This window comes from Variovorax sp. 10N432, from assembly GCF_056394465.1.
Genome location: NZ_JBFTHX010000026.1, coordinates 1 through 55,075, shown reverse-complemented (window position 1 = coordinate 55,075; position 55,075 = coordinate 1). Strand labels below are relative to the sequence as shown.

The following is a 55,075-nucleotide window of genomic DNA, read 5'->3' as shown; positions in this document are numbered from 1 at the left end:
AGCGTCGCCCGCGGCAACATCGTGATGGCCGACCATGGCCAGCGTCTCGCGGCGGCCGAGGCCATCGGCGAGGTGCCCGCGCCGACCCTGTTCCGCGCGCCGGCGGCGAGCGGCGCGATGTGCAGCGCCGCCCGTCGCGAGCCGGTGCCGCCGCGCTTCAGGCCGCGGCTGGCGCGGTCGCCGCTCACCTGGACAGTGCCCTTCGACCCCACCGATGTCACCGCCTCGGCCGCGGCGCTGCAGCAGCCCGATGCCGCGGGCGCCGCGCCGGCGATCCAGCTCGCCGGCCAGCTTGAAGGCCTGTCGGTCGACTGGTTCGCGCAGCAGGACCTGCTCGGCAGCCATGCGGACGATCCGCACTTCGTCGTCGAGCCCGACGACGCGGGCGTGGGGTGGCTTCGCTTCGGCGACGGCAGCCACGGCCGCCGTCCCGCGTCCGGCACGACGTTCAGCGCGAGCTACCGCGTCGGCACCGGCAGCGCCGGCAATGTCGGCGCCGGCACGCTGGTGCGCATCGTGACCGACGACCCGGCCATCGTCGGCGTTCGCCAGCCGCTGCCGGCAAGCGGCGGCAGCGAGCCGGAGAGCATCGCCTCGGTGCGCGCCAACGCGCCGTATGCGCTGCGCACGCAGCAGCGCGCGGTCACGACCGACGACTACGCCCGCCTGGCCGCGCAGCTGCCCGGCGTGCAGAGCGCGGCCGCCACGATGCGCTGGACCGGCAGCTGGCGCAGCGTCTTCGTCACCGTCGACCCCTTCGGCGGCGGCGCACTGGATGCGGAGTCGCAGGCCCGGCTCGCGCAGTCGCTCGACAGCCTGCGCATGGCCGGACACGACCTGGAGATCGAGGCCCCGATCGCCGTGCCGCTCGACATCGCGATGGAGGTCCGCGTGCGGCCCGACTACTTCCGCGCCGAGGTCGCGCAGGCCCTGTCGGAAGTCTTCAACAGCCGCGTGCGGCCGGACGGGCGGCTCGGGCTCTTCCACCCCGACAACTTCCGGATCGGGCAGGACGTGTATTCGAGTCCGCTCTATGCGGCGGCGATGGCCATCGACGGCGTCGAATCGGTGCAGATCACGACCTTCCAGCGGCGCGGCGAGCCGGGCCGCGCGGCACTGGACGCCGGCGTGCTGCCGATCGGGCGGCTCGAGGTGGCCCGGCTGGACAACAACCCGGACTTTCCGGAGCGTGGCGTGTTCAGCTTCGCGGTGAGGGGTGGAAAATGAACGTCGAACTGGACGCTTGCGGCGCCTGCGCCGGCACGTCGCCGCAGACGCCCGCGCCGGTGGCCAACCGCGCCGGCCTGTCGGCGATCGGCTACCGGGTCGGAACGCAGCCGCTCTTCAAGGAGAGCATGCAGGCGCGCCTGGGCACCCTGCCCGAGTTGCGCACGCGCGACCCCGGCGATTTCACGCTCGGCCTGATCGACGCCTGGGCCAGCGTCGCCGACGTGCTCAGCTTCTACCAGGAGCGCATCGCCAACGAATCCTTCCTGCGCACCGCCACCGAGCGGCGATCGCTCGCGGGCCTGTCGGAACTGGTCGGCTATGTGCCTCAGCCCGGCGTGGCCGCGAGCACCTGGCTCGCCTTCACGCTGATGCAGGCGCCCGGCGCGGCGCCGACGGCGGTCGAGGTTCCGGCGGGCACGCGGGTGCAGAGCATTCCCCTGCCCGGCGGCCTGCCGCAGACCTTCGAGACCCTCGAGGCCGTCCCGGCCAGGGTCGAATGGAATGCGTTCCGCCCCAGCCTCAGCCTGGCCCAGACGGTGGACGCCGACACGACGGAAGTCCTGTTGAGCGGCGTGTCGACGGGGCTCAAGCCCGGCGACAGCGTGGTCGTCGCACCCAGCGACGCGGGCAGCCGCCCGGTGCTGCGCACGGTGGCTGGCGTGACGCCGATGGCGGCCGAGCAGCAGACCCGCGTGACGCTGCGACCGGCGATCTCGGGGGCCCAGGTGCCGGCACCGGCGCCACCTCCGCCGCGCCCGCGGCGCCCGCGGATCGCCTTCGAATCGCTGCGGGCCGACACCGTGCCGCTGCACATCACGGCCACCTTCGCCGCGCCGCGCAACTGGTCCTTCGTCACGCAGCAGGCGCTGTCGGCGCATGTGCCCTTCGTCGCGCGCGCCGACGACCTGAAGGTCTTCGGCTGGCGCTTCGGGCTCAAGCTCAGGCACTTGTTCCGGACCCTCGCGGCCTGGTCGCCGCCGGTCGCACCGAGCATCTACGCGCTGCGTACGAAAGCTTCGCTCTTCGGCTACAACGCACCCGACCCGCGCAGCCTGCCGGCCGCCATCTCGGGCCAGTATTCGGACGAGTACGTGGCGGGCGGCGACTGGGTGCCGCCCGCCGACGTGCTCGACCCGCTGCTCGACGCCAGCTATCCGCGCATTGCACCGGGCGGCGATGCGGCCCCCAGCTTCGCCGCGCTGAGATGGAGCGATGCCCAGGGCGACCACTGGGTGGTCGCCAACGTCGACGGCGTGGCCGAGCACGGCATCGCCAAATACACGATGACCGGCAAGGTGACCCAACTCCGGCTGTCCGTGGTCGGCCAGAGCGACAGCGGGCCGGTGTCGATCGCCTACCCGAGCTTCAGCAGCTACCGCGGCGCCACCCTGCAGGCCGAGAGCGAGGCCCTGCCCCTGGCCCGCCTGCCGAACGAGGACCCGCTGCCCGCCGACAGCCAGATCGACCTCGACACCTGGGTCGACGGCCTCCATGCCGGCCAGCGGCTGATCGTCAGCGGCGAGCTCGCCGATGCCCCCGGCAACCTGGCGAGCGAGATGGTGCAGATCCAGGCGGTGGCGCACGCCATCGGCGCCGACGGCGGCACCAGCCTGACCCTGGTCAGCGCGCTGACCCAGGCCTATGTGCGCAAGACCGTCACGATCAACGGCAACGTGGCAGCCGCCACGCACGGCAGCGCGGTGAGCGAGGTGCTCGGCAGCGGCAATGCCGCCGTGCCGTCGCAGCGCTTCACCTTGCGGCAGTCGCCGCTCACCCATGTCAGCGCGGCGACGCCCAGCGGCGTGGCATCGACCCTGGCACTGCGCGTGAACGGCGTGCAGTGGCGCGAGGTCCACGACTTCTTCGGCAGCGGGCCCCGCGACCGCGTCTATGTCGCCCGCCTCGACGACGACGGCAGCACCGTCGTCGGCTTCGGCGACGGCAGCCACGGCGCGCGGCCTCCGACCGGCACCGAGAACATCGTGGCCAGCTACCGCAAGGGCATCGGCGCGGTCGGCAATGTCGGCGCCGGCCAGCTCACGCTGCTGCAGACGCGCCCGCTCGGCGTGCAGGGCGTCACCAATCCCACGCCCGCCACCGGCGGCGCCGACGCCGAGACCGCGGACGACATACGCGCCAACGCCGCGCTCGGCCTGAGCACGCTCGGGCGCATCGTCTCGCTGCAGGACTACGAGGACTTCGCCCGCGCCTTCGGCGGCATCGCCAAGGCGCGCGCCACCTGGACCTGGTTCGGACAGACCCGCGGCGTCTTCCTCACGGTGGCCGGCATCGACGGTGCCGACGTGGAATCGGGGGGCGCGGTCTTCGGCCACCTGCTCTCGGCGATCGGCGATGCGGCCGAGCCGAACGTGCCGGTCAGGCTCAGCAGCTACAGGCGCGGCGCCTTCACCTTCAGCGCCAACCTGATGATCGATCCGGCCCGCGACATGGACGCCGTGCTGGCCGCCGCGCAGCAGGCGGCGCGCGATGCGTTCTCGTTCGCGCGCCGCGGCTTCGGACAGGCGGTGGCGCGCAGCGAGGTCATCGCGCTGCTGCAGGGCGTGCCGGGCGTGGTGGCGGTGCAGGTGAGCGCGCTGCGGCGCACCGACACGGCCCTCTTCGTGCCGGCGGCGCGCCTGGCCGTGCTGCGCGAGAACGCGCAGATCGATGCGGCGCTGCCCCAGGTCGGCTCCGACGCGAGTGTCCTGGCGGCCGAATTGCTGACGCTGGACCCGAGGCCGCTGGACCTGGTCGCAACCTGGGCGGAGGCACCTCCATGACACTCGACGGCGCCGCCCTCCTCCAGCTGCTGCCCGCGATCTACCGGCTGCGCGACGCCGACCAGGGCGGGGCGCTGGCGCGCCTGCTCGACGTGCTGGCGGAACAGGTGCAGGTGCTGCAGGAAGACCTGGCGCAGCTCTACGACGACCAGTTCATCGAGACCTGCGCCGACTGGGTCGTGCCCTACATCGGCGACCTGATCGGCTACCGGCAACTCAACGGCGTGGCCGCCACCGTCAGCAGCCCGCGCGCCGAGGTGGCCAACACCATCAACCTGCGGCGCGGCAAGGGCACGGTCACCGTGCTCGAGCGGCTGGCCCGCGACGTCACGGGCTGGGATGCGCATGTCGTCGAATACTTCCTCGGGCTGGCGGCCACGCAGTGCGTGAAGCACGTCCGGCCGGGCGCCGGCGGCACGGTCGACCTGCGCGGCCAGCCCCTGCTCGAACGGATCGGCTCGCCTTTCGACGGCGCGGCGCACGGGGTCGAGGTGCGCGGGCTCGGCTGCGGCGGCCGCTGGAACCTGCCGAACGTCGGCATCCACCTGTGGACCCAGCGCAGCGCCGGCCTGTCGCAGGCCACGGCCTTCGCGCGCGACAACCTGCGCTTCTTCTTCGATCCGCTCGGCGCCGACACGCAGCTGTTCAACCGCCCGCAGCCGCTGCCGGCCGATGCGCCGCTGGCCCGCGAATCGAACCTGCCGGTGGCCATCAGCCGCCGCGCGCTGGCCGCCGGCATGGCGGACTTCCACGGACCGGACGCGTCGCTCTTCATCGCCGGCCTGCCCGCCGGCACGACCTTGCTGGCGGCCGATCTGTCGGACCTCGATGCCGCCGGCACCCAGTGGGCGCACGTGCCGGCCGCGGGCAGCGTGCTGATCGATCCGCAGCGCGGCCGCATCGCCTTCGCCGCCGCGCCATCCAGGCCGCTGGCGGTATGGTTCCATCGCGCCACCGAGGCGGACCTCGGCGGCGGCGAATACGAGCGCTTGTCGACGCTCTCGCTCGGCCTCCAACCGGTGGTCGAGGTCCAGGCCGCGAACGGCAGCGTGCAGGCCGCGTTCGGCGCCGTCAGCGCGGGGGGCGCGGCGCAGTTCCCGAGCAGCGCGACCTGGGCCGAGACACCGTCGGTCGCGCTGGCGGCCGACGCGGTCGTCGAACTGCGGGCCGCCGACCAGACGCGGCCGGTCCTGCAGCTGGCGGGCGAACTGAAGATCAGCGGCGCTGCCGGCTCCGAGCTGACGCTCAACGGGCTGGTCATCAGCGGCGCGGCGCTGCACCTGGCGGCCACCGCCAACGGACAGGGCCCGAACACGCTGCGGCTGCTGCACTGCACGCTGGTGCCGGGGTCGACGCTGAAGAGCGACGGCAGCGCCGCCCAGCCCGGCGCGCCCAGCCTGATCGTCGAGACGAAGGGCACGCGGGTCGAGCTCGACCATTGCGTGGTCGGCGCGCTGCGCATCGCCGCCGAGTGCCAGGTGAGCCTGAGCCACTGCATCGTCGACGCCGGGGATCCGGCCTCGGTGGCCTTCGCGGCGGTCGACGGCAACGCGGCGGGCGGCGCACTGCAGGCGACCGACTGCACGCTGGTCGGCCGCGTCCACAGCGCGATGATCGGGGCGGCCTCGAACTGCATCTTCCACGCCCGCGCCAGCCTTGCGGGCGGCGCTGCCCCGCCCTGGCCGGCGCCGGTCTGGTCCGAGCGGCGGCAGGAGGGCTGCCTGCGCTTCTCCTACCTGCCGCTCGATTCGATCGTGCCGCGCCGCTACCGCTGCCAGCCGGCGACAGCAGCGGACGCCAGCCGCGTCGTGCCGCTCTTCGATTCGCTGCGCTACGGCGACCCGTCCTACTGCCAACTGGCCCGGCGCTCGGCGATCGAGATCCGCACCGGCGCCGAAGACGGCGCCGAAATGGGCGTCCACCACGAACAGATGGCCCAGCAGCGCGAGAGCAACCTGCGCCTGCGCCTGGCGGAGTACCTGCGCGTCGGACTCGACGGCGGCCTGCTCTTCGCCGACTGAGCCTCCGAGGGAGAAACGACATGACAGCCGACTTCAGCCGAAACACCTTCGATCCGCGCAAGCACTACAGCGACGTGCTGCTTCAGCAGGGACGGGTGCAACTCGATGCCGACTGGAACGAGCAGCAGTCGATCAACGCCCATCGGCGCGAGCGCCTCGGCATCGATGTCGTCGGCCCGAGCGGCGCGCCGCAGGACGACCCGGGCTTCGGCCTGGCCCTCACCGCCGACGGCAGCGACCTGACGATCGCCTCGGGCCGCTACTACGTCGACGGGATCGCCTGCGACGCCGAGCCGGGCCAGCGCCTGGCCTTCAGCAGCAGCGGCGACAACAAGGCGCTGGTGGCCCTGCCGCGCGCCGATCTGGCCGACTTCCGCGCCGGCCAGTGGGTGCTTCTGAACGTCACGGCGGACGCGTCGCAGATGCTGCGCATCACCGCCGTGGCGGCCGCGGACGGCGGCTTCACGCTGACCCTGGCGGGGGCCGTCACCCGGCCGCCGACGCCGGCCAGCGGCAGCTTCAACGGCGTGCTGCGCCGGATCACGACCTACCTGACGCAGCCCGATTTTCCGAATCCCGACTTCGCCAGCGCCGCGGCCGGCGCAAACCCGGCCACCCTGGCGCTGCCCAAGGGCCTGTACGTGGCCTACCTCGACGTCTGGCAGCGCCTGGTCACTGCGCTCGACGATCCGGACATCCGCGAGAGCGCGCTCGGCGGCCCCGACACGGCCGTGCGCACCAGGACCATCCGCCAGCTGAAGCTGCTCGCGGTCACGCCGCCCGCGACCGATGCGCCGGCCTGCGGCACGGCCTTCCCCGAATGGGATGCGCTGACCGGCGGCACCAGCGGCGCGCTGTCGGCCCGCGCGGCACCGTCGCTCGGTCAGAGCGGACCTTGCCTGATCCCGCCCGGCGGGGGCTACCGCGGACTCGACAACCAGCTCTACCGGGTCGAGATCCACGACGCCGGCACCGACGGCAGCGCGACCTTCAAATGGTCGCGCGACAACGGCAGCGTGGTCACGCGCATCCGGGGCTTCAACGGCAGCACGCTGACGGTCGACAGCACCGGACCCGACGACGCGCTGGGACTGGCGAACGGCCAGTGGGTCGAGATCATCGGCGCCGCCGACGAACTGCACGGCCGGCCCGGGCAGCTGATCCAGATCGCCACCGTGCAGCCCGCCACCTCGACCGTGAGCTTCGCCGCGTCGCCGACGCCGATCGATGCGTCGCTGAATCCGAAGATGCGCCGCTGGGACGGTGCCGCGACCGTGGTGCCGGCGGGCGGCGGCGGCTGGCTGGACCTGGAGCTCGGCGTGCAGGTGCAGTTCACGGCCGGCCAGTACGCGACCGGCGACCACTGGCTCGTTCCCGCCCGCTCGGGCGCCACGGCCAGCGTCGAGTGGCACCATGCGGCCCCCCAGCCACCGGCCGGCATCGTGCATCACTTCGCCCGCATCGGGCTGCTGCGCTGGGCCGGCGCCCCGGCCGGCAGCCTGCTCACGGACTGCCGGCGCACCTTTGCGCCGCTGACCGACATCCCGCCGGCGCTCCACGTCACCGGCATCAGCTGGCAGAACGACGACGTCCTGCAGCTGTCGCAGTTCGTCGCCGGCCTGTCGATCTCGATGGACGGGGCGCCGATCGGGCAATACACGGTCAACCTCGACCCGGGAACGGGCACGCCGGTGCCGACGAACGTGGCGCTGATGACGGTTTCCGACAATTCGATGGTCGTCACCGTCGAAATTCCGACACCGGTACCGAACCAGCCCGCCAACGCCCAGCCCGCGCTGACGATGCCCGTGCCGGTGGTGCTGCCCGGCAACCCGATCAGCTGGCAGGCGAAATCGAACACGCTGCTGTGGGTGCCCAGCCCGGCGGCCCAGAGCGTGGTCAATGCGCTGAGCGGCGGGCAGGCGCGCGTGCGCGTGCGGATGAAGGGCAATTTCATCTGGGGCGACCTCGGGCAGGAGCGGCTCTATCTCGACGGCGAGGTCCGCGGCCAGCCCGGGCTGAGCGCATCGCGCACCAACAGCCTGCGCACCGACCTGGCCTTTCCCTCGGGCTGCGGGCGCCGCTACAGCGACTTCGAGAGCTGGTTCACCCTCCAGCTCGCCGCCACGCCGGTCTCGCTGCGCAGCTTCGGCCTGAACGCGGCGGTGCTGCTCGGCGACGGCGCGCTGACCGGCCAGGTGGTGCTCGCGAGCGTCGCGCAGTCGGCGGTCACGGTGACGCTGTCGGCCAGCAGCGCGCCGGCGATCCCGGTCGTGCTGAACGGCGGCAACCCGCTCACGATCCCGGCCGGGCAGACCAGCGCGAGCTTCCCGATCACGGTCTCGGCGCCGCCGTCGAGCAGCGTGGTCAACGTGACGGCCAGCGTGCCCGCAATTCCCAATTCGCAGTTGACGACCACGCTCACCACCAACTTCACCGTGGTGGTCCTGGCGGTCGGCGTGTCGCCGCCGACGGCGCTGCTGCTCGCCGGCACCTCGCAGCAGTTCACGGCCAGCGTCGGCAGCAGCGGGGTCGCGATCCCTGGGGGTGTCGACACCGGCGTGAGCTGGAGCTGCAGCGGCGGCTCCGTCAGCGCCTCGGGCAACTACGTCGCACCCGGCGCGGCCGGCGTGTTCGCCGTGGTCGCGACCAGCGTCGCCGACCCGCGGCGCAGCGCCCAGGCCACGGTGACCGTGCGCGTCAAGGGCAAGGACAAGGACAAGGACAAGGAGGCCGCCGCCGACAAGACCGTGCGCCTCGACAAGGCGGTGCTGGCCGAGAAGGTCAGCGACGTGGTGGTGCGCCCGGCGGTGGTGAGCCCGGTGATCGCCAGCCCGGCGGTGATCTCTTCGCCGGTGATCCTGCAGCGCTCGTTCATCGCGCCCGCCCAGCGGCCGGAGGTCGGGCCGCCGCCGGCCGCGCCGGAGCCGCCAGCCCCCCCTGCGCCGCCCAAGGCATCCGGCAAGACCAAGGGCAAGAGCAAGAAAGGTGGCTGATCGGCCGCTGCTCGTGCTCGCCGACGAACGGGATCTCGCGGCGCGGGCTTTCGTCGCCCACCATCGCTCGGAGGGCGCGCGCCTGTTGATACCGTCGGATCTCTCGCGCCCCGGCTGGTGCCTTCGCGTCGGCGATCCGGGCGCCTCGGTCGCCGTGGCGGAAGACGGCGCCATCGCCGCATCGACGCTGCGCGGCGTGATCACACGGCTCGCCGCCATCGCGCCCGCGCAGCTGCCGCACGTGGCCGAGGCCGATCGCGACTACGTGGCCAGCGAGATGAGCGCTTTTCTCGGGGCCTGGCTGTCGGCGCTGGCATGCCCGGTAATGAACCGCCCTTTCGTTCCCTCCCTCTCGGGGCCGGTGTGGCGCCGGGAGCAGTGGGTCCGGCTGGCGCTCGGCCTCGACATTCCGGTCGCGCCGGTCCGGCTCGCGCTGCGGCCCGGGTCGCCGATGCCGGCGCCGCCGCCTCCGGGCGAGGCCTGCGTTCGCCTCGACGTCATCGGCCGGGCGGTCATCGGCCACGGGCATCCGCGGCTGCGCGCGCATGCCCGGCGGCTGGCCGATAGCGCCGGCATGGCGCTGCTCGGCGTGTTCTTCGATGCGGACGACGGCCATGCGCGCTTCGTCGGCGCCGACCGCTGGCCCGACCTGTCCGACCGATCGATCGGCGACGCCGTGATGGAGAGCCTGTCATGAGCCTCCGCCCGTCCCGGCCCGTGCTGCTGTGGGGCTCGCCGCTGGACCTGCCCATCGCCGCCGTCTGCACCGCGCTGAGCCGTCTCGGTACGCCGATGTTCCTGGTCGACCAGACGCGCGCCGGCGAGACTTCCATCGAGATCGACATCGAGATCGATGGCGTCCTCGGCGGCTGGATCCAGGTCGGCGACCAGCGCTGCGCGCTGGACCTCGTCCGCTCGGTCTATGCGCGGCCCCAGGACGCGGCCCGCGCGGTCGACGAGGCGCTGGCCTGCTGGCTCGAACTGACGCCGGCGCTGGTCGTCAATCGACTGTCCGCGATGGGATCGAACAGTTCCAAGCCCTACCAGTCGGCGTTGATCGCGAAGGCGGGTTTCGCGGTGCCCGACACGCTCGTGACCAACGACCCCGATGCGCTGCGCGCCTTCTGGCGGCGCCACGGCAGCATCGTCTACAAGTCCAGCAGCGGTGTTCGCAGCATCGTCTCGCGCCTGGCGGCGGACGATGCCGACCGGCTGGCCCGGCTCGCCACCTGCCCGACCCAGTTCCAGGAATACGTGCCGGGCACCGACTACCGCGTGCATGTGATCGGCGACGAGATCCACGGCCACGCGATCGACTCCGAAGCCGATGACTATCGCTATGCGGAGTCAGGCGTTCGACTGCAGCCCTGGCGGGTGCCCGACGAACTCCGGCCCCGGGTGCGCAGACTGGCGGCATCGCTGGGGCTGGTCATGGCCGGGATCGACCTGCGCCGCAGCGCAGAAGGCGACTGGATCTGCTTCGAGGTCAACCCGTCGCCCGGATTCACCTTCTACGATGCCGAGGACGACGAGCCGATCGCGCGCGCCACGGCGCGGCTGCTGACCAAGGGCTGACACGCCACATCCGGTTGCGCAAAGTCATCGCGGCTTTACGGTTCCTTCATCAAATTGCCGCATCGCCGCGCCAATATGCTGGATGCAGAGAAAGGAAGCAGACACATGGCAACCTTCGCATCGTGGCCTGACGACCGCACACCCGAATCCCCCGAAGCCACCGCCGAGACGGCGATCCCTGCGCTGGTGGCGCAGGTCTACGAATCAGCCCCCGCGGAAGAGCGCTGCCGCCTGGTCGAGACGCTGCTGCGCCCCCTGGGCGTGCTGTCGCTGGTGGCCATCGCCAATGGCATCTTCGCCAAGATCCGGTTCCGCAACGCCGGCCAGGATCCGGGCGTGCGCATCGACGATCTTCAGAACGTCGGCGCCGCCGACATGGTGGCGCTGGTCCACCACGCGCAGCAGGTCAGCGTCGAGACCGTCGACGGCCTGGTGCAGCAGCTCACCACCTCGGGCGCACTGGCGGGTTCTGCGGCCGCGGCCCTGCTGATCGGGCTGCTGGTGCAGCGTGCACGGTCCCGGCGCGGCGCGCAGGCCCGGGCCGACGACGGGTCCCTGGACCGTTCCTGAGCGAGCCGCCGGACGCTGTCACCAAGTGCCCGGCAGCAGCACACCGGTATCGACATCGCCGACGTCGGTGCGCCCGCAGAAAGCCATCGTGAGGTCGAGTTCGGTGTGGATGATCTGGAGCGCGCGGCTGACGCCCGCTTCGCCCAGTGCGCCCAGGCCATAGAGCATCGGCCGCCCGATGTAGGTGCCCTTGGCACCCAGCGCCACGGCCTTGAGCACGTCCTGGCCCGAGCGAATGCCGCCGTCCATGTGAACCTCGATGCGGTCGCCCACGGCCTCCACGATGGCAGGCAGCGCACGGATGGACGACTGCGCGCCATCGAGCTGCCGGCCGCCGTGGTTGGAGACGATGAGCGCGTCGGCGCCGGCGGCCACCGCATGCCGCGCGTCTTCGACATCCTGGATGCCCTTGAGCACGAGCTTGCGCTTCCACAGCCGGCGGATCCAGTCGACGTCGTCCCAGTCGAGGGTCGGGTCGTATTGTGCGAAGGTCCAGGCCGACACGGACGCCATGTCCTCGACCCCCTTCACGTGGCCGAGGATGTTGCCGAAGCCATGCCGCCGGGTGCCGAGCATGCCCAGGGCCCAGCGCGGCTTGCTCGCCATGTCGATCAGGTTGCGCAGCGTGAGCCGCGGAGGTGCCGAGAGACCGTTCTTGAGATCCTTGTGGCGCTGTCCGCTGATCTGCAGGTCGAGCGTGAGCACCAGGGCCGAGCAGTTCGCGTCGTGCGCCCGGCGGATCAGGCGCTCGACGAACCAGCGATCGCGCATGACATAGAGCTGGAACCAGAACGGGTGGCCGCCGGTGGCCTCGGCGACGTCTTCGATCGAGCAGATGCTCACCGTGGACAGCGTGAACGGCACGCCGAAGGCCTTCGCCGCGCGCGCCGCCAGAATTTCGCCGTCCGCGCGCTGCATGCCGGTCAGGCCGGTCGGGGCGATGGCGACCGGCATCGCGGCCTCCTGGCCCAGCATGGTGGTGCGGGTGCTGCGATGCGCGAGATTCACCGCCACCCGCTGGCGCAACAGGATGCGCTGGAAGTCGCGCTCGTTGGCGCGGTAGGTGCTCTCGGTCCATGACCCGCCGTCGACGTAGTCATAGAACATCCGGGGCACCCGCTTCCGCGCCAGCACGCGCAGGTCTTCGATGCAGGTGATCGCGTTCATGTCGTGTTCAGCATAGCCGACCGCCGCTTCAACGCACCAGGAACTGCGAAATCCGAGGTGGCGGCCTACACGGGCAGCCATCCGGACGACGCGGCCAGCTTCAGCTGCGAGCAGTCGGTCAGAACCGCGCCGCCGAATAGGGCGCGGGGTCGACCAGCGGCGGACTGCCCTCGATCATCTCGGCCAGCAGCCGGCCGCTCACCGGCCCCAGCGTGAAGCCCTGGTGCGCATGGCCGAAGTTGAACCACAGGCCCGGATGGTTCGGCGCCGGCCCGATCACCGGCTTCATGTCGACCGTGCAGGGCCGATTGCCCATCCAGGGCTCGGGCTCGACCGGCTGCGGCAGATCGAGCAGTTCTCGGGCCGCGGCTTCCGCCTTGTCGAGCTGCACCGGCGTGGCCGGCGCGCCGATGCGCGCGAACTCGGCGCCGGTGGTGATCCGCATGCCCTGCGCCATCGGCGCCAGCACCAGGCCGCGCTCCGCATCCAGCAACGGCAACCGCAGCCCGGGGCCGCCTCGGTAGTGGCGGTGATAGCCGCGCTTGACGAACAGCGGCAGGTGGTAGCCGAGCGGCGCGATGAGCGGGTCGGCCCAGGGCCCGAGCGCCACCACCGCGTGGCGCGCGGCCAGCGGCCCGGCCGCCGTCTGCACCTGCCAGCCGCCGCCCACCGGGCGCAAGCCGCTGGCGTCGGCCTCGACCACCTGCCCGCCGAGTTCGGCGAAGCGCCGGGCGTAGCGCGCCACCAGCGCGCCCGGATCGTTGACCGACCATGGATCCAGCCAATGCAGCGCACCCGCCATGGGCCGGCGCAAGCCCGGCTCGGCGCGCGCCAGCGCGGCGCTGTCGAGCAGCGCATGCCGCACGCCGTAGCGCCGCGCCAGCTCGGCGGCGCGCGCCACGGCCTGCTCCATCGCCGCCGGCGTGCGAAAAGCGAAGTGGTAGCCCTCCTTGCGCACCAGATCGCCGGCGCCGGATTCGTCCATCAGGGCCTGGTGCTCCGTCAGGCAGTGTTCGATCAGCCGGCTGTAGGCCTGGGCGATCGGTGCGTAGCGGGCCGGTGCCGAGGCGTGCCAGTAGCGGGCCAGGCGCGGCAGCACCGCCGGCAGCGCGCTGAAGTGGTAGTTGACGTCGATGCCGCGCTTGAACGCGACATCGAACACACTCGCCCACTCGCGCGGAAAGGCATAGGGCTCCACCGCCTCGCGCTGGATGATCCCGGCATTGCCGTAGGAGGTCTCGCGGCCGGGCGGGCGCCGGTCGACCAGGGCCACCGAGTGCCCGCGCCGCGCGAGTTGCAGCGCCGTGCAGGTGCCGACCATGCCGGCACCCAGGACCAGGACATCGCACGCCATCTGCGCCGCGCCCTTCAGTCGGGCCGGGCCGCGGTGACCGTGACTTCGAGCCGCGCGCCGGGCGCCAGCAGGCTCGCGACCACCGTCGTGCGCACCGGCAGCGGGTCGCGGAAGTGCTGGCGGTACTCGGCGTTGAAGGCGGCGAAGTCAGCGCCGTCGACCAGGTGCACGGCCACCTGCACCACGTCGTCCAGCCCCAGGCCCACCGTGGCGAGCGTGGCGCCGACGCGCCGCAGCACCAGCGCGGTCTGCGCCGCGATGCCCTCCGGGATGCGACCGTCGTCGGCAAAGGGCATCTCGCCCGACAGGAAGACCAGGCCCCTGGCCTGGCGAAGCTTGGAGAACGGAAGTGCGGATGCTGTCATGGGGCGGCTTTGAAATGCGGTCGATTATGGGTGGCTGGGAATATGCAGGCGTGGCAATCTGTTGAACGATGCATTGCGAAAATCACAATGCCCAAAGCGCTTCATCCCTCCCGGTGCAGCACCTCTCTGAGGTGGTCGAGAAAGGCCCGGCATGACCCCGGCAAGGTACGCCCCGCCATCGTCTGGACCTCGAAATGGCGCTCGTTCATCTCGCGGTCGCGCAGCGGGACGCCGACCACCAGGCCGGCCTTCAGCCGGGTGCGCAGCGCCGCTTCGCCGCTGAGCGCGATGCCGCCGCCGGCGGCGGCGAAGGCGATCATGGCGTCGAGCCGGTTGCTCAGGAAGACCGGCTCGCACTGCAGGCCCTGCCGGCTGCAGCTGATGTCGAACAGCTGGCGCAAGGTGGAATACGGGCCGGGCAGCGCCATCGGGTAGCCGACCAGCTGCGACAGCGCCAGCTGGCGCCGCGACGCGAGCGGGTGGTCCTTCGCCATGATCGCCAGGATCGGCGAGGGGTGGCGCAGCTCGACGTTGATGTGGCGCTCGGAACTGGTGCTGAGCGTGACACCGATGTCGACATCGCCGTCGCGCACCAGCTGCGGGATCTCGGCTTGCATGCGGACATCGAGCGCGAAGCGGATGCCGGCGTAGTCGCGCTGGAAATCGGCGATCAGGTTCGGCAGGAACTCGGACGCGAAGCCCTCGGTGCTGGCCACCCGCACCTGCCCCGTCTGCAGCCCGCGCAGCGCCAGGATGTCGTCGGTGACGCGCTCGATGTCCTGCCAGGCGCGCTTGGCGTGCGCGGCCAGCAGTTCGCCTGCTGCATTGGGCACCATGCCGCGCGCCCGGCGTTCGAACAGCAGCGTGTCGAGTTCGCTCTCCAGCCGCGCGATGTGCCGGCTGACCGCCGACGGCGCCACGTTCAGCCGCTCGGCGGCCGCCGTGACCGAGCCGGTGCGCACCACCTCGAGGAAATGGCGCAAGGAGCTTTCCTGCAACACGCGCTGACTGATGTTCCTGGACACGGGATGACCCTGATGAAGATTGCCATTATCGCAATGAAAGGTTTCTAACATTGATATTGCTGGAGGGCATTCGCCTTTCTACGATGAGGCTTCGCTGCCCCTCCCGCCCCATCGCCCCCACCCAGCCATGCACCTCCAACACCTGCGCGCCCTCGGCATCGCCGCCCTTTGCACACTCGGTCTGCACGCCCCCCACGCGATGGCGCAGGACGCCTGGCCGTCGCGGCCGATCACGATGGTGGTGCCGTTCCCGCCGGGTGGCGGCGGCGACGCCCAGGGCCGCCTGCTGGCCCTGAAGCTGGCCGAAAAGCTGGGCCAGAACGTGATCGTCGACAACCGCCCCGGGGCCGGCACCGCCATCGGCGCCGCCTACGTCGCCAACGCCAAGGCCGACGGCTACACGCTGCTGATGAGCTCGGCCTCCACCTTCACGCTGAACCCGGCGATCCGCAAGACGCTGCCCTACGACCCGGTCAAGAGCTTCGAGCCGATCGGCATCGTGAGCCGGGTCGGGCTCGTGATGCTGGCCAACCCGAACGTGCCCGTGAACAACCTGAAGGAGCTGGTGGCGGCCGCCAAGGCCGCCCCCGACAAGTACGCCTATGCCTCCTTCGGTGCCGGCACCAGCTCGCACTTCGCGGCCGAGATGGCGCTGCAGGCGATGGGCATCCGCCTGGTCCACGTGCCCTACAAGGGCAGCGGCCCGGCCATGACCGACCTGATCGGCGGGCAGGTGCCCTTCTCCTTCGACACCGTGACCGCCGCGCTGCCGCAGATCAAGGCCGGCAAGGTCAAGGCGATCGCGGTCACGACGGCCAGGCGTTCGGCGCTGATGCCGGGCGTGCCGACCTTTGCCGAGTCGGGCTTCCCATCGGCCGTGCTCGACAGCTGGGGCATGGTGGTCGCGCCGCGCGGCCTGCCGCCGGCGGTGCATGCCCGGCTCGAGAAGGCGCTGGCCGAGACGGTGGCCGATCCGGCGGTGCGCAAGGGCTTCGCCGAGCAGGGTGTCGAGCCCGGCTTCATCGGCTCGGCCCAGGCCGCCGCCCAGCTCGAGGCCGAGCTGCCGCTGATGCGCGCCGTCGCCGTGCGCGCCAACATCCAGCCGGAGTGAGCCGATGAGCGAAGTTGTCCGTCCCGTCGCGCTGGTCGAGCACTCGGCCGTCGCGCTGCGGCAGATGATCGCCACCCGGGAGATCTCGCCGGTCGAGCTGCTGGCGGCCTGCATCGAACGCATCGAAACCGTCAACCCTTTCGTCAACGCCGTCACCGCGACCTGCTTCGAGCGCGCCCGCGACGAGGCCCGCGCCGCCGAGCGGGCGGTGCTGAGAGGCGAGCCTCTCGGCCTGCTGCACGGACTGCCGCTCGGCGTCAAGGACCTGGAGCCCACGGCCGGCCTGCTGACCACCTTCGGCTCGCCGGCCTTTCGCGGCCACGTGCCGACCCAGGACATCGAACTGGTGGCCCGCCTGCGCCGCGCCGGCGCCATCGTCGCCGGCAAGACCAACGTGCCCGAGATGGGCGCCGGCGCCAATTCGCGCAACCCCGTGTGGGGCGCCACCGGCAACCCCTTCGACCCCCGCCTCAATGCCGGTGGCTCCTCGGGCGGCTCGGCCGCCGCGCTGGCCTGCGACATGCTGCCCGTGTGCACCGGCTCCGACACCGGCGGCTCGCTGCGGATCCCGGCATCGAAGTGCGGCGTGGTGGGCTTCCGCCCCTCGCCCGGTGTGGTGCCGAGCGTGCGCAAGCTGCTGGGCTGGACGCCGATCTCGGTCGTCGGTCCCATGGGGCGCAGCGTCGGGGATGCCTGCCTGCAGCTGGCCGCGACGGCCGGCATGCATGCCGGCGACCCGCTCAGCTATCCGCTCGACCCGCTCGCGTTCCTGCAGCCGCGGGCCGCCGAGCTGGGCCGCCTGCGGGTCGCCTGGACCACCGACTTCGGCAGCTGCGACGTCGACCCGGAGATCCGTGCCACCTTCGCCAGCCGGATCGCGGCGATGCGGCACCTGTTCGCCCGCTGCGACGAGGTGCGCTTCGAGCTCGGCGACGTCCACCGCTGCTTCGACGTGCTGCGCGCCGAAGCCTTCGTCGCCGGCATGCGCGAGGCCTACGAGAAGGACCCTGCGAGCCTGGGCGAGAACCCGCGCGCCAACTACGAGATGGGCGCCGGCATGAGCCTGCTCGACAGCGCCTGGGCGCAGGCCGAGCAGACCCGCATCCTGCAGCGCTTCCAGGCCACCTTCGCCGACTACGACCTGGTGCTGGCGCCGACCACGCCGGTCTCGCCCTTCCCATGGACGCAATCCCACGCCCAGGTGATCGACGGCAAGGCGCAGTCCAACTACTACCGGTGGCTGGCCCTCACCTACGTCACCACGCTGACCACCCACCCCGCGCTGACGCTGCCCTGCGGCACCGATGCCAGGGGCATGCCCTTCGGGCTGCAGGTGGTCGGGCCGTTCCGCGGCGACCTGCAGGTGCTCTCGGCCGCGCTGGCGCTGGAGCAGGCCTTCGCCGCCGACCCGGTGCTGCGCCGACCGCGCCCGGACCTCACCGCGCTGCGGATGACGGAGCCGGCGCTGGACTCGATCGTCACCGCGCCGCCGCCGGCGAACTGGCGCGAGCCCGGCTTTGCCGGCGGCGGTGCCACCTCGGTGGTCTAGGATGAATGCACGGAGACACAAGAAAGAGCCATGACGACTTCCTCGCCCACATCCCAAGCGCTCGACCAGGCGCTGGCGCAAATGCTGGACGCGTTCTCCGCGTCCAACCCCGCCAGCCGCGAGTGCTTCGACATCCATGCGCGCTACCTGCCCGGCGCCAACAGCCGCTCGGTGCTGTTCTACGCGCCCTTCCCCCTCACGATGGCGCGCGGCGAAGGCGCCGTGCTGTGGGACCTGGACGGCCACCGCTACGACGACTTCATCGCCGAGTACACGGCCGGTGTCTACGGCCATTCGGCCCCGGAGATCCGCGCGGCCGTGATCGAGGCCATGGAAGGCGGCATCAACCTCACCGGCCACAACCTGCGCGAAGGCCGGCTCGCGCAGCTGATCTGCGAGCGCTTTGCGCAGATCGAACGGGTGCGCTTCACGAACTCCGGCACCGAGGCCAACCTGATGGCCATCACCGCAGCGCTGCATTTCACCGGGCGGCGGCGGATCGTGGTCTTCTCGGGCGGCTACCACGGCGGCGTGCTGGGCTTCGGTGCGCAGCCGGCGCCGACCACCGTGCCCTTCGATTTCCTGGTGCTGCCCTACAACGACGAAGCTGCCGCGCGCGCCGCCTTTGCGCGCGAGGGGCCGGCCATCGCCGCGGTGCTGGTCGAGCCCATGCTCGGCGCCAGCGGCTGCATCCCGGGCCGGCCCGCCTTCCTGCAAGCCTTGCGAACGCTGGCCACCGACGCCGGCGCCCTGCTGATCGTCGACGAGGTGATGACCTCGCGGCTGGCGCCGCACGGGCTGGCGGCGCAGCACGGCCTCCGGCCGGACCTGACCACGCTGGGCAAGTACATCGGCGGCGGCATGCCCTTCGGCGCCTTTGGCGGGCGCGCCGACATCATGGCGCTGTTCGATCCGCGCAGCGGGCCGCTCGCCCATTCGGGCACCTTCAACAACAACGTGGTGACCATGGCCGCAGGCCATGCAGGCCTGACCCGGCTCTTTCCGCCCGAAGCCGCCGCGGCCCTGGCGGCGCGCGGCGCGGCGCTGCGCGATCGGCTCAATGGCCGCTGCGCAGCAGCCGGCGTGGCGCTCCAGTTCACCGGCATCGGTTCGGTGATGAACGCCCACTTCGCGGCGGGCGAGATCCGGCGGCCGGAAGACCTGGCAGCGGTCGACGCGCGCCTGCGCCAGCTGTTCTTCTTCCATCTGCTCGCGCAAGGCATCTATGCCTCGCCACGTGGCTTCATCGTGCTGTCGCTACCGCTCGAGGACGACGCGATCGCGCGCCTGGAGCAGGCCGTGGGGGACTTCCTGGCGCGTTTCGCGGCGCTGCTGCCGCGGCGCACGACGCCTTGAGGACCTCATTTGCGCGCCAGTTTGGCCGGGTCGACCCGGTCGTAGCCGCTCAGTTCCATGAAGCCCTCGCCGCCCGCGCCACCGGTGACCTTGACCGGACCTTCCCAGTAGACATTGGCGGTGGTCTGGGCGGCATCGAACTCCGCGTCGGCGAGGTGCGGTTTGAGGTGGTAGACCCCCGAAGGCAGCTTCAGGTCCCATTCGACGACATAGCTGATCCGGGTCCGCGGACTGGTCCAGGTGCCGGCGGGCGTCAACACGGTCTCGCCGGCCTTCAGCGGCACCGCCGCCCCGTTGCCATCCGAGACCGTGCCGGCGGTCAGGACGTTTCGGCCTTCCATGTCGAACAGTGCATAGAGCATGACGTCGGAGCCGTCCGCCAGGTGGAGCGCGAACCAGTTCCAGCCCAGGGTCAGGACATCGAACTCACCCCACTGGTGATCGAACCAGACCTCGCCGCGCACCGGCACCTGCTTGCCGGCGATCGAAACCTCGCCCTGCGCCTCCATGCGCGGGCGCGAGTAGTAGTAGCTGATGCCGCTCTGGCCGAAATCGAGCAGGCCCGGCGTGCGGGAATCGGCGGCGCGGTGGGCGACCACCGGGTGGCTGTCCTTGAGGTCGAGCGTGAGCCATGCCCCGTCGAGGGCCGCGCGCACGACGTGGGCCGGACCCGAGCCGGAGACCTGCCAGCCCTCCGGCCTGAAATCGAAGCCCTTCTCGACGGCGTTCGAGGGCATGCCGCCGGTGCGGCTCTGGCTGGTGAAGCGCCGGCCGGATTGAAGATCGGTCAGCGCGGCATGCAAGACCGTGTGCTTGATCAGCCCGTTGGCCACGAAGACCGCGACATGAAAGGCATATCGCTCGCCCGACGTGGCGTTGAGGATGCCGCTGTAGTACCACCACTCCATGCCCGAGCCGTGCGCCCGGTCGTCGGCCGGGAGGTTCAGGGGTGCCAGGGCGGCGGTGCGTTCGACCGGCTGTCCGGGCCCGGCGGCGGCGGCCGCGCCCGATGCCGCCAGCGGCGCCGGCTCGGAGGCCAGGAGATGGTACAGGCCAGCGCCGACCACCGCGGCCACCACCACCAGGGTGGCGAAGAAGATCCACAGGCCCTTCCTGCGCGCCCGCCGCGAACGGCCGCTGCGCCAGCGGCCCGAACCGGAGCGTCGGGAACTTCTGGGGAGATCGTCGGCGTTCATGGCGGGATTTCCTGGGTCGCGAAGTCAGGGGGTGAGCAAGCGTATCAGTTGCATTTGTCACCAACCGACAAAAATTGCCGCGCGCCCTCAACTTTTGCCGCGAATTGCCGATAGACGGGGATTCATTTCCGGCGCGCCTCCATGAACGATCTCAGCTTTCTTGCCGCGGAGCACGATCCGTGGGTCGTCCTCGCTTCGGTGGCGGTGGCGGTCCTGGCGTCCTATGTGACGCTCGACCTGTCGCTGAAGGTCCGCACCCCCGAGGGCGGCGTCAACCGAATGTGGTGGATCGCCGGTGCGCTGGTCATGGGCACCGGGGTCTGGTCGATGCATTTCGTCGGCATGCTGGCCCTCATGCTGCCGATGGACATCGGCTTCACCACCCTGCTGACCTTCGTCTCCTGGCTCGCCGCGGTCGGCGCTTCGGTGATCGCGCTCGGCGTGGCGAGCCACGGCAGGTACAGCCGCCGCTCGATCGCGCTGGCATCGGTCGCGATGGGCGCCGGCATCTGCGCCATGCACTACATCGGCATGGCGGCCCTGGACTTGCAGCCCGGCATCGTCTGGGACTGGCGCCTGGTCGCGGCCTCGGCGGCGATCGCCGTGGCCGCCTCGGCCGCCGCCCTGCTGATCTTCCGGCTGCTGCAGCGCGTGCATGCGCGGCGGCGCTTCGCGATGCAGTTGCTGTCCGCCACCTTGATGGGTGCCGCGATCTGCGGCATGCACTACACCGCCATGGCCGCGGCCGGCTTTCCGGCCGATTCGGTCTGCCTGAGCGCCGACGCGCTGGGCGGGCGAAGCCTGGGCGCCGCGGTCGCCATCGCGACCCTGGTGCTGCTGCTGGGCACGCTGCTCGCGTCCATGCTCGAGGCCAGGCTGCAGCGGGTCGCGCGCCTGCTGTCGCAGTCGCTGCAGGAGTCGAACGCGCGGCTGCAGACCGCCAACGACGAACTGCTCCAGCGCGCCCTGTCCGACCCGCTCACGGGACTGCCGAACCGCAAGCTGTTCGAAGACCGGCTGCGCCAGGCCGTGCACCGCCTCGAACGCGTCAACCAGAAGACGGTGGTCGAACATCTGGCCGTGATGTTCGTCGACCTCGACGGCTTCAAGCCGGTCAACGACACCTTCGGCCACGGCGCCGGGGACCAGATCCTGATCGCCACCGCGCAGCGGCTGATCACCGAGGCCCGCGCGGGCGACACGGTGGCCCGGGTCGGCGGCGACGAGTTCCTGCTCCTGCTCGAAGGCCTGGACGCCATCGAGGACTGCGTCCAGATGGCCAACCGTATCCTGCGCGCCTTCGCCCAACCCTTCGAGCTGGCCGATCGGAAGCTGCGCATCTCGTGCTCGATCGGGATCGCGACGCACTCCCTTCGCGGCGACCCCGAGAAGCTGGTCGCCCACGCCGACGCCGCGATGTACGCGGCCAAGCGCACGGGCGGCTCCAGCCTGGCCTTCTTCGAGCCGCACATGGCCATCGACACGGCCGACCACCTGCAGCTGCAGAGCGACCTGCGCCAGGCGCTGGAAGACAACCAGTTCGAGCTCTACTACCAGCCGAAGATCCACGGCCGGCGCCATCGCATGAGCGGCCTCGAGGCCCTGGTGCGATGGAACCACCCGCGGCTGGGCATCGTCGGCCCCGACACCTTCATTCCGCTGGCCGAGCGCTTCGGCCTGATCGTGCGGCTCGGCCACTGGGTCATCAACGAGGCCTGCCGGCAGGTCGCGGCCTGGAGCGCCGAGGGCCGCCACATGCGCGTGGCGGTGAACCTGTCGGTGCACCAGCTGCGCGAAACCTCGCTGGTCGATTCGGTCGAGGAAGCGCTCAGGCGCTACGGCCTGCTCGGCTCGCAGCTGATCTGCGAGATCACCGAGACGGTCGCGATCCAGGAGCGCGAAGTCACGACCCGGACCTTCGAAGGCCTGGCGCGCATCGGCGTCCACCTGTCGATCGACGATTTCGGCACCGGCTACTCGAGCCTCAGCCAGTTGCGCGACCTGCCGGCGCGGCAGCTCAAGATCGACCGCAGCTTCGTCAAGGACATCGAGTCCAAGGAGGATGCGCGCGCCGTCGTCGAGGCGGTCATCAAGCTGGCGCACGCGCTGCGGCTCACGGTGGTGGCGGAAGGCGTCGAGACCCAGGGACAGCGCGACGTGCTGCTGCGGATGGGCTGCGACGAGCTCCAGGGCTTCTTCTACGCGCGGCCGATGCGGGCCAATGCGGTGCTGGGGTGGTCACTGGACGAGGCGGCGGGACTGGCGCCGGCGCCGTAGCCGCCGGACGCGTGCGGCGTCACTCCCCCGCCGTCGCGGCGTCGCTGACCCAGCTGGCCGAACGCCCGATGCTCTCGAGCAGGTGCTCGGTGAAGGCCCGGACCTTGACGCTGGCACGCGGCGCGGCCCGCACCAGGAAGATGCCGCTCGGCTCCTGGCGCGGCGTGCCTTCGAGGTCGAGCTCGACGATGCGGCCCGCGGCCAGGTCCTCGCCGATGGCCCAGTTCGGCATCAGCGCGATGCCCAGGCCCTGGGCGGCGCACATGCGGCGGGCGTCGCAGTCGTTGCTTTCCAGCGCGAACTGCGGCGGGCGGCGCCAGTCGAAGCCGTCGAGCTCGCGCCAGCCGCGCGCACTGGTGCTGTGCTGGCGGTCGATCAGCCGGTGCCCCGAAAGCTCTTCGAAAGTCCGCGGACGCCCGTGGCGCTGGAGGTAGGCGGGCGAGGCGCCCATGATGTAGCGCTGGCTGCCGATGCGCTGGCAGATCAGGCTGCTGTCGGGCTGGTCGCCGATGCGGATCACGATGTCGAAGCGCTCCAGCACCGGATCGACCACCCGCTCGGTGAGTTCCAGCTCGACGTTGAGCGCCGGATGCTTCTCGAACAGCGAGCCCAGGTGCGGCGCCACGTGGCGGCGGCCGAAGGCCGGCACGCAGCTCACCCGCAGCAGYCCCTGCACGCTGCCGTCGAGCGAGACGACCTCGCTGCGCGCATCGGTCATGTCGTGCAGGATCTTCACCGCCCGCTCGAACAGCAGCGAACCGGCCTCGGTCATCACCAGGGCCCGGGTCGAGCGCGTGAACAGGGGTACGTTCAGGTCCTGCTCGAGGGCGTCGATCTGGCGCGCCACCGAGGACGCGACCAGGCCCTTGCGCCGGGCCACGGCCGAGAAGCTCTTCGCCTGCGCCACGTCGACGAACATGGAGAGGCTTTCGGCAAAGCGGATGGATTCCATTGGTGCGATTTGTGCGGCTGGCGCAAAGGCATTTGGCCTTCATGCCGGATTCCCATGACGAAGCGCAAAGAATAGCATCGACGGGCGCCATCATCAAAAGGACCCGCTGCATGACCCGACCCGAGACAACGCCCCGCCGCTCCCTCATTTCCGCCGGCCTGCTGGTCGGCCTGGCGCTGGCCCTGGCCGGCCCGGCACGGGCCGAGACTTTTCCCTCCCGGCTGGTCACGGTGATCGTGCCTTTCGCGGCCGGCGGCACGGTCGACAAGGTGGCGCGGCAGGTCCAGGAGCCGCTGCGGGCCCGGCTCGGCCAGCAGGTGCTGATCGACAACCGGGGCGGTGCCGGCGGCACCATCGGCATGGCGGCGCTGGCCAAGAGCGCGCCCGACGGCTACACGGTCGCCCTGGTGTTCGACTCCTACGCGACCGAACAGCACATCTACCCGAAGCTGCCCTACGCGACCTTGCGCGACTTCAGCGGCGTCAGCTACGTGGCCCGCTCGCCGATGGTGCTGGTGGTGCCGGCCGCCTCGCCCTACAAGACGCTGCAGCACTACGTGGCGGCGGCCAAGGCGAAGGGCGCGGTGTCGTACGCCTCGGTCGGCGCCGGCAGCTCGAACCATCTGGCGGCCGAACTGTTCCACGAAACCGCGGGCAGCCAGGGGCTGCACGTGCCCTTCAAGGGCGGCGGCCCGGCCCTGACCGACCTCATGGGCGGCCATGTCGATTCGATGATCGCCAGCCTGCCGCTGGTGCTGCAGCAGGTGCAGAGCGGCAAGCTGCGGGCGCTCGCCGTGACCTCGCCAAAGCGCAACCCGGCACTGCCCGAGGTGCCGGCGATGGCCGAGACCTACAAGGGCTTCGAGGTCTATTCCTGGGTCGGGATGGTGGCCCCCGCGAAAACGCCCGCACCGGTGCTCGACAAGCTGTCCGCCGACATGACCGCCACCCTGCGCGAGCCGGAAGTCGCGAAGCGGCTCGCGGACGGCGGCTTCGAAGTGGTGGCCGGCGGCCGCGACGCGATGAACCAGCTGATCAAGAGCGAAAGCGAACGCTGGGGCCGCCTGATCCAGGCTCGTAAGATAGTCGCCGAATGACCACCGATGCGGGTGCTGGCCGTCTCCAGTCCTTCAGCTTCGAAAACCGCGCACAGCGTGTCCTGTTCGGCCATGGCTGCCTGGCGCAGGTCGCCGACGAACTCGCCCGGATGGGCGCACGCAAGGCGCTGGTGCTGTGCACGCCGCCCCAGCGCGCCCAGGCCGAGCGCGTGGCCGACCTGCTCGGCGCCAGCGCGGCGGGCATCTTCGACGGTGCCGTGATGCACGTGCCGATCGAAAGCGCACGCGCCGCGCGCGAGGCGGCCGCGCGCCTCGGCGCCGACGCCGCGGTGGCGATCGGCGGCGGCTCCACCGTCGGACTGGGCAAGGCCATCGCGCTCGAATCGGGGCTGCCGATCCTGGCCATCCCGACCACCTACGCGGGCTCCGAGATGACACCGATCTTCGGCCTGACCGAGAACGGGCTCAAGCGCACCGGCAAGGATCCGCGCGTGCTGCCGCGCACCGTCATCTACGACCCGGCCTTGACGCTGGGGCTGCCGGTCGGCCTGTCGGTGGTCAGCGGAATCAACGCCATCGCGCACGCGGCCGAAGGGCTCTACGCGGTGGACGGCAACCCGGTCTGCGACCTGATGGCGGTCGAGGGCATCGCCGCGCTCGGCCGCGCCCTGCCCGGCATCCATGCCAATCCGGCCGACACCCAGGCCCGCCGCGACGCGCTGTACGGCGCCTGGCTGTGCGGCACCGTGCTGGGCAGTGTCGGCATGGCGCTGCACCACAAGCTCTGCCATACCCTGGGTGGCAGCTTCAACCTGCCGCATGCCGAAACCCACACCATCGTGCTGCCGCATGTGCTGGCCTACAACGCCACGGCCGCGGCCGGCGCTATGCAGCGCATCGCCGCGGCGCTGAACGCCGCCAGCGCGCCGCAGGCGGTCCATGCGCTGGCGCTGGCCAACGGCGCACCGGTCGGGCTGAAGCAGATCGGCATGCGCGAGCAGGACCTCGACCGCGCCTGCGAGCTGGCGCTGCAGAACGCCTACGCCAACCCGCGCCCGGTCGAGGCACAGGCCCTGCGGCAACTGCTGCAGGATGCCTTCGACGGCGTGGCGCCGCGGATCTGATGGCCTCGCCCGGCGCCGCGCCCACCCCGTTCGCGCGCCAGCTCGCGCAGCAGTACGGGGTCGACGACGTGCCGGCCTCGCGCTCGCCCGGCCTGTCGCTCGACATGGCCAGCATGCACCACGCGCAGCCGCATCTGTTCGTGCTGGACCCGCTGCCGGCCGAGGACGCCTTCGTCGTCAGCGTGGAACTGGCACGGGCCGGCAGCCGGCGCTTCTTCCAGGGCAATGCCCAGACCCATCTCGGCCTGCTGGAGCGCGGCGCGGTCCATATCTCCGACCTCGCCGAGCGGCCGTCGGCCTACGTGTGCAGTCCCTTCCATTCGGTGCTGTTTCGCCTGCCGCGCGCCGCGATGGACGACTTCGCGCGCGAAAGCGGCGGCCTCGCGATCGCCGCGCTGGAATGCACCCCGGGCGTGACCGACCCGGTGCTGGCCGGCATCGCGGCGGCGCTGCTGCCGGCGCTGGAGCGGCCGGCCGAGGCCTGCAGGCTGTTCCTCGACCACATGGCGCTGGCGCTGTGCGCGCACCTCGCCAGCACCTACGGCGGCGCCCGCAGGCGGCCGGCGACCGTGGCCGGCCTGGCGCCCTGGCAGGAGCGGCGCGCCAAGGAACTGCTGTCCGGAAACCTCACGCGCCAAGTCTCGCTGGCGGAAGTCGCGGCAGAGTGCGCGCTGTCGCGCGGCCACTTCAGCAAGGCCTTCAAGGCGACCACCGGGCACTCGCCGCATGCCTGGCTGATCGAGCGCCGGATCGAGGCGGCGCGGCAGATGCTGCAGGCGTCGACCGCCTCGCTGTCGGAGATCGCGATCGCCTGCGGCTTCGCCGACCAGAGCCACCTGACGCGCGTCTTCGGCGCCCGCGTGGGCAGTTCGCCCGCGCAATGGCGGCGGATGCGCCGCCACTGACCGAACAGGTTCTCAGGCCGCCGGCAGGATGTCCGGCAGCAGCGGCCGCTGCAGGCGGGCCCGCCACCACTTGAGCGCCTCCCCCACGGCGGTGCCGGTCTTCCAGGCCAGCCAGAAGCCTTCTTCGGGCCGCGCCTCTTCGAGCGACAGCTCGACCAGATCGCCGCGCGCCAGCGCCGCCCGCACGCAGGCGCGCGGCAGGAAGCCGTGGCCCAGTCCCTCGGCCTGGAGAGCGATCTTGGCCGCCATCGATGGCACGGTGATGCGCCGCTGCCCGGCCAGCAGGCCGATGGTCCGGTCGGACATCGAGCGGGCGCCGTCGCCGACCACCACCGCGGTGTGGTCGAGCAGGTCGGCGCGGGTCAGCGGCCGCTGCAGCATCGCCAGCGGATGGGTGGGTGCGACGCAGAAGGCGAAGTCGAGGCTGCCCACCGACACCGCCTTGTAGCCGCCGCCCCCGGGCCCGTCGCCGGCAGCGACGATCAGGTCCGCGCGGCCGTCGCGCAGCGCCTCCCAGGTGCCGGTCAGCGTCTCGCAGGCGATCCGCAGGCGGGTGCCGCAGTTGAGGTCCTCGAAGGCCCGGATGTCGTGGCTGAACGCCGAGGTCGGGATGAGCGAGTCGTGCACCAGCCGCAGTTCGGCCTCGAATCCGGTGGCGATCTGGCGCATGCGCGATTCCAGGTCGGCGGCGGCCGCCACCAGCCAGCGCCCTTCGCGCAGCATCTCGTGGCCCGCGGCCGTGAGGCTGACGCGCGGACCCTGCCGCACGAAGAGAGCGATGCCCAGCTGCTCCTCGAGGCGCCCGATGGCGTACGAGATGGTCGAGGGCACCTTGTGCAGGCGCTCGGACGCGGCGGCGAACGAGCCGTGGCGGGCGATCGCATCCACCAGTTCGATGGCTTCGAGGCTGAGCTTCAGCACGGGGGGTTCCTTCGCTTTGAATGATCGAAATTATCGATCATTGAAGCCGAAAATTGTCAGCATATGGCCATATCGTGGCGAGATACTAGGCGCACTGAATCGTGAATTTCATCGAACGAAAACCCCGAAAGGAACGCCCATGATCGAACTCCGCAAGGCAGACCAACGCGGCCTCGCCGACCACGGCTGGCTCAAGTCGCGCCACACCTTCTCTTTCGGCCACTACCATGACCCGAAGCAGCAGGGCTTCTCCGACCTGCTGGTGATCAACGACGACCGGGTGGCGCCCGAACAGGGTTTCGGCACCCACCCGCACCGGGACATGGAGATCATGTCGTACGTGCTGGACGGTGCGCTGGAGCATCGCGACTCGATGGGCACGGGCTCGGTCATCCGCCCCGGCGACGTGCAGCTGATGAGCGCCGGCACCGGCGTGCGCCACAGCGAGTTCAACCATTCGAAAAGCGAGCCGGTGCACTTCCTGCAGATCTGGCTCGTGCCCTCGGTCCGCGGCGCGGTGCCGCGCTACCAGCAGGTGCACTTCGGCGCCGCCGAGAAGCGCGGCAAGCTGCGCCTGATCGTCTCGCCCGACAGCGCGCAAGGCTCGCTATCGGTGCACCAGGACGCCCGCGTGTACGCCGGGCTCTTCGATGGCGCCGAGAGCGCCACCTTGCAGCTCGCCCCCGACCGCTACGCCTACGTGCATGTGGCGCGGGGCAGCGTCGAGGTCAACGGCGAGCGCCTGGGCCAGGGCGACGGCGCCCGGATCCGCGACGAGCGCGCGCTCAGGTTCGCGAAGGGCGACCAGGCCGAGGTGCTGGTGTTCGACCTGCGGCCGCGCGAACGGCCTTCGATGTAGGCGGACAAACGCACTACAGTGCGGGGATGTCACCGGTCCAGAAGCACCTGATCATCCACGGCACCGTGCAGGGCGTGGGCTACCGCTGGTCGATGGCCCAGGCCGCCGAGGCGCTGGGGGTGCGCGGCTGGGTGCGCAATCGCCGCGACGGCACGGTGGAGGCCCTGGCCGTCGGCGATGCCGCGGCGGTGGAGGCGCTGGTGCGGTGGGCGCAGCGCGGTCCGCCTGAGGCGCGCGTCGATCGGGTCGACGTGCTGGTGCCGCGCGATCCGGCCGGGGCGCCCGAAGGATTCGAGCAGCGGGCTACCGTGTGACGCCCTGAGTCGTCGACGGCCGGCTACGCCGCCTCGCCGAACACGATGCGGGCCGTGGCGGCGGCTTCTTTCCAGACCGCATCGCGATTGCCCGAATAGGTCGGCGCCGGCGCGACCGCGACGACCAGCACGTTGACGGTGGCGCCGCTGTAGTGCGCCCGAAGCAGCACCTTGCGCTGGGTCGCCGCGGTGACGGCACGAACTTCGACGCCGTCCATCGGCTTGAGGGGCACGTCTTCGCCCGGCGCCTCCAGGTGCTTGTCGATGTCCGGCAGGCCCAGCATGAAGCGTTGGCCGATCTTGAATTCGAAGCCCACCGGGGCGCGAAGCTCTACCGAGAACGCCGGCAGCTTGCGCGGCCGTGTGAGAAGTTCCTGCTTGTCAATATGCATGGCGGCGAGTCTATGAGCTTCGAGCCGGGGCGGGAAGGGATCGCGCGAACCCATTGCACAATCTGTCAATTTCTTCCGGGCAGCGCATGCGAATCCACGAACTCCAACGGCGAATGCGGGACGCCGGCGCCGGCCCCCTCCACGAACACCGGATCCTGCGGCTGTGGTCCCATGCATTGCCCAGGGACAGCGGCCGGCGCCGGCCGGACACTTTCTTTCCGTCGTCGCTGCTGGCCGCCCTGCCGGCCATCGAAGCCGAGCTGGCGGGACTGGCGCGCATCCACGCGGTCCATCCCGGCGCCGATGGTTCCGAACGGCTGCTGGTCGCGCTCGCCGACGGCCAGACCGTCGAGAGCGTGCTGCTGCCGCGGGACGGCCTGTGCGTCTCGTCGCAGGTCGGGTGTGCCGTCGGCTGCCAGTTCTGCATGACCGGCCGCGACGGCTTGCAGCGCCAGGTCGGGAGCGCCGAGATCGTCGCCCAGGTCGCCCTGGCGCGCGCGCGGCGCCCGGTCCGCAAGGTGGTGTTCATGGGCATGGGCGAGCCGGCCCACAACCTGGACAACGTGATCGAGGCGATCGACCTGCTCGGCACTGCCGGTGACATCGGCCACAAGAACCTGGTGTTCTCCACCGTCGGCGATCCCCGCGTGTTCGATCGGCTGCAGCAGGAACGCGTGAGGCCGGCGCTGGCCCTTTCATTGCACACGACCAAGGCCGCGCTGCGCCGCAAGCTCCTGCCGCGGGCGCCGAACCTCGCGCCCGAGGAACTGGTCGCCGCCGGCGAGCGCTATGCCCGCGCGACCGGCTACCCGATCCAGTACCAATGGACGCTGCTGGAAGGCGTCAACGACGGGGAGGACGAGCTGGAAGGCATCGTCCGCCTGCTCGCCGGCAAGTACGGCGTGCTGAACCTGATCCCTTTCAACGCGGTCGACGGCGTGCCCTTCGGTCGTCCGACCTGGGAGCACTGCAAGCAGATCGCCCGCACGCTGCACGAGCGCGGCATCCTCACCAAGCTGCGCTACTCGGCCGGCCAGGATGTCGATGGCGGCTGCGGCCAGCTGCGGGCGCGCGCGGCCCAGGTGCCGGTGCAAGCGTTGGTGCGAAGAGTGCCGTAGGTCCGTCTTCGGCTCAATGCGGCGCGACCGCCTCCGCCAACTGGCGCAGCAGCGCGCCGCCGTCGCCCCGCCAGGCGCTGCCGTGCATGCAGGCCAGCACCTGCGGCGCGTGCGCGGCCAAGCCGGCCAGCAGCGCCGCCGTCTGCGGCGCGTGGGCGAAATAGTCCATCTGCTGGCGGAAGGCTTCGCTGGGGCCGAGGATGTCGGCCTCGGTCAAGGCCTGCTCGCTCGGCCCCGACTGCGTGAACAGGTCGCCGCAGAAAAGGGTCCGGGTGCGGGTGTCCATCATCAGCCCGCATTCCCAGCCGTGCGGCACATGGGGCATGTCGAACCAGCGCACCGTGTGGGCGCCCAGCGCCAGTTCTTCGCCATCGGCCAGCGCACGCGGCGGCCGGTCGGCCAGGTCGCCCATCGAGACCATGGCCGCGACCTGCCCGCACAGCGGGACGGCGTGCGGCGCGGCGGCCAGCAGCAGGTTCATCGCGCCGCATTCGTCGGCCTCCACGTGCGACAGCGCCAGGTAGCGCAGCCGCTCGATCGGCATCACGCGCCCGATCGCCTCGCTCACCAGCGGGAACAGCTGGCGCGGACCGGTGTGGAACAGCAGCGGTTGGTCGTCCACCAGCAGGTACTGGTTGAAGCTGAAGCGCTGGCCATCGGGCAGCGGCACGGGGGTGTTGATGCGGTAGATGCCGGTGGCGATTTCCTGCACGTTGGTGCCGGCGGTGGCGTTGGTGATCATGCGGGGCTCCTTGGGTGAAAGACGGCAGGTTGTGTCGCCATGCCGCGCAGCGTGGCGGCCCTATGCTGCGCCCCATGCCGGCCGTCATGCAAGTGGAACAAGGCCGGGTTCGATTCGAGGTTCTTGTTCGGGGCGGGCTCAGCTGAACAGCGCACCGTCGAGCGCGCTGCGCACGGTGCGCACCGTGAGAACCGCCAAGGCGACGCTCAGCAAGCCCAGCAGTACCGCGGCGAGCACCCCGTGCGGCCCGCTGGCGCGGAAGTCCGCGTACTTCAGCGCCGCGTTGGTCAGCGCGGCCATCGGGAAGCCGATCGCCCACCAGGCCGCAGAAAACCCGATGCCGCGGCGGAACACCTTGGGCGCCACCACCGCGAACATGAACAGCGCGAAGTAGAAGAGCAGCGCGGCGAACCGGTCGATGCCGCCGATGATGTTGACGTAGGCCAGGAAGCCGACCGCGAAGGGCGCCACCAGGATCATCAGCGACGGCGTCATGGCCGGCACCAGCGGGTCGCGATGCACCAGCCGGCTGACGATCATCGCGAACAGCACCAGCGCCAGCACGGCGCCGACAGCGCCCGCGAACAGGTTGATCTCGGAGGCCCAGGCCATGGGCATGTGGCCGCCGGTGACGGCGATGTCCAGCGTCGCAACGCCCGGGATCAGCCAGGCCGGCATCGCGTGCGAGGCGTCGACCTGGCCCTTGAGCAGGCGCGACACGGCGACGAAGCTGAGCGCGAAGGCCGCCAGCACGCCGATGGTCCAGGTCGCCCGCGCCGCCGCCGCGCTGTAGGGCTCGACGACTGCCGACAGCAACAGCACCGAGATCGCGATGGTGCCGAAGAAATTGCCCGCCACCGGGTGCTGGAACTCCGCCCGCACGGCCTGCGGATGCTGCGCGAGTTTCGTCAGGTAGCCGAGCGCGACGAGCACGAAGACGCCCAGCGCGAACGCGCCGATGGCTTCGCCGACGAAGGCCGGCGCGCCGAACCGGTCGTGCGCCAGTCGCCAGGCCAGGGCCAGCCCCGAGAGGCCCATGACCGAGGCGAACAGGTTGACGGGCAGGTTCCGTACCGATGACTTTCCGGACGGTTCGACGATCGGGCGGGACGGGTCCATCGATGGGGCTTGCATGGGGCTCCTTTGGCAGAATTTGCAGGTGCAGTTAGTTTCTGCCAAACTCCGCCGTGCTCCATGCCCCGCTGCGGGCCTTTCCTGCCAATCTGTGAGCTTTCTCGGCCATGCGCATCGCCATCCTCGCTTTTCCCCGGGTCCAGCTGCTCGACGTGGCCGGGCCGGCGGACGTGTTCGCCGAGGCCGCGCGCCAGCTCGGGCGGCCCGCCGCCTACCGGGTGCAGGTGATCGGCACCGGCGCCGGCCTGCTCAGGAGCAGCAACGGCCTGCGCCTGGCCGTCGACGCGACCGTGGCGACCCAGCGCGGGCGCATCGACACCTTGCTGGTCGCGGGCAGCCCCGACATCGAGGACATGGCCGGCGACCCGGCGTTGTACGACTGGCTGCGCCGCCAGTCCCGTACCGTGCGGCGCTATGGCTCGGTCTGCAGCGGAGCCTTCGTGCTGGCGGCCGCCGGGCTGCTCGATGGCAAGCGGGTGGCGACCCACTGGAACGCCACGGCCCGGCTGGCGGTGGCCTGCCCGCTGGCCAGCGTCGAGCCCGACGCCATCTATGTGAAGGACGGCAAGCTCTTCACTTCCGCCGGCGTGACGGCCGGCATGGACCTGGCCCTGGCGATGGTGGAGGAGGACCACGGCCGCGAACTCGCGCTGCGCGTGGCGCGCGAGCTGGTGATGTTCCTCAAGCGCCCCGGTGGCCAGAGCCAGTTCAGCGCCCACCTGGCGGCGCAGACGGCCGAGCGCTCCAGCGTGCGCGAGGTGCAGGCGCATGTGCTGGCGAACCTGAAGGACGACCTGTCCGTGCCCGCCCTGGCCCGCCACGCCGGCATGAGCGAAAGAAGCTTCGCGCGGACCTTCCGCAGCGAGGCCGGGACCACGCCCGCGGAGTTCGTCGAGAACGCGCGCATCGACGCCGCCCGCCGCCTGGCCGAAGCGTCGGACCTGCCCGCCAAGCGGCTCGCGGATGCCGTCGGCTATGCCAATGTCGACGGCTTCAGGCGCGCCTTCGGCCGGCGCCTGGGTGTGAGCCTGGTGGAATACCGGCGGCGCTTCGCGACCTGATGGCCGCCGCCGTGCGCGCACGTCAGAATGCGGGTCGGCCCACGCTTGCTCCAGGAGTTGCCATGGATTCGATGCCCCCCAGCGCCGTCGTCGGAAGGCGGCTTGCAATGAAGCGCAAGTTCGCGCGCGCCCGGGCCGTCCCGGCAGCCGCGACGGGCGCGCAGGCCATCGGCACCACCGCCTTGGGCTCGATCGCTGTCGGCGCCCTGGCTTTCGGCGCCCTGGCCATCGGTGCCTTGTCCGTCGGCCGGCTCTTCGTCGGCCGGGCTCGCATCCGGCAGCTGGAGATCGACGAGCTCGTCGTGCGCCGCGTTCGTGTCATGGAGCCGCTCGCGGCACCAGCGACACCCGCCCCGGCGGACACGGCCTGACGGTCGATTGGCGCTACGCCGCCGCGGCCGGTGCAGCAGCGCGGCCGTCGTGGTCGTCGTGGCCGGCGTCCAGTTCCAGCGCCAGGAAGTGATGCACCACCGGCGCCTCCGGCCCGATGTGGAAGCGCACCGCCTCGTGCTGCAGGTCGGCGTCGGCTTTCGACACCCGCTGGTGCTGGCGCAGGTGCTCGGCCCACGACTCGACCAGGAACCACTCCATCAGGCGCTCGGGCTCGCGGGTGTGCTCGGTGATGCCCCAGGCGTAGGCGCCGTCGCGGCGGCGCTCCATCGACATCGCCTTCAGGGCCTGCAGGAAGGCCGGCCGGTCTTCCTTGCGGATGCGGTATTCGATCTGCACCATGACCGGCCCGCGGTCGTTCGCGACCGGCGCGTCGAGCAAGGGTTCGGGCCAGTGGTTGGAGGCCTGCAGGTCGGCTTCGCCGGTCGGCAGCCGCACGCGATGGAAGACGAAGGCCACCACCGTCAGGCCCGCCGCGCCGACCAGCAAGGTGGCCGGCACGCCCATCTTCTGCGCCACCAGGCCCCAGCCGAGGCTGCCCGCGGCCATGGCGCCGTTGAAGACGGTCAGGTAGATCGCCAGGCCGCGGCCGCGCACCCAGTTCGGCAGCACGCCCTGGGCGACGCCGTTGAGCGTGGTGAGCGCGATGATCCAGCCGCCGCCCAGCACCAGCATGAGCAGCACCGCCGCCCATTGCGGCGGCGCGCCGGCGAGCACCCCCATCACCCCCGCCGACAGCAGCGAGGCCAGCAGCACCAGGCCATCGGCGTCGAGCTTGGCGCGCAGCCGCGGCAGCAGCAAGGCGCCGAGGATCGCCCCGACGCCCACGGCGCCCAGCATCAGGCCGTAGAAGCCCGCCGTGCCGCCGAGCATCCGGCGCGCCACCAGCGGCAGCAGCGCCCAGACCGAACTCGCAAACAGGAAGAACACCGCCGCACGCAGCAGCACCACGTGCAGCTCGCGGCTGGCGCGGGCATAGCGCAGGCCGGCCCGGAAGGCGCCGAAGAACTGCTCCGACAGGCCGGTGTCGGGCGTCGCTGGACGCTTCCACCACAGCAGCGCGGCAATCACGAACACATAGCTCAGCACGTCGGCGCCGTAGGCCGCGGCGGCGCCGAAGCTCGCCAGCAGCAGGCCGCCGGCCGCCGGCCCGATGGCGCGCGCGATGTTGATGCCGAGCGAGTTCAGCGCCACCGCGTTCTTGAGGTCGGCGCGCGGCACCAGCTCGGGCACGATCGACTGCCAGGTCGGCCCCATCAGCGCGGCGCCGATGCCGCCGACGAAGGTCAGCGCGATCAGGTACTCGACGGTCAGCGACTTGGTGCTCGCGAGCAGCAGCAGCGTGCCGCTGACCGCCGCCAGCATCAGCTGGATGAAGATCAGGAAGCGGCGCCGGTCGAGGATGTCCGACAGCACGCCGGCCGGGATCGCGAGCAGGAAGATCGGCAAGGTCGCCGCGGTCTGGACCAGCGCCACGGCGGTCGGGCTGGCCGACAGCTCGGTGACCATCCAGGCGCTGGCGACGTCGCGCATGAAGCTGCCGACATTGCCGAGCACGGTGGCGGCCCACAGGACCGCGAAGACCGGCTGGCGCAGCGGCGCGAAGCTGCCGGACGCTGCCGGCACTGCCGGCGCTGGTTCAGCGCTCATGGCGCTCGCTCAGGTCGTGCCAGGCGACCAGCAGGAAGCCGCCGACCAGTCCCCAGTGCTCGAAGAAGGCATTGGCGACCATGAAGCGCTCGGGCATCGCGAGCTCCCAGAAGCGGTTGGCGACGAAGGTGGCCATCAGCGTGAAGCCGGCCAGGCCCAGGGCGCCGAGCCAGCGGTGGAAGCCCGTCAGGATCATCAGCGCGGCGCCGAACTCGAAGACGATCACGGCCGCCGCCAGCGGCCCGGCCGGCGACAGGCCGAAATGGTTCATCTCGGCGACGGCCGACGCGAAATCCGTCGCCTTGTTGAAGCCGCCCTGCAGATAGGCGGCGCACAGGAACAGCAGTGCCAGCCAGTGCACGGCCGGATGGGTGAAGATCCGGCGCATCACACCGCCCAGCAGGCGCAACCCAAAGCGCCCCAGAAGCTCTTGAGATCGGCCACCGGCAGCCGGCTCGACCACGCGGTCGCGTGCCGGTGGCCGTGCAGGTTGCAGTCGTTGGCGCAGGCGCACTCGGCCGCCAGGCGGCGCACGGTCGCCTGCAGCGGCCGGCCCTCCTTGTCGCCCCAGCCCGCGTAGCCGCCGAAGCTGCGCACCGGCGACCAGTCGGGCATGGCCGGCGGCGGCGCGCCCTCGTCCTGCCCGGCGAACTCGCCGGCGCCCCAGACCACCTTGCCGCCGACCATCGTGAGCAAGGCCGTGGTGTCGGCGATCTCGGATTCGGGGCAGGCGAAGAAGTCGCGGTCGGGCACCACCAGGTCGGCCAGCTGCCCGACCTCGATGCGGCCCTTCTTGCCCACTTCGTTGGAGAACCAGGTCACGTTCTCGGTCCACATGCGCAGCGCCGCTTCGCGGTCCAGGCAGTTGCGCTGGGGCGTGATCCGCAGGCCGCCGACGGTCTTGCCGGTGACCAGCCACGACAGCGACACCCACGGGTTGTACGAGGCGACGCGGGTGGCGTCGGTGCCGGCCGAGACCTTGACGCCCTTCTCGAGCATCCGCTTCACGGGCGGCGTCGCCTCGGCCGCGGCGGCGCCGTAGCGCTCGACGAAATACTCGCCCTGGTAGGCCATGCGATGCTGCACCGCGATGCCGCCGCCGAGCGCCGCGATGCGGTCGATCGACTTCTCGGAGATCGTCTCGCAGTGGTCGAAGAACCAGTTCAGCCCGGCCAGCGGCGTGTCGCGATTCACCTTCTCGAAGACGTCGAGCGCGCGCTCGATGGTCTCGTCGTAGGTCGCGTGCAGCCGCCAGGGCCACTTGTTCTGCACCAGCACCCGCACCACCTCCTCCAGCTCGCCCTCCATCTCGGGCGCCATGTCGGGGCGCGGCTGGCGGAAGTCCTCGAAGTCGGCGGCCGAGAACACCAGCATCTCGCCGGCGCCGTTGTGGCGGAAGTAGTCGTCGCCCTGCTTGTATTTCGAGGTCGCGGTCCAGTTGAGGAAGTCCTGCTTCTCCTGCTTGGGCTTCTGCGTGAACAGGTTATAGGCCAGCCGGATCGTGAGCTGGCCGGCGTCGGCCAGCTGCTGGATCACCTGGTAGTCCTCGGGGAAGTTCTGGAAGCCGCCGCCGGCGTCGATCGCGCCGGTGACGCCGAGCCGGTTCAGCTCGCGCATGAAGTGCCGGGTCGAATTGAGCTGGTAGTCGAACGGCAGCTTCGGCCCCTTGGCCAAGGTCGCATAGAGGATGCTCGCGTTCGGCTTGGCCAGCAGCAGCCCGGTCGGGTTGCCGGCGCTGTCGCGCACGATCTCGCCGCCGGGCGGGGCCGGCGTTTCCTTGGTGTAGCCGACGGCCCGCAGCGCGGCGCCATTGAGCAGCGCCCGGTCGTACAGGTGCAGCAGGAACACCGGGGTGTCGGGCGCCACGGCGTTGAGCTCCGCGATGGTCGGCAGCCGCTTCTCGGCGAACTGGTGCTCGGTGAAGCCGCCCACCACCCGCACCCATTGCGGCGCCGGCGTGATCGCCACCTGGCGCTTGAGCATGGCCATGGCGTCGGCCAGGCTGCGCACGCCGTCCCAGCGCAGCTCGAGGTTGTAGTTGAGGCCGCCGCGGATGATGTGCAGGTGGTTGTCGATCAGCCCGGGCAGCACCGGGCGGCCGCGGAGGTCGACGACCCGGGTGCCGGCGGCGGCCAGCGGCAGAATGTCCTCGCTGTGGCCCACATGGGTGAAGCGGCCGTCGCGGATCGCGACCGCGCTGGCCGTCGGGTTGCTGCGCGCCAATGTCGTGAAGCGGCCGTTGTGCAGGATGAGCTCGGGGGCACCGGTGTCGACCATGTCGGATTTCCTGGGAGAGAGTGGCTGGGCCGCCGCCTGGCCGGCGAGCGCGGCGCCGAGCGTGCCGAGAAACAGCCGGCGGCGTCGAGGATCGAATTCGGCCGTCATGGGGTGTCGCGGTGCGCCGCCGCCGAGTCGGCCGCGGCGACGTCCACGGTCTTCGCGCATTGAGGCAGCTCCCCGAACATGTGGGGCTTGACCTGGTGCTGCAGCCACGAGCCGGCGGCGTGGGACGGCTCGAGCAGGCGCTTGACCAGCGGCGGCAGCTGCTCGCCGGCCAGGATGCCGAGCAGGCCCACCAGCGCGATGATCGGCGGCGCCGGCGAGCGCACGCTGAACAGCGCATAGATCACGCCGACCAGGATGCCGAGCGCCAGCGAGACGAGGTAAGCCTTCATGGCCCGGCCCGCCCGCTCAGCCTTCGTGGGCGCCGAACATCGACTGGGCGTAGATGATCCCGAGCCCGTAGGCGCCGCCGAACTTCTTGGCGATGCCGGTGGTCATCTCGTAGGTGTCGGTGCGGGCCCAGTCGCGCTGCAGCTCCAGCAGGTACTGCAGCGAGGTCATGGGCTGGGCGCCGGCCTGCACCATGCGGTCCATGGCACGGTCGTGGGCCTCGGCCGAGACGTCGCCGCAGGCGTCGGCGATGACATACACCTCGAAGCCCTGGTCGAGCGCGGACAGGGCCGGGCCGACGATGCAGACGCCGGTCCAGAGCCCGCACAGCACGATGCGCGACTTGCCGATCTCGTTGACCCGCTTGATGACGGCGGCGTCCTCCCAGGTGTTCATCGAGGTGCGATCGAGCATCGCCTGGCCCGGGAAGGCGGCTTTGATCTCGTCGAACATCGGGCCCGAGAAGCTCTTCTCGGCCACGGTCGTGAGGATGGTCGAGGCGCCGAAGCCGGCCGCCGCATGCGCCACCAGCGCCGCGTTGTTGCGCAGCGTGACGGCCTCGATCGAGTGCGTCGCGAACGCCATCTGCGACTGGAAATCGATCATGACCAGGGTGTGGTCGGTGGGGGTGAGCAGCTTGGCGCCGGGGGCGGGCTTGGCGGTGATGGGCATGGCGGTGTCCTTGGTGGAGGGGGAGCAGGTCTGCGGCCCCCGAGACTAAGGCACGCCGGCTTCCCTGGCTTGAACAATGCGGCGCCGCTTTTTCGAATCGTGCGGTCGCGACTCCCGCACCAGCACCCCGAGTCAGGCCACTTCGCCCGGCACCCGGTAGTGGTAGCGATAGCGATCTTCGAAGCCCAGCTCGGCGTACAGGCGGCGCGCCGCCTGGTTCTGCTCCCTTACCTGCAGGTACGCGGATGTCGCGCCCGCTTCGCGGCCCCAGTGCATCAGCGCCTGCGTCAGCGCACGACCATGGCCGCGGCTGCGCCGGCCCGGGCTCACCACGATGTCGTAGAGACCCACCGCGCCGCGCTCCAGCACGGCGAGCCCGAAGCCGATCGCATCGCCCTCGTCGTGGAGGGTGGCGAAGGCGGCCGGCCAGGCGATGGCGCGCACCATGCCATGGTGCAGTTGGTCCTGCGGCGGCGCCACGCCGTTGGCCGCGGCGATGCCTTCCAGCCAGGCCGGTGACGGCACGCTGTCGATGCGCACCCCAGGCTGCGGTGCCGCGCCGGCCAGCGACGCGCAGGCGACCTGGCTCGGGTCGAACAAGACATAACCTGCCTGCGCGAGTTCCTGGTCCGCCTCGGGCGGCGCCAGCGGCGAAAGGCGAAACACGGCCGGCAGGCCGTGCCGCCCATAGAAGGCCTCGGCGGCGCGGCGGACCCCTTCGAAAGAGGCACCGGGCTGTGCGGCATTGACCGAGTTGGCCCGCTTCGTATAGCCGCCCGACAGCCGGAACAGCCAGCCGTCGAAGAAGACGGTCTGGCGCGCCGGCCAGGCATTGAAGCTGCGTTCTTCGAGGGCGCGGACGGTGGTCGGTTCCAACAAGCGGGGCGAACTGCGCACGGGCATCGAGGTCTCCAGCGGCGTGATCCGCGTTGGCGCGATTGAAGCACGAGCCCCGTTGGCCATCGACCGGCGGTTGCCCCGCGCTCAGGCCAGGCGGTCGCCGATGCGCCGGGCGGCGTCCTTGACGAGGTGCGCCAGCCGGTCGGTGTCGACGATGGCCAGCCGGGCGGTGTCGAGCACCAGCGAGATCGCACCCCAGACGCCGCCCTCGGACTTCTCGATCGGCGCCGCCAGCGCCGCCAGCTGCGGTTCGAGTTCGCCCACGGAGAGATAGTGGCCGGCCTTGCGGATCGCCGCGTAGTAGCGCCTGAAATCGCTCCACTCCGAGGGCAGCCCGCAGCGGACGATTTCCGCATGCCGGGCATCGAAGAGCTTGTGCAGGGGCGCCGGCGCGAAGCTGGCGACGATGACCTTGGGCGCCGCGCCCTGGAACAGCGGCCGCGGCCGGCCGCGGCCGTAGGCCAGCGCGGCGGGCGTGCTGCCGGCTTCCCGGTGGGTGTCGAGCAGCTGGGTGCCGAACAGGCCCGAGCTGACACAGTCGAAGCCGGTCTGCTGGACCAGTTCGCGCATCACCGGAATGCCTTCGCGCAGCACCGGGTCGGCCTTGCGGATGTAGTGGTCGAGCAGGATGATGCGCGGCCCGAGGGTGTAGTGGGAGTTCTCGACCCGCTGCAGCAGGCCGGCTTCGACCAGCATCCGCACATAGCGGTAGCCGGTCGGCAGCGACACCTCCAACTCGGTCGCGATGTCCTCCGCGGTCCGCGTCAGGCGGTTGTCGTCGAACAGATCGAGCACATCGAGCATGCGTCCCAGGCTGGATGTTGATTTTTCCGCCACCGGAGTCCTTCGTTCATTCATTCGTTGGTTCTTGGCGCGACCGCCAGGTGCGCGCGCGGCTCCGACGATATATCGATCCGACCCGGCCGGTCCGCCGGCCTCCGAAGAAATTTACAGTTCGTATTATCGTATTTTGACAATTTAATGATTTTATGTACCATCGTGCCGTGGTGCAGACGCGCCGCTATCACAAGGAGACATTGGATGATCGATTTGAAGACCTGGAGCCGCCGCCTGCTCGCCGGCACGGCCGCCGTCGCCGCGCTCGCGGCCCACGCGCAGGACTACCCCACCAAGCCGGTGCGGATCATCGCGCCCTTCCCGGCCGGCAGCGGGCCCGATGCCAATGCGCGCGAGATCGCGGCCGAGCTGACCAAGATCCTGGGCCAGTCCTTCTTCGTCGAGAACCGCCCCGGGGCCTCGAACATCATCGGCACCGAAGTCGCCGCCAAGGCGCCGGCGGACGGCTATTCGCTCTACATCGGCACCACCAGTTCGCTGTCGGTCGTGCCGCATCTCTATGCCAGGCTGCCCTTCAACGCCGAGAAGGACTTCGCCCCGGTGAGCCTGCTGGGCGTGCTCAACACCGGCCTCATCGCCAACCCGAACCTGCCGGCCAAGGACGCCCGCGCGCTCATCGCCGAGCTCAAGGCCAGGCCCGATTCCGTGACCGTCGCGACGGCCGGCATCGGCAGCTACTCGCACCTGTCGGGCGTGTGGTTCAACAACGCCGCGGGTGTCAAGACCAACCTGGTGCCCTACAACAGCAACAGCCCCTACACCGACCTGATGGCAGGCCAGGTGCAGGCTATGTTCGACGGCCTGCCGGCGGCGGCCAGCAACATCCGCGCCGGCAAGCTCAAGCTGCTGGCCATCACCGGCAAGCAGCGCCACCCGAGCTTCCCGGACGTGCCGACCTTCGCCGAGGCCGGCCTGCCCGACTACGCGCCGATCGCCTGGCAGGGCATCCTGGCGCCGGCCGGCACGCCCAAGCCGATCCTCGACAAGCTCAGCGCCGCCATGCAGAAGGCCTGCCAGTCGCCGGAGCTGGCGAAGCGATGGACCGAGTACGGCGGTGCGTTGCGCTGCAACACGCCGGCCGAGTTCAGCGCCTTCATCGAGGCCGACCGCGCGATGTGGGGCAAGGTGATCCGCGAGGCCAACATCAAGCTGGATTGAACGCCGGGGCGCGCTAAGCTGGGCGCATGCGACGCCGCCAGTTCCTGCTCTCCGCCGCCGGCGCAACCCTCGCGGGCTGCGCCGCTTCGCCAGGCCGCATGCCCGCTGCGGTCCATGCCGCGCAGGCGGGCGCACCCGCCCTCCCCGCCGCGCCTTCATCGGCCGAGCCGTATGCCCGGCTGCAGGGCGGCGTGCCGCACCACCTCACGCCCGACCAGGAATCGCAGCGCAAGACCGACAGCCCCGCGCCCGCCGGCCCGGCCGGGCAATGGGCGGCGCGGGCCGCGCTGCCGCTGCCGCGCAGCGAGATGGCGTGGGCCACGGCGACCGCGGGGCGCATGCACGTCGTCGGCGGCTACGGCGAAGGCGCGGTCAACCGTGCCTACCACCACATCTACGACCCGGCGGTCGACCGCTGGCTGCAGGGGGCGCCGTTGCCGCGCGGCGCCAACCACGTCGCGGTGGCCTCGGACGAGCGATTCGTCTATGCGCTCGGCGGCTTCGTCGAGCAGAACCGCCTGTCGGACACCCATGCCTATGCCTACGAACTGGCGACCGATCGCTGGCGTGAGATCGCGCCGCTGCGGCGGCCACGCGGCGCCGCGGCGGCCGTCATGCTGGACAGCAAGCTGCACCTGGTCGGCGGCGCCTCGGAACCCGCGAGCGAGCGCGCCAGCGTCGGCTGGCACGAGGTCTACGATCCGCAGGCCGACGCCTGGAGCCAGCGCAAGCCGCTGCCGGGCGCGCGCGACCATGTGGGCTGCGTCGCCCACGCGGGGCTGATCCACGTGGTCGGCGGGCGCTTCAACACCTTCGAATACAACACCGACCTGCACCATGTCTACCTGCCGGCGCGCGACACCTGGGAGCTGCGCGCCCCGCTTCCCACGGCCCGATCGGGCCACGGACTGGTGGTGCTGCGCGGACGCTTCTACGCCATGGGCGGCGAAGGCGGCATCCTGGCCGGCGGCGTGCCGCGCCAGGCCACCGTGTTCGGCCAGATGGAAAGCTACGACCCCGCCACCGACGGCTGGCAGCGGCACGCGCCGATGACTACACCCCGGCACGCGGTCGGCGCGGCCGCGATCGGCGACCGGATCTACGTCGCGGGCGGCGGCGCCGTGCTGGGCGGGGCGGTGCAGTCCGCCGTGCACGAGGCGTTCACGCCGGGCTGAGCCGGGGCCCTCGAGCCTCCGCCCGCCGCCGAGGGCGAGCGCGCCCTAGTGATCGAAGTGAAACCCCACCGTCGCCCGCTCGCCCGCGCGCCTTGAGGTCACGCGGTCGGCGAAGCGCCGCAAGAGGAAGCCGGCCAGCCGGCGCTCGCCATGGTCGGACTCGATGATCTCCTCGATCGAGGGCCGCTGTTCCGGCAGTTCGAGCTGCTCGCCGACATAGGACACCCTCAGGTCCAGGTTGAACTCGTCGAACGATGCCTCGATGTGCAGCGGCCCCGAGGCGACGCCGCTCCCCGCCAGGGTCTCGATCGATTGCACGAGATTGAACTTGGCCCGCTCGATCACGTCGGAGCGCGCGCCCCAGGCCGCGCCCTGGCCGTCGAGGAACTCCTCCAGCGCCTCGGGGTCGATCGCTTCGGGCGCGACGCTCATCGAGACGCTGCGCCGCAGCCCGATGCGGAACAACAGATTCAGGCCGAGCCCCACCAGCGTGCCGAACACCAGCGAATTGCCGAAGGACGGCCGCAGCGCCGGCGGCAGCACCACCAGCAGACCCGGGAAGATCTCCACCGCCAGGCCGAACACGATCGCCAGCCCGATCACCAGCGTCTTGCGGGCGTCGAGCAGGCGCGAGGTCATGATGACCAGGCCGTTGGTGACGATGAAGGTCGACGAGAACACCAGCGCCGCGCCGAGCACCGACCGCGGAACGAGGTTGAAGAGCATGCCCAGCTTCGGCACGAAGGCGAAGACCAGCAGGATGGCGGCCACCGACCAGCCGACGCGCCGGCTGGCCACGCCGGTGGCCGTCGCCAGGCCCACCGCGCTGCTCGATGAATTGATGCCCGGCGCGCCGATCGCACCGGCGACGACCGAGCCGAGCCCGTCGGCCAGCACGCCGCGGCTGATGGAGCGCATGTCGGCGCGCACCCAGCCCACCTGATTGGCCTTCTGCGAGGTCGTCACATTGCCGATCACCTTCAGCACCGCGGCGACCGCGCCGATCAGGAACGGCAGCAGCAGGCCGGCATCGAAGGACCAGCCCACGTGGCCCAGCAGGGGTGCCGCGAACGCGGGCGCAGCGGACAGGCGGTCGACTTCCTGGGCATCGAAGCGCCCCAGCACCCAGCCGGCCGCGCAGCCCGCCACCAGACCGATCAGCACGCTGAAGACCCGCAGCGCGCCCCGGCCCCACACGTTCAGCGCCACCATCAGGCCGAGCGTGCCCAGGCCCAGCAGCAAGTCGACTTCGGCCGGTTCAGCGAGCGATGCGCCCCCACCGAGCGCGGTGCGCAGGCCGACCACGCCCACCGAGATGCCGGTCAGCAGCACCACCACCAGGCCGGTGATCTCGGGCGTGAAGATCGGACGCAGGCGCGGCAGCACGCGCGCCAGCGCGACCTCGAACAGGCCGGCCAGCATGGTCATGCCGAAGACCGCGGCGAGGTTGCCGCTGCGCGCCGCCACCAGCGAAGGCACGATGTAGACCACGCTGGAGGTCGGTTGGCACAGGAAGCCCGAGCCGATCGGCCCGATCGTGATGACCTGCAGCAAGGTCGCGACGGCCAGCGCGATCAAGGTGGCACTGACCAGCGAGGCCGCGACCTCGGCCGAGGCGCCGGCTGCCTGCGCGATCAGCACCGGGTAGACCAGGTAGATCGACATCAGCCCGACATGCTGCAGTCCGCTGAGGATATTGATGCCCAGCGGCGGCGTGTCGTCGACGCCGTAGATGAGCCCGGCAGGCTTGTGCGACATCGGCTTCCAGTCCTGGTGGCTCGATGTGTCCGTCAAGCCGATGGTTGAGACGCGCGGCCGGCGGCATGGGTTTGCCGGGGGCCGCCGCATCATAGCGGGCGAGGTGCTGTCGCAGCGACGCCCATCAGACCTGCTGCGCGCGGAATCTCCCGCGCCTGGAGCAGTCCCGATCAAGGGTTTCCACGAAAACGAAAGCGTTCAGGCCGTGACTTATTGCACTGGGTGCACTGGGTGCACTGGGCGAAACTGTATCTAATTGTGTAGTGAGCCGTCCCGCCTCCCATTCGCGATTTCAAAGGAGTCTTTCGTGCGAATTGCCGCCAGTCTCGCCATCACCCTGACCCTGCTCGCCGGTTGCGCAACGCATGCGCCCACCAAGGAGTTCTCGACCGTGAACCTTGTCAACGGCATGCTCGTCAACGACAAGGGGTTCACGCTCTACACGTACGACAAGGACGCACCGAACAGTGGCCGCTCGACCTGCTATGGCAACTGTGCGGTGACCTGGCCACCGGTCTTGGCCGCCGAAGGCACCAAGCCGAGCGGCGGCCTGTCGCTGATCACCCGCGACGACGGCGCCAAGCAGTGGGCATTCAAGGGTCAACCGCTGTACACCTGGCCCGAGGACCAGGAGCCCGGTGACGTCTACGGCGACGACTACGACAAGGTCTGGCACGTCATCAAGACGAGCCAGCTCTGATCACATGCGCAACCCTCCGCCCTTTCGCGTGCCAGGCATGCGCGGTTCATTCGTCGCATTCGCCAGCGCGCTTCTTTGCACGCTCTGTGCGGCGACCCCTCTGCAGGTTGGCGTCCTCGACAAGGATGGACAGCCCGTCGTCGATGCAGTGGTCGTCGTGATCACCGCTTCGAAGGCCGCGCCATCTCGGCCGCTGCCCAAGGAAGTGACGATCAGCCAGGAGAAGATGCGCTTCGTGCCGGCCGTGAGTCTGGTGGCCCCCGGGGCGAAGGCGCACTTCGTCAACAACGACCCGTGGGACCACCACGTGCGCGCTTCCGCCGCCGGTGTCGCACAGTTCGACGCCGGTCCCGGAGGCAGCTTCGAGCTGATGATCTCGGGCAAGCCCGAAGGCAAACCCGGCAAGACCGCCGACGCCATCTTCGACAAGCCCGGCGCCGTGCTGCTCGGCTGCCACTTGCACAACTCGATGCGCGGCCATGTCTACGTGAGCGATTCGCCCTGGGCGGCGCTGACGGGCCCGGACGGCCTCGCCATGCTCGATGCTCCTGACGGTGCCGCGTCGATCAAGGTGTGGCACGCGGACCAGCTGATCGACATCGCGCCGCTGCAGGTCATGCTGGGTGACGGGCCCGCGAAGGCCACGCTCCAGCTCAACGTGGTTCCGCGGCGCAAGCGGATCTGAGACCTGGACGATGACCGAGCCCGGCGCTTCCGAGGGTCAGGAAACCCGATGCTGAAGCACGATGCCTTGTGACTCGAGATCGGTCAGCTCATCGGTTGAGAAGCCAGTCTCCTTGAGGACATCGAACGTGTGCTCCCCGATGTGCGGGGCACGCGCCGTGTCATGTGGCGCCACGCCATCGAAATGAATCGGGCAGCCCAGTGAGCGGGTCGTACCACCATCCGGATGCTCGACATCCACGACCATGTCGATCGCGCGGGTCTGTGGATGCTCCATGGCCTCCTTGACGTTGTTGACCGGGCCTACCGGCACGTCATGCGACTCGAACACGCTGATCCAGTGCGAAGCATCCTGCTTTGCCAACTCGGCGGTGATCAGGCGCTCGAGGGCGTCCCTGTTCGCAAGCCGATCGCGCCCCGTCAAGAAGCGCACGTCATCGATCCATTCCGGATGATCGAGGACCGAGGCGATGCGCTTCCAGTTCGCCTGGTTGCCGCCACCCAATGCGATCTGTCCGGTGCGGCACTTGTAGGTCTGGTAGGGCGCGATCAGCGGATGGGCGGTTCCCATCGGCTCGGCAATCGCTCCATTGAAGAAGTAGGCCGCGGCGAACCAATACATCTGCTGCATCGAGGCCTGCAGGAGTGAGGTGTCCACGCGACTGCCTTCACCGGTGCGCAGCCTCTTCACATAAGCCGTCACGACGCCGAGCGCGGCAAGGATGCCCGCGTTGATGTCGGACACCGAGTTGCCAGGCTTCACCAGATTGTCTGGCCCGGAGCCAGTGACGCTGATGAGACCAGAGAAGGCCTGCAGCACCAGATCGAAGCCACCCTTGTCGGCCATTGGGCCAGTTGGACCGTAGCCGCTGATGGAGCAGTAGACCAGTTGCGGATTGATCTTGCGCAAGGCCTCGTAGCCAAGGCCAAGTGCATCAAGCTTCCCGCGACGGAAGTTCTCCGTCACGACATCGCTCCGCGCAGCGAGGCGCTCGATGATTTGACGCCCCGCTGGCTTGCGGATATCGACGGCGACCGAACGCTTGCCGCGGTTGAGCATCAGGAAGCCAGGCGCAAGGCCAGGATCTCCCGGTTTCGCATAGCCTCGCGCATCGTCTCCGCCCGGGAATTTCTCGATCTTGATCACCTCGGCACCCATGTCCGAGAGCATCAAACCGCAGGTCGGTCCTGCCATGATCTGCGAAAGCTCGAGGACACGCACGCCGGCGAGCGGCAGGTCGCTGCTCGATTTCATCAGCGACCCTTGAAGACAGGCTTGCGCTTCTCGGCAAAAGCCGCAAGCGCTTCGCCGATGTCCTCCGTCTTCAGGCTTGCATGGTAGGCGGCCTTCGCTGCCTCCTCGTCGTACTGCTGACGCGCGATGTCGTTGAGCACGGTCTTGATCGACACCAAGGGCACCGGTGCCATCGCGAGCAACTCATCAATCCAACGCTGCATTTCTGCCTCGAAGAGCGCAACGGGAACGACGGCGTCGAGGTATCCGATCGCGCGCATCTCGTTGGCATCGATCTGGCGCGAGGTCAGGAACAGCTTCTTGGCCGGACCAATGCCGAGACGCGATACCCAACGACGCAGGCCGTGGCCGTAGTAGTGCAGCCCGAGGCGCGCCGCTGGCATGAACATGCGGATGCCTTCCGCCCCGATACGGAAGTCACAAGCCAGCGCCAAGTCCGTCGAGCCGCCATACACGGGCCCGTCGAGCCGAGCGATGGTGATCGCCCGCGCATTCTCGACTTCGTCTGTCAGCACCTCGAAGGAGTTCTCGGTGCTTTGGCCAGCGACCTTGCCCAGTCGCGTCAGGTCGAAGCCCGAGCTGAAAGTCTTGCCCTCTCCTCGGAACACGATGACACGAACATCGTGGTTGGCGTTGAGCTCCTTCAGATAGCCGCGAAGGATCGCAACGTCGTCCGGCTCGATGCGATTGTGATTCGCCGGCCGGCGGAAAGTGATCGTTGCGAGCGCGCCTTCGATCGAAAGGGCTGGGGGCTGGGACAGCGCGGCAGTAGTCGTGGAGGTCATTGAACAGGAAGGCTGATTGACGGATTTGAAATCGACGCGTGAGATCATTCGAAGACGATGTTTTGTTCTCGAATGAGGGCGCCCCACTTTTGGTAGTCCTTGCGAACGAGGTCTTGTGCCTCTTGCGGAGTGGAGAGGCGAACGACGCTACCGAGCGAAACGAAGCGGTCACGCACCGACGGCGTGGACAAGGCGGAGTTCAGGGCCTCGTTGAGCTTGGCCAGGATCGGGGCCGGAAGATTCTTCGGTGCGGCAATCAGAAAGACGCCCTGCGCGTCGTAGCCTGGCACTCCCTGTTCTGCCACGGGCTTCACGCCGGGCAGGGTCGGCACTTCACGCGTCGACGTCACTGCAATGGCCCGCGCGCGGCCCGACTGAACCACGGCGACGGCGGGCGCGATCGTTGCGAATGACACCTTGACCACGCCACCCATCAAGTCGGTCATCGCCGGACCGGAGCCGCGGTAGGGCACATGGACCATGTCCGTCTTGGTGGCCGCCTTCAGCAACTCACCGGAGAGGTGGTGAATGGTGCCGAGACCGGACGTCGAATAGTTCAGCGAACCAGGCGCCTTGCGCATCAGCGCAGTCAGCTCGGGGAGATTCGTCGCCGGCACCGATGGATTCACCAGGATGACCAAAGGCGACTGCGACACGATCCCCACGTATGCGAACGAGGTCATCGGGTCGTAACCGACCTTGTGCGCGTGCGGAATGATCGTGAGCGGACCGCCATCGATGAGGCCGATCGTGTAGCCGTCCGCCGGCGAGTTGGCGAGCAGGTCACCTGCGATCGCGCCGCCGGCGCCAGGCTTGTAGTCGATGACGACGGTTTGCCCCAGCACCTTCTCCATGGCGGGCGCCAGGTCGCGAGCAACCTGGTCAGCCGCGCCACCAGGGGTGTAACCCAGGACCATCCGGATCGGTCGGTTCGGATACTCCGAGGATTCAGCTGCCTGAGAGGCGAGCGAAGCGAGGGCCATCAACGAGCCGGCGATGGCGTTTCGGGTAAATACACTGGTCTTCATGCGTCTCCGTGGATATATTCTCATGCGGTTTCGATATATTAAAATGGCCTTTCAATATGCACACTGGTGAAAACCCACGTACTTCCGGCGCCCCAACCATGGCGGCGCAGATTCGTCGCGCGGTGATCGAAGACCTGGACCGCGGGGCGCTTGAGCCGGGAATGGCAATCGACGAGCAAACCCTCTGCGAGCGCTTCAGCACCTCGAGAACACCCGTGCGCGAGGCAATGCTTCAACTTGCGAGCGAAGGCTTCCTGGCGGCCGGCCAACGCTCCGGCGTTGTTGTTCCCAAACTCTCCGTCTCCCGGCTGCGAGAAATCCTGGAAACGCTGGCCGAGATGGAAGCGGCTGCCGCGAAGTTTGCGACGCGTCGCATGACCTCAGCCCTCGGAAAGGAGCTGCGTTCGTCTTTCGAGCGCTGTGAATCGGCCGCGAAATCCGCTGACGCCCTGGCCTACAGAGATGCGAACGACGCCTTTCATGAGGTGATCTACAGGGCTGCCCACAACGAACTGCTGATCGGGCAGATTCGCATGCTGCGCACGCGCTGCGCCGCATACACCCGCGATCGGTTCGACTCGCCCGGACGAATCCAGCTCTCGCTGCAGGAGCACCGCAAACTGCTGCTGGAGATCGAGAGCGGTGACCCCGCGCGAGGACACGCGGCGATGCTCGAACACATCAGCATTGGTGGGCGTGACTTCGCCGAGTTCGTCAGCCGGCTGCCAACGCAGTACATCGGCGAATAGGCCCGCGGCCGGATGACGCAGAATCGGTCGCCATTCGCCAACCCTGGAAGAACTCCCTCCATGCCCCGTCCCGTCCTAGACGAAGCCCACATCCATCCGGCCATCCGCACCCGGCTGGCCGAAAACCGGCAGGCCATCGTGCGCGAGGTCATGGCTGCGATCGCCGCCAGCGACATCGTGGTGGTCGGCATGGCGATGAACCCGTTCCCGCGCAAGGCGCGCAAGCTCCTCGATGACGCGAAGGTGCCGCACCGCTATCTCCAGTACGGCAGCTACCTGAGCCGATGGCGCGATCGCAACGCGCTCAAGATGTGGACCGGCTGGCCGACCTTCCCGATGATCTTCGTCAAGGGCGTGCTGATCGGCGGCGCTGCCGACCTGCAGCAGCTGATCGGCAGCGGCGAGCTGAAGGCGATGCTCCAGCCCGATTGACGAAAATCAATCCGCCGCCGCCGACCCGGCGGATACTGCGATCTGCTCTTGACCCTGGCGGGGTTTCACATGACTCAGGAAGCGCAACCGGCAGGCAGGTTCCAGGCGACCGATGCATCCGAGCAGGGCTGGCGTGCGGCGTTTCCGCCGGCCCGGTGGCTGCGGACCTACGAACCCAGGTGGCTGGCGAAAGACGCCATTGCGGGCCTGACCCTGGCCGCCTACGGTATCCCGGTGTCCTTGGCCTACGCATCGCTCGCCGGGCTGCCCCCGCAATACGGCATCTACTGCTACCTGGTCGGCGGCCTGTTCTATGCGCTGCTGGGATCGTCGCGCCAAGTGGCGATCGGCCCCACTTCGGCGATCTCGATGCTCGTCGGCGTCACCGTCGCCGGCATGGCGGGCGGCGATCCGCAGCGGTGGGCCGGCATCGCCGCCCTGACTGCGCTGCTCATCGCGGCCATGTGCGTCGTGGCATGGCTCCTGCGCCTCAGTTCACTGGTCAACTTCATCAGCGAGACCATCCTGCTCGGCTTCAAGGCCGGGGCGGCATGCACGATCGCGCTCACCCAGCTGCCCAAGCTCTTCGGCGTCAAGGGAGGCGGCGAGGACTTCTTCGAGCGCCTGGTCATCCTGGGCGGACAGATCCCCGACACGAACCTCGCCGTGCTGAGCTTCGGCCTGGTCGCGCTGGTCTTCCTGCTGCTGGCCGAAAAGTACCTGCCGGGCCGGCCGGCGGCGCTCTTCGTGGTGGTCGCCTCGACCATCGTGCTGTCGCTCACCTCGCTGGGCGACCTCGGCTTCAAGGTCGTCGGCGCCCTGCCCGAGGGCCTGCCGAGCTTCAAATTGCCCGGCCTTCGGGTGCGCGACGTGCAGGGCGTGGTGCCGCTCGCGTTCGCCTGCCTGCTGCTCTCCTATGTGGAGAGCGTCTCGGCCGCGCGCGCGCTGGCCGACGCCCACAACTACGAGATCGACCCGCGCCAGGAATTCCTCGGCCTCGGCGCGGCCAACCTCGGCGCGGCGCTGTTCCAGGCCTATCCGGTGGCCGGTGGTCTGTCGCAGTCGTCGGTCAACGACAAGGCCGGCGCCAAGACGCCGCTGGCGCTGGTCTTCGCATCGATCACGATCGGCCTGTGCCTGCTGTTCCTGACCGGCGGACTGAAGAACCTGCCCAATGTCGTGCTCGCCGCCATCGTCCTCGTGGCCGTCAAGGGACTCGTCAACATCGGCGAGATGAAGCGCCTCTGGCGTGTCAGCCGCTATGAGTTCGCGGTCTCCATGATCGCGTTCGCCGCGGTGCTGCTGCTGGGCATTCTCAACGGCGTGATCGTCGCGGTCCTGGCTTCGCTGACCTTGCTGATCGGCCGGGTCGCACGGCCGCATGTGGCGGTCCTCGGACGGATACCGGGCACGCGCAAGTTCTCCGACATCGAGCGCAACCCCGACAACACGGCGACGCCTGGCGTGCTGATCTTCCGCGTCGACTCCGGCATGCTCTATTTCAACGTCGATCACGTGTACGAAGCCGTGCGCCACATGGTTCGGTCGGCACCGGACAAGCCGAAGCTGGTGATCTGCGACCTGTCGACCTCGCCCCAGGTCGACCTGGCGGCGGCGAAGATGCTGTCGAAGCTGCATCAGGAACTGGCCCAGGCCGGCATCCGCCTGCGCCTGGTCGCGGCGCACGCGCCGGTGCGCGACCTCCTGCGGGCCGAAGGCCTGGAAGAGCGCCTGGGCTACTTCGGACGCAGGACCTCGGTCGCCGATGCCATCGACGAGTTCGACGGCACTCCATGCCGGTGATCGCCTTCCTGGCCGGGGCCGTGCTCGTGATGGCGACCCTGATCGACGCTTTCGAAGTGGTGCTGCTGCCACGCCCGGTGCGCCGCCGGATCCGGCTGAACAGCTACTTCTTCAAGGTCACCTGGGATGCCTGGGCCTGGTGCGCCGGCCGGTGGCCCGCCGGCCGCCGGCGAGAGGACTTCCTCGGCGTCTATGGCCCGTTCTCGATGGTCATGCTTTTCGTGCTCTGGGCCGGTTCGCTGGTGGTCGGCTTCGGCCTGATGCAGTGGGCGATGCAGGGCCTGGCGCCCGGCGCGCGCTTCGACACCCTGGCCAGCCAGGTGATCCTCAGCGGCGACGCCTTCTTCACGCTCGGCTACGGCGACATCGTGCCGCAACATACGCTGGCACGCCTGCTGGTCATCCTGGAGGCCGGCACCGGCTTCGGCTTCATCGCGCTGAACATCGGCTACCTGCCGGTGCTCTATCAGCACTTCACCCGCCGCGACCTGCAACTCATCGAGTTCTCCGCCCGCGCGGGGTCGCCCCCGACCGCCGCGACACTGCTCGGATGGCACGCGCACGGCACTACGGAGGAACTCGAGCGCTGGCTGAGGGACTGGGAGATCTGGGCCAGCGACCTGATCGAAAGCCACGCCGTCTATCCGATGCTCGCGTTCTACCGCTCCCAGCACGAAGGCCACTCCTGGCTCGGCTCGCTGGCCGTGGTGCTCGACGTCTGCACCCTGCTGATCGCAGGCGCCGACGACGCGCAGCGCCACCAGGCCACCGCGACCTTTGCGGCACTGCGACGCATCCTCGACGAAGCCAGCGAATCGCTGCAGGTGGCACCGGCGCACAGCACGCCCCCGCGCCGGCTTGACGCGGAGGCGATGTGCGTCCTCGTGGCCACGATCCGCCGGATCATTCCTCGGTGGCACGACGATGACGGCGCACTCAGGGCCATCCGGCTCCTGCGAGCCACCTACGAGCCCCGGCTCCAGGGCCTGGCCGCCTACCTGCTGCTTCCCCTGCCCGACTGGATCAACCCCGCGATGGCGGCCGAGCGCTTCAGTCGCGACGCGGTGGTCCTGCAACTCACCAGCGGGCGCCCGGATTGAGGACGCGCTTTTTGAGACTGCTCTCATGGCCCGGATCGGCCGCGTTCCCTACGATCAAGGCATGCAGATCACTTCCAATCTCTCGTCGCGCAACAGCCTTTTCGGCTTCGGAATCCTTGGCCGGCCGCACCGGGTCGAAGCGTCCCCGGCGGTCTCCACCGCCGCTGCCTTCGACATCCCGGCGCCGTTCACGCAAGAGCAGGCCGAGTGGATCCTCGCGCTGCACAAGCTGGGTGCCCGCGACCGAAGCCGCGCGACGCAGGTCCTCCGCGACTGGGCCCCCCGCGCGCTGCTCGCCGGCGCAAGCCACCTGCATCGAGGCCTTGCTGGACCTCGACGCCCAGGACCTGCGCGACACCCTCGTGGACGCCATGGAAGACTGCGATTTGCGCGGCCGCCTGGCGGGTGGCGCTCAGCGATCCCTGCGCAGCAACTGCCTCAAGGTCGGCCGCGCCGCCGACTTGGCCGCGGCCTCGGTCCGCTCGCGATAGGCGGCGCGCTGGGCCTGCAGCACGGAAGCAAGTGCCGAGACGCTGGCCTGGCCGTAGCGCCACACGCCTGTCACCGCGAAATGGCCGGCCTGTCCGGGATGCGGCTTGGGATGGATCCGCACACCGCTCGTACCGATGCTTTGCAGAATCTCGGCGCGGGCACTGGCCAGCGTCGCCTCCCGCCCTTCGTAGCCCTCGATGTCGCGGCTGAGCTCGATGCCGATGGCGTGGATCGACGGATAGCGCTCGGCGATGAAACTGACCACCTCGGCCAGCACCAGCTTCGGCAGCGCCTTGGCGCGGAAATCGGCGAAGTCGGTGGTCAGGAAGTTCTCGAGCCGAACTTCATCGCCGGCCGGGCTCTGAGTGACCGACTGGACCCGTCCGATCAGCGCCGGCCCGTCATACACCTCGATGCGCTCGCCCAGGACATAGGGACGGCCCTCCGGGCCGGTCAGGTGCAAACGCTGGAAAGTCATGGATGAGAACGGTGGCCGTGACCGAACTGTACTCGGCGCCAACCGGCTTTCAAGGCTCGGACGGCCCCGGGCTGTCGCCGGCGGCACTCGCGGCCGCGGCCGGCCGCCCGCTCAGCCGCTGTGCGCCTCGGCCCAGCGAACGATGTCGGCCGCGCCCATGGCCCCGGCCTGGCGTGCCACCTCGCGCCCGCCCTTGAACAGCGCCAAGGTCGGAATGCTGCGGATGCCGAATCGCGCGCCCAGGGCCGGAACCGCCTCCGTATCGACCTTGGCAAGCCGCACCCGAGGTTCCAGCCGTGCCGCCGCCTGCTCGAAACCCGGCGCCATCTGGCGGCACGGGCCGCACCAGGGGGCCCAGAAGTCGACCAGCACCGGAATCTCGTTGCGCGCGATGTGGCGATCGAAGGCGGCCTCGTCCAGGGCGGTCGATCGGCCGGCGAACAGCGGCTGGTGGCAATGGCCGCAGTCTGGCGCGCTGGCCAGCTGCGCCGTCTGCACGCGGTTCGTGGTGTGGCAGTGCGGGCAGACGATGTGCAGCTTGTCGGTCATGGAATCTCCATCGGTGGGCGGGGCGGATGGAAGGCAGCTGGGGGCACGGTCCGGCAGCTGCAAGACCTGAAATAATGAACACTTAGTTACAGGAGTCTTATTTCGTGATCTTGAGAACCTCTTCGACCGCCCTGGCCGTTCTGGCTGCCCTCTCCGTCCTGGCCGGTTGCGCCGGACAGTCCAAGAACCAGGCCGAGCCCGCCGCCGCGGCCAAGCCCGAGCCCGTCGCCGCCGCCCCGGCGCCCGCTCCGACCAAGCCCGAGGTGCCGAGCACCGGCAAGACCACCTACGAACAGGTGCTGAAGATGGTTCGCGGCGCGCGCGGCGACGAGGCCAAGCTCGACAAGGCCCTGGTCGGCAAGGACCTGAGCGCGCGCATCGCCAAGGTCAAGGGCGCCGGCGACGACTTCGCGGTGCGGCCGGCCGATCCGGTCCGTTTCCGTTGCGACGAGGGCGAGTCCTTCGCGGGCGGCCAGGTGTCGTCCCGGATCGTCGGCGTCGACTGGTCGGCGGACACCAAGCGCGCCCTGCTGCAGCTCGATCGCTGCGGCCCGGCACCGGCCGTGGCGGCCGCACCGGCACCGAAGGCCGCGCCCGCCGCCGCGCCGGCGGCGGCTGCAGCTGCACCTGCGGC

The 55,075-nt window shown here is 70.1% G+C and carries 51 protein-coding genes and 1 pseudogene (1 of these 52 cut by a window edge); 28 read left to right on the top strand and 24 right to left on the bottom strand.

Going from position 1 to position 55,075, the window contains the following annotated elements:
- The 7 genes from AC1DF3_RS25625 to AC1DF3_RS25595 form a co-directional block, all read left to right on the top strand.
- Positions 1 to 1,227, top strand: the final stretch of a protein-coding gene (locus tag AC1DF3_RS25625) for a putative baseplate assembly protein (RefSeq protein ID WP_478141273.1). The gene continues 1,242 nt to the left of window position 1, outside the view; only the last 1,227 of its 2,469 coding nucleotides appear in the window; the start codon falls outside the window, past its left edge; it ends in the stop codon at positions 1,225 to 1,227.
- Positions 1,224 to 4,010, top strand: coding sequence for a putative baseplate assembly protein (locus AC1DF3_RS25620; RefSeq protein ID WP_478141272.1), 2,787 nt, complete (start codon positions 1,224 to 1,226; stop codon positions 4,008 to 4,010). The genes AC1DF3_RS25625 and AC1DF3_RS25620 overlap by 4 nt, the downstream gene beginning before the upstream one ends.
- Entirely contained in the window at positions 4,007 to 6,031 is a 2,025-nt protein-coding gene (locus tag AC1DF3_RS25615) for a hypothetical protein (protein WP_478141271.1), read from the top strand. Before AC1DF3_RS25620 ends, AC1DF3_RS25615 begins: the two co-directional genes overlap by 4 nt.
- 20 nt (positions 6,032 to 6,051) lie before the next feature.
- Positions 6,052 to 9,027: a DUF6519 domain-containing protein gene (locus AC1DF3_RS25610; RefSeq protein ID WP_478141270.1), complete on the top strand. Its 2,976-nt coding sequence runs from the start codon at positions 6,052 to 6,054 to the stop codon at positions 9,025 to 9,027.
- Positions 9,020 to 9,724 (top strand): hypothetical protein, encoded by a 705-nt coding sequence (locus AC1DF3_RS25605; protein WP_478141269.1) that lies wholly within the window; start codon positions 9,020 to 9,022, stop codon positions 9,722 to 9,724. Before AC1DF3_RS25610 ends, AC1DF3_RS25605 begins: the two co-directional genes overlap by 8 nt.
- Positions 9,721 to 10,602, top strand: a complete 882-nt coding sequence (locus AC1DF3_RS25600; RefSeq protein ID WP_286538069.1) for an MvdC/MvdD family ATP grasp protein — start codon at positions 9,721 to 9,723, stop codon at positions 10,600 to 10,602. The genes AC1DF3_RS25605 and AC1DF3_RS25600 overlap by 4 nt, the downstream gene beginning before the upstream one ends.
- A 105-nt stretch (positions 10,603 to 10,707) precedes the next feature.
- Complete coding sequence (locus AC1DF3_RS25595; RefSeq protein ID WP_478141268.1) at positions 10,708 to 11,172, top strand: hypothetical protein; 465 nt, start codon at positions 10,708 to 10,710, stop codon at positions 11,170 to 11,172.
- A gap of 18 nt (positions 11,173 to 11,190) precedes the next feature.
- Here the strand turns inward: AC1DF3_RS25595 and AC1DF3_RS25590 are convergent, their stop codons facing one another.
- The 4 genes from AC1DF3_RS25590 to AC1DF3_RS25575 form a co-directional block, all read right to left on the bottom strand.
- On the bottom strand, positions 11,191 to 12,339 hold the full coding sequence (locus AC1DF3_RS25590; protein ID WP_478141267.1) for an alpha-hydroxy acid oxidase: 1,149 nt from the start codon (positions 12,337 to 12,339) through the stop codon (positions 11,191 to 11,193).
- A gap of 118 nt (positions 12,340 to 12,457) precedes the next feature.
- Positions 12,458 to 13,693, bottom strand: a complete 1,236-nt coding sequence (locus AC1DF3_RS25585) for an NAD(P)/FAD-dependent oxidoreductase (RefSeq protein WP_478141266.1) — start codon at positions 13,691 to 13,693, stop codon at positions 12,458 to 12,460.
- 14 nt (positions 13,694 to 13,707) lie between these two features.
- Positions 13,708 to 14,058, bottom strand: a complete 351-nt coding sequence (locus tag AC1DF3_RS25580; RefSeq protein ID WP_478141265.1) for a RidA family protein — start codon at positions 14,056 to 14,058, stop codon at positions 13,708 to 13,710.
- Positions 14,059 to 14,159: 101 nt separating this feature from the next.
- A complete protein-coding gene (locus AC1DF3_RS25575) occupies positions 14,160 to 15,071 on the bottom strand; it encodes a LysR family transcriptional regulator (RefSeq protein ID WP_286538162.1) in 912 nt (303 codons plus the stop codon).
- Positions 15,072 to 15,210: 139 nt separating this feature from the next.
- Between AC1DF3_RS25575 and AC1DF3_RS25570 the strand changes: the two genes are divergently transcribed.
- Genes AC1DF3_RS25570 through AC1DF3_RS25560 form a run of 3 tightly spaced genes read left to right on the top strand, consistent with a single transcriptional unit; the run spans position 15,211 to position 19,099 of the window.
- On the top strand, positions 15,211 to 16,194 hold the full coding sequence (locus AC1DF3_RS25570; protein WP_478141264.1) for a Bug family tripartite tricarboxylate transporter substrate binding protein: 984 nt from the start codon (positions 15,211 to 15,213) through the stop codon (positions 16,192 to 16,194).
- Between the two features lie 4 nt (positions 16,195 to 16,198).
- Positions 16,199 to 17,743: an amidase gene (locus tag AC1DF3_RS25565; RefSeq protein ID WP_478141263.1), complete on the top strand. Its 1,545-nt coding sequence runs from the start codon at positions 16,199 to 16,201 to the stop codon at positions 17,741 to 17,743.
- A gap of 30 nt (positions 17,744 to 17,773) precedes the next feature.
- Positions 17,774 to 19,099 (top strand): aspartate aminotransferase family protein, encoded by a 1,326-nt coding sequence (locus AC1DF3_RS25560; protein WP_478141262.1) that lies wholly within the window; start codon positions 17,774 to 17,776, stop codon positions 19,097 to 19,099.
- Between the two features lie 5 nt (positions 19,100 to 19,104).
- Here AC1DF3_RS25560 and AC1DF3_RS25555 read toward each other — a convergent pair whose 3' ends face one another.
- A complete protein-coding gene (locus AC1DF3_RS25555) occupies positions 19,105 to 20,295 on the bottom strand; it encodes a lipocalin family protein (RefSeq protein WP_478141261.1) in 1,191 nt (396 codons plus the stop codon).
- A gap of 141 nt (positions 20,296 to 20,436) precedes the next feature.
- Here AC1DF3_RS25555 and AC1DF3_RS25550 point away from each other — a divergent pair, with 141 nt between their 5' ends.
- Positions 20,437 to 22,572, top strand: a complete 2,136-nt coding sequence (locus AC1DF3_RS25550) for a putative bifunctional diguanylate cyclase/phosphodiesterase (protein ID WP_286535719.1) — start codon at positions 20,437 to 20,439, stop codon at positions 22,570 to 22,572.
- Between the two features lie 19 nt (positions 22,573 to 22,591).
- Here the strand turns inward: AC1DF3_RS25550 and AC1DF3_RS25545 are convergent, their stop codons facing one another.
- Positions 22,592 to 23,524, bottom strand: coding sequence for a LysR family transcriptional regulator (locus AC1DF3_RS25545; protein WP_286535720.1), 933 nt, complete (start codon positions 23,522 to 23,524; stop codon positions 22,592 to 22,594).
- 110 nt (positions 23,525 to 23,634) lie between these two features.
- Here AC1DF3_RS25545 and AC1DF3_RS25540 point away from each other — a divergent pair, with 110 nt between their 5' ends.
- From AC1DF3_RS25540 to AC1DF3_RS25530, 3 genes are read left to right on the top strand one after another with little or no spacing between them, the layout of a single operon-like run.
- Entirely contained in the window at positions 23,635 to 24,621 is a 987-nt protein-coding gene (locus tag AC1DF3_RS25540; RefSeq protein WP_478141260.1) for a tripartite tricarboxylate transporter substrate binding protein, read from the top strand.
- Positions 24,618 to 25,706, top strand: a complete 1,089-nt coding sequence (locus AC1DF3_RS25535) for a maleylacetate reductase (RefSeq protein ID WP_286535724.1) — start codon at positions 24,618 to 24,620, stop codon at positions 25,704 to 25,706. Before AC1DF3_RS25540 ends, AC1DF3_RS25535 begins: the two co-directional genes overlap by 4 nt.
- Positions 25,706 to 26,611: a helix-turn-helix domain-containing protein gene (locus AC1DF3_RS25530; RefSeq protein WP_478141259.1), complete on the top strand. Its 906-nt coding sequence runs from the start codon at positions 25,706 to 25,708 to the stop codon at positions 26,609 to 26,611. The genes AC1DF3_RS25535 and AC1DF3_RS25530 overlap by 1 nt, the downstream gene beginning before the upstream one ends.
- A 12-nt stretch (positions 26,612 to 26,623) precedes the next feature.
- On the opposite strand, the gene AC1DF3_RS25525 is transcribed toward AC1DF3_RS25530, so the two are convergent.
- Positions 26,624 to 27,532, bottom strand: a complete 909-nt coding sequence (locus AC1DF3_RS25525; protein WP_286535727.1) for a LysR family transcriptional regulator — start codon at positions 27,530 to 27,532, stop codon at positions 26,624 to 26,626.
- Positions 27,533 to 27,671: 139 nt separating this feature from the next.
- On the opposite strand from AC1DF3_RS25525, the gene AC1DF3_RS25520 reads away from it, so the two are divergent.
- Together AC1DF3_RS25520 and AC1DF3_RS25515 are read left to right on the top strand one after the other, a co-directional pair.
- Positions 27,672 to 28,391: a pirin family protein gene (locus AC1DF3_RS25520; RefSeq protein WP_478141258.1), complete on the top strand. Its 720-nt coding sequence runs from the start codon at positions 27,672 to 27,674 to the stop codon at positions 28,389 to 28,391.
- Positions 28,392 to 28,417: 26 nt separating this feature from the next.
- Positions 28,418 to 28,705, top strand: coding sequence for an acylphosphatase (locus AC1DF3_RS25515; protein WP_478141257.1), 288 nt, complete (start codon positions 28,418 to 28,420; stop codon positions 28,703 to 28,705).
- A gap of 23 nt (positions 28,706 to 28,728) precedes the next feature.
- Here the strand turns inward: AC1DF3_RS25515 and AC1DF3_RS25510 are convergent, their stop codons facing one another.
- Positions 28,729 to 29,097, bottom strand: a complete 369-nt coding sequence (locus tag AC1DF3_RS25510; RefSeq protein ID WP_286527306.1) for a hypothetical protein — start codon at positions 29,095 to 29,097, stop codon at positions 28,729 to 28,731.
- A gap of 86 nt (positions 29,098 to 29,183) precedes the next feature.
- Here AC1DF3_RS25510 and AC1DF3_RS25505 point away from each other — a divergent pair, with 86 nt between their 5' ends.
- On the top strand, positions 29,184 to 30,215 hold the full coding sequence (locus AC1DF3_RS25505; RefSeq protein WP_478141256.1) for an RNA methyltransferase: 1,032 nt from the start codon (positions 29,184 to 29,186) through the stop codon (positions 30,213 to 30,215).
- A gap of 13 nt (positions 30,216 to 30,228) precedes the next feature.
- Here AC1DF3_RS25505 and AC1DF3_RS25500 read toward each other — a convergent pair whose 3' ends face one another.
- Positions 30,229 to 30,957, bottom strand: coding sequence for an oxygen-binding di-iron domain-containing protein (locus AC1DF3_RS25500; RefSeq protein WP_286535732.1), 729 nt, complete (start codon positions 30,955 to 30,957; stop codon positions 30,229 to 30,231).
- Positions 30,958 to 31,095: 138 nt separating this feature from the next.
- Positions 31,096 to 32,091, bottom strand: coding sequence for an SLAC1 anion channel family protein (locus AC1DF3_RS25495; protein ID WP_478141255.1), 996 nt, complete (start codon positions 32,089 to 32,091; stop codon positions 31,096 to 31,098).
- Between the two features lie 107 nt (positions 32,092 to 32,198).
- Here AC1DF3_RS25495 and AC1DF3_RS25490 point away from each other — a divergent pair, with 107 nt between their 5' ends.
- Positions 32,199 to 33,152, top strand: a complete 954-nt coding sequence (locus AC1DF3_RS25490) for a GlxA family transcriptional regulator (protein ID WP_286535734.1) — start codon at positions 32,199 to 32,201, stop codon at positions 33,150 to 33,152.
- Between the two features lie 107 nt (positions 33,153 to 33,259).
- Positions 33,260 to 33,523, top strand: a complete 264-nt coding sequence (locus AC1DF3_RS25485) for a hypothetical protein (protein ID WP_301811833.1) — start codon at positions 33,260 to 33,262, stop codon at positions 33,521 to 33,523.
- Positions 33,524 to 33,536: 13 nt separating this feature from the next.
- On the opposite strand, the gene AC1DF3_RS25480 is transcribed toward AC1DF3_RS25485, so the two are convergent.
- The 7 genes from AC1DF3_RS25480 to AC1DF3_RS25450 all read right to left on the bottom strand — a co-directional run bounded on the left by AC1DF3_RS25480 (position 33,537) and on the right by AC1DF3_RS25450 (position 40,295).
- On the bottom strand, positions 33,537 to 35,192 hold the full coding sequence (locus tag AC1DF3_RS25480; RefSeq protein WP_286535736.1) for an MFS transporter: 1,656 nt from the start codon (positions 35,190 to 35,192) through the stop codon (positions 33,537 to 33,539).
- Positions 35,182 to 35,580: a DoxX family protein gene (locus AC1DF3_RS25475; RefSeq protein WP_286535737.1), complete on the bottom strand. Its 399-nt coding sequence runs from the start codon at positions 35,578 to 35,580 to the stop codon at positions 35,182 to 35,184. Before AC1DF3_RS25475 ends, AC1DF3_RS25480 begins: the two co-directional genes overlap by 11 nt.
- Positions 35,580 to 37,469 (bottom strand): amidohydrolase, encoded by a 1,890-nt coding sequence (locus tag AC1DF3_RS25470; RefSeq protein ID WP_478141296.1) that lies wholly within the window; start codon positions 37,467 to 37,469, stop codon positions 35,580 to 35,582. The genes AC1DF3_RS25475 and AC1DF3_RS25470 overlap by 1 nt, the downstream gene beginning before the upstream one ends.
- A 104-nt stretch (positions 37,470 to 37,573) precedes the next feature.
- A complete protein-coding gene (locus tag AC1DF3_RS25465; RefSeq protein ID WP_286535738.1) occupies positions 37,574 to 37,867 on the bottom strand; it encodes a XapX domain-containing protein in 294 nt (97 codons plus the stop codon).
- Positions 37,868 to 37,883: 16 nt separating this feature from the next.
- The gene (locus AC1DF3_RS25460) at positions 37,884 to 38,537 is read right to left on the bottom strand and encodes a hydrolase (RefSeq protein ID WP_286527333.1); all 654 of its coding nucleotides are present in this window, start codon (positions 38,535 to 38,537) and stop codon (positions 37,884 to 37,886) included.
- Positions 38,538 to 38,669: 132 nt separating this feature from the next.
- Complete coding sequence (locus tag AC1DF3_RS25455; protein WP_478141254.1) at positions 38,670 to 39,440, bottom strand: GNAT family N-acetyltransferase; 771 nt, start codon at positions 39,438 to 39,440, stop codon at positions 38,670 to 38,672.
- 81 nt (positions 39,441 to 39,521) lie between these two features.
- Positions 39,522 to 40,295 (bottom strand): IclR family transcriptional regulator, encoded by a 774-nt coding sequence (locus tag AC1DF3_RS25450; RefSeq protein ID WP_286527360.1) that lies wholly within the window; start codon positions 40,293 to 40,295, stop codon positions 39,522 to 39,524.
- A gap of 183 nt (positions 40,296 to 40,478) precedes the next feature.
- On the opposite strand from AC1DF3_RS25450, the gene AC1DF3_RS25445 reads away from it, so the two are divergent.
- Positions 40,479 to 41,453, top strand: a complete 975-nt coding sequence (locus AC1DF3_RS25445; RefSeq protein ID WP_301811847.1) for a Bug family tripartite tricarboxylate transporter substrate binding protein — start codon at positions 40,479 to 40,481, stop codon at positions 41,451 to 41,453.
- A 26-nt stretch (positions 41,454 to 41,479) separates the two neighbouring features.
- Positions 41,480 to 42,628, top strand: a complete 1,149-nt coding sequence (locus AC1DF3_RS25440; RefSeq protein ID WP_478141253.1) for a Kelch repeat-containing protein — start codon at positions 41,480 to 41,482, stop codon at positions 42,626 to 42,628.
- A 45-nt stretch (positions 42,629 to 42,673) separates the two neighbouring features.
- Here AC1DF3_RS25440 and AC1DF3_RS25435 read toward each other — a convergent pair whose 3' ends face one another.
- The gene (locus tag AC1DF3_RS25435) at positions 42,674 to 44,422 is read right to left on the bottom strand and encodes a uracil-xanthine permease family protein (RefSeq protein WP_478141252.1); all 1,749 of its coding nucleotides are present in this window, start codon (positions 44,420 to 44,422) and stop codon (positions 42,674 to 42,676) included.
- Positions 44,423 to 44,693: 271 nt separating this feature from the next.
- Between AC1DF3_RS25435 and AC1DF3_RS25430 the strand changes: the two genes are divergently transcribed.
- Together AC1DF3_RS25430 and AC1DF3_RS25425 are read left to right on the top strand one after the other, a co-directional pair.
- Positions 44,694 to 45,086: a COG4315 family predicted lipoprotein gene (locus AC1DF3_RS25430; protein ID WP_301811854.1), complete on the top strand. Its 393-nt coding sequence runs from the start codon at positions 44,694 to 44,696 to the stop codon at positions 45,084 to 45,086.
- A gap of 37 nt (positions 45,087 to 45,123) precedes the next feature.
- Entirely contained in the window at positions 45,124 to 45,771 is a 648-nt protein-coding gene (locus AC1DF3_RS25425; protein WP_478141251.1) for a cupredoxin domain-containing protein, read from the top strand.
- Between the two features lie 36 nt (positions 45,772 to 45,807).
- Here the strand turns inward: AC1DF3_RS25425 and AC1DF3_RS25420 are convergent, their stop codons facing one another.
- The 3 genes from AC1DF3_RS25420 to AC1DF3_RS25410 are packed head-to-tail and all read right to left on the bottom strand — an operon-like array spanning position 45,808 to position 48,838.
- A complete protein-coding gene (locus AC1DF3_RS25420; RefSeq protein ID WP_478141250.1) occupies positions 45,808 to 47,025 on the bottom strand; it encodes a CaiB/BaiF CoA transferase family protein in 1,218 nt (405 codons plus the stop codon).
- The gene (locus AC1DF3_RS25415) at positions 47,025 to 47,858 is read right to left on the bottom strand and encodes an enoyl-CoA hydratase/isomerase family protein (RefSeq protein ID WP_478141249.1); all 834 of its coding nucleotides are present in this window, start codon (positions 47,856 to 47,858) and stop codon (positions 47,025 to 47,027) included. The genes AC1DF3_RS25420 and AC1DF3_RS25415 overlap by 1 nt, the downstream gene beginning before the upstream one ends.
- Positions 47,855 to 48,838: a Bug family tripartite tricarboxylate transporter substrate binding protein gene (locus AC1DF3_RS25410; protein ID WP_478141248.1), complete on the bottom strand. Its 984-nt coding sequence runs from the start codon at positions 48,836 to 48,838 to the stop codon at positions 47,855 to 47,857. Before AC1DF3_RS25410 ends, AC1DF3_RS25415 begins: the two co-directional genes overlap by 4 nt.
- A 98-nt stretch (positions 48,839 to 48,936) precedes the next feature.
- Between AC1DF3_RS25410 and AC1DF3_RS25405 the strand changes: the two genes are divergently transcribed.
- From AC1DF3_RS25405 to AC1DF3_RS25390, 4 genes are all read left to right on the top strand, one after another.
- The gene (locus tag AC1DF3_RS25405) at positions 48,937 to 49,587 is read left to right on the top strand and encodes a GntR family transcriptional regulator (RefSeq protein WP_478141247.1); all 651 of its coding nucleotides are present in this window, start codon (positions 48,937 to 48,939) and stop codon (positions 49,585 to 49,587) included.
- A gap of 60 nt (positions 49,588 to 49,647) precedes the next feature.
- Complete coding sequence (locus AC1DF3_RS25400; RefSeq protein ID WP_478141246.1) at positions 49,648 to 50,019, top strand: glutaredoxin domain-containing protein; 372 nt, start codon at positions 49,648 to 49,650, stop codon at positions 50,017 to 50,019.
- Positions 50,020 to 50,088: 69 nt separating this feature from the next.
- Positions 50,089 to 51,822, top strand: a complete 1,734-nt coding sequence (locus AC1DF3_RS25395; protein WP_478141245.1) for a SulP family inorganic anion transporter — start codon at positions 50,089 to 50,091, stop codon at positions 51,820 to 51,822.
- Positions 51,813 to 52,922 carry an ion channel gene (locus tag AC1DF3_RS25390; protein ID WP_478141244.1) on the top strand — a complete coding sequence of 370 codons (1,110 nt, stop codon included), beginning with the start codon at positions 51,813 to 51,815 and terminating at the stop codon, positions 52,920 to 52,922. The genes AC1DF3_RS25395 and AC1DF3_RS25390 overlap by 10 nt, the downstream gene beginning before the upstream one ends.
- On the opposite strand, the gene AC1DF3_RS25385 is transcribed toward AC1DF3_RS25390, so the two are convergent.
- The 3 genes from AC1DF3_RS25385 to trxC form a co-directional block, all read right to left on the bottom strand.
- Entirely contained in the window at positions 52,900 to 53,238 is a 339-nt protein-coding gene (locus tag AC1DF3_RS25385) for a hypothetical protein (protein WP_478141243.1), read from the bottom strand. The genes AC1DF3_RS25390 and AC1DF3_RS25385 overlap by 23 nt on opposite strands.
- Positions 53,239 to 53,334: 96 nt before the next feature.
- Positions 53,335 to 53,892, bottom strand: coding sequence for a hypothetical protein (locus AC1DF3_RS25380; protein WP_286535760.1), 558 nt, complete (start codon positions 53,890 to 53,892; stop codon positions 53,335 to 53,337).
- 111 nt (positions 53,893 to 54,003) lie between these two features.
- On the bottom strand, positions 54,004 to 54,441 hold the full coding sequence (gene trxC / locus AC1DF3_RS25375; RefSeq protein WP_286535761.1) for a thioredoxin TrxC: 438 nt from the start codon (positions 54,439 to 54,441) through the stop codon (positions 54,004 to 54,006).
- Positions 54,442 to 54,545: 104 nt separating this feature from the next.
- Between trxC and AC1DF3_RS25370 the strand changes: the two are divergent.
- A pseudogene (locus tag AC1DF3_RS25370) lies at positions 54,546 to 55,075 on the top strand (hypothetical protein); the annotation flags it as partial.

What these genes read in the sequence shown, in the direction of transcription:
- AC1DF3_RS25620 (WP_478141272.1), top strand. Translation starts at nt 1,224, where the DNA reads ATGAACGTCGAACTGGACGCTTGCGGCGCCTGCGCCGGCACGTCGCCG.
- AC1DF3_RS25615 (WP_478141271.1), top strand. Translation starts at nt 4,007, where the DNA reads ATGACACTCGACGGCGCCGCCCTCCTCCAGCTGCTGCCCGCGATCTAC.
- AC1DF3_RS25610 (WP_478141270.1), top strand. Translation starts at nt 6,052, where the DNA reads ATGACAGCCGACTTCAGCCGAAACACCTTCGATCCGCGCAAGCACTAC.
- AC1DF3_RS25600 (WP_286538069.1), top strand. Translation starts at nt 9,721, where the DNA reads ATGAGCCTCCGCCCGTCCCGGCCCGTGCTGCTGTGGGGCTCGCCGCTG.
- AC1DF3_RS25595 (WP_478141268.1), top strand. Translation starts at nt 10,708, where the DNA reads ATGGCAACCTTCGCATCGTGGCCTGACGACCGCACACCCGAATCCCCC.
- AC1DF3_RS25590 (WP_478141267.1), bottom strand. Translation starts at nt 12,339, where the DNA reads ATGAACGCGATCACCTGCATCGAAGACCTGCGCGTGCTGGCGCGGAAG.
- AC1DF3_RS25585 (WP_478141266.1), bottom strand. Translation starts at nt 13,693, where the DNA reads ATGGCGTGCGATGTCCTGGTCCTGGGTGCCGGCATGGTCGGCACCTGC.
- AC1DF3_RS25580 (WP_478141265.1), bottom strand. Translation starts at nt 14,058, where the DNA reads ATGACAGCATCCGCACTTCCGTTCTCCAAGCTTCGCCAGGCCAGGGGC.
- AC1DF3_RS25570 (WP_478141264.1), top strand. Translation starts at nt 15,211, where the DNA reads ATGCACCTCCAACACCTGCGCGCCCTCGGCATCGCCGCCCTTTGCACA.
- AC1DF3_RS25565 (WP_478141263.1), top strand. Translation starts at nt 16,199, where the DNA reads ATGAGCGAAGTTGTCCGTCCCGTCGCGCTGGTCGAGCACTCGGCCGTC.
- AC1DF3_RS25560 (WP_478141262.1), top strand. Translation starts at nt 17,774, where the DNA reads ATGACGACTTCCTCGCCCACATCCCAAGCGCTCGACCAGGCGCTGGCG.
- AC1DF3_RS25555 (WP_478141261.1), bottom strand. Translation starts at nt 20,295, where the DNA reads ATGAACGCCGACGATCTCCCCAGAAGTTCCCGACGCTCCGGTTCGGGC.
- AC1DF3_RS25550 (WP_286535719.1), top strand. Translation starts at nt 20,437, where the DNA reads ATGAACGATCTCAGCTTTCTTGCCGCGGAGCACGATCCGTGGGTCGTC.
- AC1DF3_RS25540 (WP_478141260.1), top strand. Translation starts at nt 23,635, where the DNA reads ATGACCCGACCCGAGACAACGCCCCGCCGCTCCCTCATTTCCGCCGGC.
- AC1DF3_RS25535 (WP_286535724.1), top strand. Translation starts at nt 24,618, where the DNA reads ATGACCACCGATGCGGGTGCTGGCCGTCTCCAGTCCTTCAGCTTCGAA.
- AC1DF3_RS25530 (WP_478141259.1), top strand. Translation starts at nt 25,706, where the DNA reads ATGGCCTCGCCCGGCGCCGCGCCCACCCCGTTCGCGCGCCAGCTCGCG.
- AC1DF3_RS25520 (WP_478141258.1), top strand. Translation starts at nt 27,672, where the DNA reads ATGATCGAACTCCGCAAGGCAGACCAACGCGGCCTCGCCGACCACGGC.
- AC1DF3_RS25515 (WP_478141257.1), top strand. Translation starts at nt 28,418, where the DNA reads ATGTCACCGGTCCAGAAGCACCTGATCATCCACGGCACCGTGCAGGGC.
- AC1DF3_RS25510 (WP_286527306.1), bottom strand. Translation starts at nt 29,097, where the DNA reads ATGCATATTGACAAGCAGGAACTTCTCACACGGCCGCGCAAGCTGCCG.
- AC1DF3_RS25505 (WP_478141256.1), top strand. Translation starts at nt 29,184, where the DNA reads ATGCGAATCCACGAACTCCAACGGCGAATGCGGGACGCCGGCGCCGGC.
- AC1DF3_RS25500 (WP_286535732.1), bottom strand. Translation starts at nt 30,957, where the DNA reads ATGATCACCAACGCCACCGCCGGCACCAACGTGCAGGAAATCGCCACC.
- AC1DF3_RS25495 (WP_478141255.1), bottom strand. Translation starts at nt 32,091, where the DNA reads ATGCAAGCCCCATCGATGGACCCGTCCCGCCCGATCGTCGAACCGTCC.
- AC1DF3_RS25490 (WP_286535734.1), top strand. Translation starts at nt 32,199, where the DNA reads ATGCGCATCGCCATCCTCGCTTTTCCCCGGGTCCAGCTGCTCGACGTG.
- AC1DF3_RS25485 (WP_301811833.1), top strand. Translation starts at nt 33,260, where the DNA reads ATGAAGCGCAAGTTCGCGCGCGCCCGGGCCGTCCCGGCAGCCGCGACG.
- AC1DF3_RS25480 (WP_286535736.1), bottom strand. Translation starts at nt 35,192, where the DNA reads ATGAGCGCTGAACCAGCGCCGGCAGTGCCGGCAGCGTCCGGCAGCTTC.
- AC1DF3_RS25475 (WP_286535737.1), bottom strand. Translation starts at nt 35,580, where the DNA reads ATGCGCCGGATCTTCACCCATCCGGCCGTGCACTGGCTGGCACTGCTG.
- AC1DF3_RS25470 (WP_478141296.1), bottom strand. Translation starts at nt 37,469, where the DNA reads ATGGTCGACACCGGTGCCCCCGAGCTCATCCTGCACAACGGCCGCTTC.
- AC1DF3_RS25465 (WP_286535738.1), bottom strand. Translation starts at nt 37,867, where the DNA reads ATGAAGGCTTACCTCGTCTCGCTGGCGCTCGGCATCCTGGTCGGCGTG.
- AC1DF3_RS25460 (WP_286527333.1), bottom strand. Translation starts at nt 38,537, where the DNA reads ATGCCCATCACCGCCAAGCCCGCCCCCGGCGCCAAGCTGCTCACCCCC.
- AC1DF3_RS25455 (WP_478141254.1), bottom strand. Translation starts at nt 39,440, where the DNA reads ATGCCCGTGCGCAGTTCGCCCCGCTTGTTGGAACCGACCACCGTCCGC.
- AC1DF3_RS25450 (WP_286527360.1), bottom strand. Translation starts at nt 40,295, where the DNA reads ATGAATGAACGAAGGACTCCGGTGGCGGAAAAATCAACATCCAGCCTG.
- AC1DF3_RS25445 (WP_301811847.1), top strand. Translation starts at nt 40,479, where the DNA reads ATGATCGATTTGAAGACCTGGAGCCGCCGCCTGCTCGCCGGCACGGCC.
- AC1DF3_RS25440 (WP_478141253.1), top strand. Translation starts at nt 41,480, where the DNA reads ATGCGACGCCGCCAGTTCCTGCTCTCCGCCGCCGGCGCAACCCTCGCG.
- AC1DF3_RS25425 (WP_478141251.1), top strand. Translation starts at nt 45,124, where the DNA reads ATGCGCGGTTCATTCGTCGCATTCGCCAGCGCGCTTCTTTGCACGCTC.
- AC1DF3_RS25420 (WP_478141250.1), bottom strand. Translation starts at nt 47,025, where the DNA reads ATGAAATCGAGCAGCGACCTGCCGCTCGCCGGCGTGCGTGTCCTCGAG.
- AC1DF3_RS25415 (WP_478141249.1), bottom strand. Translation starts at nt 47,858, where the DNA reads ATGATCTCACGCGTCGATTTCAAATCCGTCAATCAGCCTTCCTGTTCA.
- AC1DF3_RS25410 (WP_478141248.1), bottom strand. Translation starts at nt 48,838, where the DNA reads ATGAAGACCAGTGTATTTACCCGAAACGCCATCGCCGGCTCGTTGATG.
- AC1DF3_RS25405 (WP_478141247.1), top strand. Translation starts at nt 48,937, where the DNA reads ATGGCGGCGCAGATTCGTCGCGCGGTGATCGAAGACCTGGACCGCGGG.
- AC1DF3_RS25400 (WP_478141246.1), top strand. Translation starts at nt 49,648, where the DNA reads ATGCCCCGTCCCGTCCTAGACGAAGCCCACATCCATCCGGCCATCCGC.
- AC1DF3_RS25395 (WP_478141245.1), top strand. Translation starts at nt 50,089, where the DNA reads ATGACTCAGGAAGCGCAACCGGCAGGCAGGTTCCAGGCGACCGATGCA.
- AC1DF3_RS25390 (WP_478141244.1), top strand. Translation starts at nt 51,813, where the DNA reads ATGCCGGTGATCGCCTTCCTGGCCGGGGCCGTGCTCGTGATGGCGACC.
- AC1DF3_RS25385 (WP_478141243.1), bottom strand. Translation starts at nt 53,238, where the DNA reads ATGCAGGTGGCTTGCGCCGGCGAGCAGCGCGCGGGGGGCCCAGTCGCG.
- AC1DF3_RS25380 (WP_286535760.1), bottom strand. Translation starts at nt 53,892, where the DNA reads ATGACTTTCCAGCGTTTGCACCTGACCGGCCCGGAGGGCCGTCCCTAT.
- trxC (WP_286535761.1), bottom strand. Translation starts at nt 54,441, where the DNA reads ATGACCGACAAGCTGCACATCGTCTGCCCGCACTGCCACACCACGAAC.